Here is a 57,671-nt window from a genome sequence, read left to right on the forward strand (position 1 = left end):
GGGCGCCCGCTGGCACGCCCTGGCCAACGTCCTGGTCAGCGTGGTCGCCGGCCTGGGCGCGGCCTCGGTCGGCTACGCCGTGGCGCGGGCCGTCACCGGGTAGCGCCGCTGCGGATCGCGGGGGCGCCGCCGGGATCAGCGGGCGTGCCGCTCCGGGTGCGCACGGTTCCAGGTCCGCATCCGCTCCGGGTAGCCGGTGCGCGCCGCCTCGTAGAGCGGTACGGCGTGCCGGTGAGCGAGCTTCGCCGCGATTCGCGGGGAGCCGGTGCGGCGGCGGATCCACTCGCCGTCGTCGGCGATGGCGACCACGGTGGTGTCCGTGGCGGTCGTCTCGGGCTCCAGGTAGAACTCCACCCCCTGCCGGCTGGACACGAAGTCCGCCAGCGCGGCGAGGTCGTCCCGGTTGCCCTCTCGGTCGAGCTTCGTCGGGACCGTCGAATCGTCGGCGCGGGACCGCCGGCTGAACCAGCCCATCTCGGTTCCTCTCCCTCGGCGTTCCCCCAGTGCAGCATCCCCACCTGGCAGTTGGCTGCGAGCGCGGTGACAGGACGCTGACCGGCCCGCGCCCCGACCGGCCCGCCGCCTCGCCTAGGCTGCGCCGATGGACTGGTGGGACGCGGCCGTACGGGACAACGCGCGGTGGTGCGGCGCGGTCTGCGCGACCCACGGCCAGCCCGGTGCCACCGACGCCGACGCCTGGTCGGTGCCCCGCCGCTCCCCCGCCTTCTATCCGGACGCGGTGACGCTGCGCCGCGGGGTGGACGCCGCCGGGCTGCTCGCCCGGATCGACGACGGGCCGGGCGCCTCGGTCAAGGACAGCTACGCCGACCTCGACCTCGCCCGGTACGGCTACCGGCCGCTGTTCACCGCGGAGTGGATCCACCGTCCGCCGGCCGACCCGGGCCCGGGGCCGGGGCCGGCGCTGACTCCCGTCACGTCGGCCGACGGGCTGGCCCGGTGGGCGGCGGCGCACGGTGCCGGCCCGGTGTTCCGGCCGGCGCTGCTGGCCGACCCGCGGGTCACCGTGCTGGCCCGGTACGCCCCGGACGGGTCGGTCACCGGCGGCGCGGTGTTGACCCGGGGCGACCGGGTCACCGGGGTGTCCAACGTGTTCGGTGACGAGCGGCTGTGGCCGGCGCTCTGCCGCGCCGCCCCGCCCGGCGTCCCGCTGGTCGGCTACGAGTCCGGCGCCGACCTGGCCGCCGCGACCCGGGCCGGCTTCCGACCGACCGGGCCGCTGCGCGTCTGGCTGCGCCCCTGACCAGGCCGGCGGCCGGTCAGGAACGGGCCGGTGGGCGGGCGACCGGAACCAGGGCCAGCGCCGGCAGCAGCAGGATCGACACCACCATGAGGGCGTGCAGGATGCCGACCCGGTCGCCGAGCAACCCCAGCAGCGGCGGGCCGGCCAGGAACGAGGTGTACGCGATGGCGGCCACCACGCTGACCCGGGCCGGCGCCCGGTCCTCCTCGTCCGCGGCGGCGCTCATCCCGACCGGGAAACCGAGGGAGGCGCCGACGCCCCAGAGCGCCACCCCGACGACCGCCACCGGCCCGGAGCCGGCCAGCACGGTGAGGGTCGCCCCGGCGATGGCGAGCAGGATCGTGCCGAGCAGCACCGGCACCCGCCCCCACCGGTCCAGCGCGATGGTGCCGAGGGTGCGCCCGAGCGTCATGCCGATCACGAACACGCCGAAGACCGCCGCGCCGGCGGCCTCGCTGAACCCGTAGCCGTCGATGAACGCGACGGCCAACCAGTCGTTGGCGCTGCCCTCGGTGAACGCCATGATCAGCACCAGCGCGCCGAGCAGCAGGGTGCGCGGCTCCTTCCAGGCGGCGAGCACGCCGGCGCCGCGCCGGGCGGTGCCGCCCGCCGGGGCCGGGTCGGCCGGGAGGAACGCACGCGCCCCGGCGAGCGTGCCGACCAGCACCACGGCGGCCAGCACGGTCAGGTGCGCGGCGAGGGGCACGCCCCACCGGGCCGCGCCGGCGCCGAGCGCCGCGCCGGCCACCGAGCCGAGGCTCCACGCCGCGTGGAAGCGGGGCATCACCGTACGCCCCAACCGCCGCTCGACGACCGCGCCCTCGACGTTCATCGCCACGTCGCAGGTGCCCGAGCCGTAGCCGAGGGCGAACAGCGCCACCGCCACCCCCGGCAGCGAGCCGAGCGCCCCGGCCACCCCGATGCCGACCAGTCCCGCCGCGACCAGCAGCACCGCGCCGCGTACCGTCCGGGCGGCGCCGAGCCGCTGGGTGACCAGGCCGGCGGTGGGCAGCGCCAGCAGCGCCCCGGCCGACATGGCCAGCAGCAGCAGGCCGAGCCGGCCCGGGTTGAGCGCCAGCGCCTCGCGGACCGCGGGCACCCGGGCGAACCAGGAGGCCACCGCGAGCCCGTTGAGGGCGAAGACGACGGCGACGCCGGTGCGGGCGGCGCGGACCCGGCTCGGGCTCACCGGGCCGGCTCCGGGATCGATGACCGGCGCGTCGGTGCGGCTCACGGCTGGTCGTTCCTTCCGTCCAGGTCGGTCCGGGGGTGGACCGGGGGTTGGGAACGATCCCACACCTGAGAGCGCTACCACCTCAACCCGGGGAAACCGATTACCACGCACGTCACAGTCCAGGCATGATGCGCAAGGGGACCCGGCGGGCCCCACGGGCACGGGGAGGACCGAATGACCACACGGGCGGACCGCCCGGCGACCCTGGACGACGTCGCCCGACTGGCCGGGGTCTCCCGGTCCACCGCGTCGCGGGTGATCGCCGGCACCGGCTTCGCCTCCACCGCGGCGCGCAGCCGGGTGACCGCCGCCGCCGACCAGCTCGGATACGTGCCGGACCCGGCCGCCCGGGCCCTGGTCCGGGGCGCCGGGGTACGGCTGGCCGTGGCGGCCAGCGGCGAGAGCGCGGCCGTGCTCGACGACCCGTACGTCGAGCAGGTGGTGGCCGCCGCCGCCCGGGTGGGCGGCCCGTACGGCCTCGGGGTGTCGCTGCACTGGCTGCCGCTGGCCGGCTCGACCGAGCTGCAGCGCCTCGCCGAGGACCGGGGCGTGCGCGGGGTGGTGCTGGTGAACACCACCGAGCCGCTGCTGGCGGCCCTGCCCCGGTCGCTGCGCGGCCGGGTCGCCTCGCTCGGCGTCGGCTCGGCCGACGTGCCCTCTTTCGACGTGGACAACGGCGGCGGCGCGACCCAGGTGCTGCGCCACCTGTACGCCTCGGGCCGGCGCCGGATCGCCATGGTCGCCGGCCCCCACTGGCTGCCCTGCACGCAGCGGTCGGTGCGGGCGTACGAGCGGCTGGCCCGGGACGCCGGCCTCCCGGTGCGGCTGCTGCCCGGCGACTTCACCGCCGAGCGGGGACGGGCGGCGGCCCGCGAGGCGGTGCGCCGTTGGCCGGACACCGACGCGATCTTCGCGGTGAGCGACCCGACCGCGCTGGGCGTGCTGGCCGGGCTGCGCGGGCACGGCATCGACGTCCCCGGCGACGTGGCGGTGGCCGGCTTCGACGACATCCCGCTGGCGGCGCTGAGCGCGCCCGCGCTGACCACCGCCAGCCACCCGGTGGGCCGGATCGCCACGGCGGCGGCCACCGCCCTGGCGGAGGGGGCGCGGGCCGCCCCGATCACCACCTTCCCCTCCGTCCTCATCCCCCGCGAAAGCGCTTGAGGGTAAGGAGGGTGCCCTTGTTAACGCATTCGGTAGAGGCGGGGCCCCCTGTTAACACCCCGAGCCCGACGGGCCGCACGGGCGCCGGCCAACCGCAGGACGGCGGCACGGCGGGCAGGACGGCGGCACGGCGGGCAGGGCTGCGGCACGGCGGGCAAGGGCTGCGGCACGACGGGCAGGGCGCGGCACGGCGGCGGTTAGGTGGGAGTGAGCGGGGTAGACGGCCGCAACAGCCGCCCGAGCCGGAGGAGAGGGACGTGTCCGAGCCCGCGCCCGCGCACCGGCAGCCGGAGGAGAACCCCCGGCACGGGCGGCTGATGGCCCGGGTCGTGCCGCCGGTGGCGCCGGGCGGCACCGGCCTGCTGCCGTTGACCGGCCCGGACGGGGAGGCGCTGGGCATCGCGTACGCGCCGGCCGGGGCGTTCCGGTCGTACCGGCTGGCGCTGCTGCTGCACGGCGCGGGCGGCACCGCCGAACAGGGGCTGGACCTGCTCCGTCCGCTGGCCGACCGGCACCGGCTGCTGCTGGTCGCCCCGCAGGCCACGGCGAGCAGTTGGGACCTGATCGTGGAGGGCTTCGGTCCGGACGTACGCCGGATCGACCTGATGCTGGACGCGGCGTTCCGCGCCTGGCCGGTGGAGTGCGTGCTGGTCGGCGGCTTCTCCGACGGCGCGTCGTACGCGCTCAGCCTGGGCCTGACCAACGGTGACCTGTTCGCGGCGGTGCTGGCCTTCTCCCCCGGGTTCGCCGCGCCGATGGTCACCCACGGCCGGCCGCGGATCTTCGTCTCGCACGGCGTGCACGACCGGGTGCTGCCGGTGGACGTGTGCAGCCGCCGGCTGGTGCCCCGGCTGAACACCTTCGGATATCAGGTCGACTATCACGAGTTCGACGGCGGACACGAGGTGCCGGCGGAGATCCGGCAGCACGCGGTGGAGTGGCTGTCCAGCGTCGCCGGCCGCCGCACCAGGCTGCCCTGACCGGGCCCGGCCGGGCACCGCACCTGGCCGCCCGGACCGAGCACGGCCCGACCGGGCGGCCCGGCTGGTGGCAGGACGACACGGCTCGCAGCAGGACGGCACGGCCCGCAGCAGGACGGCACGGCTGGCAGCAGGACGGGCGCAGCGCCGAGTGCGGCAGCCGGGGGCAGCCGGGCGGCGACGGTCCGGGCGCCTCAGCGGGTGGCCAGGCCGATCGCCTCGTCGACCCGGTCCAGCACCGTCGGGTCGTCGTCGGTGGCGAGCCCGCGCAGCAGGTCGATCGCGGTGGCCCGGACCTGACCGATGATCATGGCGAGCGGCAGGGTGGGTCTCGGCAGGAAGAGCCGCCCGGCGACGCGTACGGCGGTCAGCGCGGCCTCCTCGGCGCGCGCGGCGTGCCGGTCGGCGTCGGTGTCGGCGCCGGTGAGGTCGGCGGCGAGCGCCTCGCCGCCGGCGCGGACCGCCTCGGCGAGGCCACGGACGGCGGTCGGGAGGTCGGCCGGGATCGCGGCCGGGTGGCGGGTGAGGGTGACCCCGGCCCGGGCGAGCACCCGCACATTGCGGACCACGTAGTCGATCTGCCGGATCGACGCGTCGACCGAGCGCAGCCGGCCCAGGTGCCGGCGGCGCCGCACGTTGAGCCGGACCGCCTCGCCGGCGGCGAGTACGGCGTCGCGCAGCCGCTGCACCGCCGCGTCGGCCCGCCGGGCCCGCTCCAGCGCGGCGAGGGCGGCCCGCTCGTCGTCGTGGTCCAGCGCCGCCGCGATCTCCTCCAGCAGGTCGCCGAGTTCCCGGAAGGTCTGCCGGAACTCGGCGACCAGCGGGGCGAGCGGCCGCCGGGCGTCGATGAGCTGGCTGGCCGCCAGGGCCACCGCGCCGCCGATCAGCGCGTCCACGAACCGGAACGGCACCAGCGACTCGGTCGGCGGCGAGACCACGACCAGGTAGAGCGCGGAGACGGCGGCCTGCACCACGCTGACGCTGCTGGCGCCGATCGCCACGGCCAGGGTCACGGTGAGCAGGATGACGGTGAACACGGTCCAGGTGGTGCGCGGGCCGAGGGCCTGCACCACCAGGTCGGCGACGAGCACGCCCGCCGCCACCCCGAGCACCACCTCGACGGCGCGGCGGGTGCGCTGGCCGCGGGCCTGGCCGAGCACGATCAGCGCGGCGGCGGGCGCGAAGAACGGCTGCGGGTGGCCGACCAGCCGGGTGGCCAGCATCCAGGCGATCGTCGCGGCCAGGGTGGCCTCCACGACGGGCAGCCAGCCCTGCCGCACCCGCCGCAGGCCGGTCTCCAGCCACCGCCACCGCCGCATCGCGCCTCCCGCCGGTTGATCGACTTACCCAGGGTGCTCCTCGACAGGCCCGTTGGCCAGGGCGGGTGCGGATCGGGGCCGGCCGCGCCGGGACGGCCGGGGCCGGTCTCAGGTGCCGGTGAAGGCCCGCAGTGCGGAGCGGACCCCGGCGCGCAGGTCGGCCCGGCTCTCCGGGCTGCCGGGCGGCGGGGCGCCGAGCGCGCCGGCGCCGACCAGCCGGTCGAAGAGCAGGCCGTCGACGAACGCGACGAACTGGTCGCCCTGCCGGCGCGGGTCGGGGGCGCCCGCCTGGGTGAGCAACTGCCGGGCCTGCACCCGCAGCACGGTGCCGTGCTCCAGGATGCGGCGCAGCTCCGGGCGGTGCACCGCCTCCAGCAGGCAGGCGTACCGGGCCAGGGTGCGGTCGCGTCCGGTGGTCAGCCACCGGTCCAGCAGCTCGGCGATGCCGGTGGCGAGCCGGTCGAGGTCCGCCGCGTCGAGCGGCCCGGTGGGCGGGGCGGCCGGGTCGGTGGGCAGCGCGTGGGCGGCCAGGTCGAGCCGGTCCAGCTCGACCAGGCGGCGCACCACCGCCTCGATCAACGCCTGCCGGGTCCGCAGGTAGGCCGAGGTGGTGCCGAGCGGTACGCCGGCCCGCGCGTCGACGGCCCGGTGGGTGAGGGCCCGCATCCCGCCCTCGGCGAGCAGCGCGACGGCCGCGTCGGCCAGCAACGCCACCCGGTCCGTCCGACCGCCCATGCCCGTCCCCCATCCGTCGTTCTACGGCTGTAGTATGCCGTTCTACGGATGTAGAAGGACCGGGGAGGGCACCGACATGGGTGAGGCGATCGTGGTCGGCGGCGGCATCGGCGGCCTCGCCGCGGCCGTGGCGCTGCACCGGCACGGCTGGCGGGTCACCGTCCTGGAACGCGCCGCGGTGGCCGGCGAGGTCGGGGCCGGGCTGTCGCTGATGGCCAACGGCCTGCGCGCGCTGGACGCGCTCGGCCTCGGCGCCGCCGTCCGCGCCCGCGGCCGGGCCGACACCCCCGGCGGGCTGCGGGACCGCACCGGCCGGTGGCTGTCGAGGGTGGACGGGGACCAGCTCGAACGGATGCTCGGCACCCGGGCGGTCGGCGTCCACCGCGCCGACCTGCACGCCCTGCTGCGCACCGCGCTGCCGGCGGGGGCACTGGTCACCGGCGCCCGGGTGGGGGACGTCGACCCGTCCACCGGCGAGGTGCGCCACCACCACGCGGCGGGCGTCACCACGATCCGGGGCGACCTGGTGGTCGGCGCCGACGGCCTGCGCAGCGCCGTGCGCGCCCGGCTGTGGCCGGACCTCCCACCCCCGGTGTACGCCGGCTCCACCGCCTGGCGGGCGGTGGTGACCTGGCCGGAGCCGCTGCCGACCGAGGTGACCTGGGGCCCGGGCGCCGAGTTCGGCATCGTGCCGATGGGCGACGGGCGGGTCTACTGGTACGGGGCGGTCACCGCCCCGCCCGGCGGGCAGGCCCCGGACGAGCTGGCCGAGGTGCGGCGCCGCTTCGGCTCCTGGCACGAGCCGATCCCGGCCCTGCTCGACGCCACCGCGCCGGCGGCGGTGCTCCGCCACGACCTGCACCACCTTGCCGAGCCGCTGCCGTCGTACGTGCGGGGCCGGGTGGCGCTGCTCGGCGACGCGGCGCACGCGATGACCCCGAACCTCGGGCAGGGCGCCCAGCAGGCCCTGGAGGACGCGGTGGTGCTCGGCGCGGCCTGCGCCGGCGGACCCGGCCGGCTGCCGGACGCGCTGGACAGCTACGACCGGCAGCGCCGTCCGCGCAGCCAGGAGGTGGCCCGGGCCTCGCTGCGCGCCGGCCGGTTCGGCCAGCAGCTGCGCAACCCGCTCGCGGTGGCCGCCCGCGCCATGCTGCTGCGGCTCACCCCGCCCCGCGCGGCGCTACGCGCGATGGCCCGGTACGCCGACTGGACACCCCCGGCGAGCTGACCGTCAGCGACCCGGCACACCGGCCTGGTCGCCCGGCTCGGCCGCCGTGCGCGGCACCGGCGCGGCCGGCCCGTACGCCCGCCGGCCGAGGGCGGCCAGCCGGTCCCGGGTGACGTCGGCGCAGAGCGCCCCGGCCAGACCCGAGGCGTACGCGGTGGCGGCGTCCACCCCCAGCCGGGCGGCCACCGCGTACTCCCCGGCGAGGGTGACGTCGAAGATGGCCGGATCGTCGGTGGAGATCGAACAGCGGACCCCGGCGGCGGTGAGCACGGTCAGCGGGTGCGGGCGGTCCGGCGCGGCGGCGCCGAGCCGGACGTTCGACGTCGGGGTCACGTCGAGCACGGTGCCGGCGGCGGCCAGCTCGTCGACCAGCCGTGGATCCTCGACCGCGCGGACCCCGTGCCGGATCCGGACCGCGCCCATCGCCAGCACCTCGCGCACCGCCGCCGGGCCGGCCGCCTCCCCGGCGTGCGGCACGAACGGCAGGCCGCCGTCGCGGGCGATCCGGGCCACCCCGGCGTAGGGCAGGGTGGGGAACCGCCCCTCCGCGCCGGACAGGCCGAAGCCGACCACGCCCCGGCCGGCGAACCGGGTCGCCACCCGGGCGGCCTCCTCGGCGACCTCGACGTCGTGGCCCCGGCACACCTGCGGGGTCAGCCCGATCTCGACGCCGTGCCGCTCGCGCGCCTCGGCGGCGGCGTCGCAGCAGGCCGCCAGCACGTCGGCCCAGGCCGCCGGGCCACCCAGGCGCTCCTCGGCGTCCACGATCGGCTCCAGGTAGACCGCGCCGTGCCCGGCGGCCTCCGCCGCGTACGCCAGCAGGGCCCGCCGGTACTGCTCGGGGCCGCGCAGGCACGCGGTGACCCGGTTCCAGATCTCGATGAAGCCGTACAGGTCGGTGAACGCGTATGGCGGGCCGGGGGCGGGCGGGCCGTCGCCGGTGAACTCGGCGAGCAGCGCCGGGCGCAGGGTGCCCTCCAGGTGCACGTGCAGCTCGATCTTCGGGGCGGTGCGCTGGGCCGGATGCAACATGAGTCTCCTCGGGGTGCGGCGCGGCCCGCTCAGCCTGCCAGCGACGGCCGCCGCGGCGCCTCCCCCGCCGGTGGGAACCCCGACCGTCGGCGCGACTTCCGCCCGTGCCGCGCCCGGGCGCACACTTGACGTGGAGCGACCGCCCGGAGGTGACCCGTGGTCTTCGGCATCGTCACCGCCGCCGTGCACAGCCTGCTGGGTGGCGTGCTCGGCGGCTGGCTCGGCGGCCCGGCGGGGGTCGCGGTCGGCGGGGCCGCCGGCCTGCTGCTCGGCGTCCCGTTCGGCTGGGCGGTCGCCGGTGCCCGGTCGTACCGGCCGGACGCGCGGGGCGTGGCGCTCTTCGTGGTCGACCACACCTGGAGCCTGCCCAACACGGTGCTCGGCGCCGGGTACCTCGTCGCGCACCTGGCCGTCGGGCACCGGCTGGACCGGGACGCCTGCCGGCACCGGGGGCGGGTGAACCTGGTGGAGGGCGTCTGGCCCCGGTACGCCACCACGCTCGGCACGGTCTGCGCCGGCGCGGGCCCGGGGGTGCAGCGCCACGAGGACGTGCACATCCTCCAGGCCCGGCTGCTCGGCCCGCTCTACCTGCCGCTGGTGGCGGCCAACTACGTGCTGTTCACGATCGCTCCGGTGTGGCTGCTCTACCACGACCACGCGCGGGCGCCGATCGACCGGGTCCGCCGCTATTTCGAGGTCGGCGTCTATCCGCACACCTGGCACGAGGCGATCGCGTACCGGGTGCAGGGCCGGCCGCCACGCTGACCGGGTCGGGTCAGCCGTCGCGCCGGGCGGCGACCCGGCGCCGCCACACCCGGACCGCGACGACCACGACCACCACCGCGAGCAGCGCCTCACCGCCGAGCCCGAGCCGCCGCTCCAGCACCCGGTACGACGCCCCGGCCAGGTAGCCGAGCACGCTGACCGCGACGGCCCAGAGCGCGCCGCCGGTCAGGTTGGCCAGGGTGAAGGTGCGCTGCCGGATGCCGCTCATCCCGGCCAGGCCGGGGATCAGCGCGCGCAGCGCCGCCACCCAGCGCCCCAGCACCACCGCCAGCGCGCCGCGCCGGCGGAGCAGGTCCAACGCCCGACGCAACTCCCCCGGGCCGACCAGCCGGCGCGGGATGCGGTCCAGCAGGTGCCGGCCGTACCGGCGGCCGACCAGGTAGCCGGTCTGGTCGCCGACGGCGGCTCCGGCCAGCGCCGCCCCGGCCACCGCCCACAGCGGCAGCCGGCCCTCGTGGGCCAGCACCCCGCCGACCAGGACGGCGATCTCCCCGGGCACGACCAGGCCGAGGAAGGTGGACGCCTCCAGGGCGGGCAGCGCGAAGACCAGCGCCAGGACCAGCGCCGGTGGCAGGGCGAGCAGCAGCTCCAGCAACCGGTCCATGCCGCGATTGTTCCGCGCGGGCGTCGGCCGCCGGGCGGTTGCCGCGACACCCGCCCATCCGGGGACCGCCGGGCCGTGCTCGGGGTGGAAGATCCGCTATAAGTGGTCCATGGATTTCCCCGCGTACCTCGCGACCATGCCGATGCACGCGATCACCGAGATCCACGGGGAGCCCGGGCTGCTGGAACGCTTCCGGCTGGAGGTCGAGGCGTTCGACCCCGGCGACCGGGACCGGCTCACCGAGGCGCTCGACCTCGCCGCCGAGCTGCACCGCGACGACCGGCGGGTCCGCGAGCCGTACCTGAACCACCTGCTGCGGGTGGCGATCCGGATGATGCACCACTACCAGGTGCGCGACGTCGACGTGATCGTCGCCGGGCTGCTGCACGACGCGGTGGAGGACCACCCCGCCGAGCTGGCCGACGCGGGTCCGGCCGGCGACGAGGCGCGGGGGGCGGCGCTGGCCACGCTGGCGGACCGGTTCGGCCCCCGGGTGGCCCGGCTGGTCGCCGCGGTGACCAACCCGGTGTACGACCCCGACCGGGACCGGGACACGCAGTACCGCGAGCACGTGGCGGCCAGCCTCGACGCGGAGCCCTGGGCGCGGGTCATCAAGGTCTCCGACTTCACCGACAACGGGGTCGGCGTGATCCACACCGTCGGGCCCAAGGTGGCCCGATCGGCGGCGAAGTACCGCCCGCTGGTGCCGGTCTTCCGGGAGCTGGTCGGCCGGCCGGACACCCCGCTGTCACCGGCGGTGAAGCGGCACATCTTCGCCCAGCTCGACCTGGCCGAGGAGCGGTTCGCCGCGATCCTCGACCAGCCCGGCTGACCGGCCGCGTCCGAATCACCGCGGGCCGGCCGCCTCCGCGCGGCCCGGTGGCGCCGGCTGCGTCCGGACCGGGCCGGTGGGTGGTTCCGGCCACCCACCGGCCCGGCTCTGCTAGTGGGCGAACGCCTGGAACTCGGCGATGCGCACGTTGTTGGCCTGCGGGCTGGCCGTCGCGCATTCGGTGTCGGCCCGCGGGTCGGCGTCCTGCTCACCGGCGTAGTCCGGCGCGCCGGTGCACTGGTTGGTCAGCACCTCGACCCGGAGGTGGGTGGCCTTGGTGCGCGGGATGGGGAACGACCGGATGATCAGCTCGGGCGCCCGGGGGCGCGGCGCCACCGACGGGAAGGCGTCCGGCCGGCTGGTGTACACCGGCCGGAAGTTCGCCGGGTCGGTGCAGCGGACCGCGCCCTTGGCCTCACACGCCCAGATCCGGAACTGGCGCAGCGCCGAGAACCGGCTCTGCGTGCCGGCGTCCGGATCGCCGGCGACGGGCGGGCGCAGCATCGCCGAGACCTGCACCCGGCGCACCTGCTGGACGCCGCCGGCCAGGTCGACGGTGACCTGCTTGCCGGCCACCGGGCTGCCCAGCGACGCCCAGTTGGTCGCCTCGTCGTCGTCGGTCAGCTGGGCCAGGTTGACCCCGTCGCCGGTGGCGACCGCGCCGGCCGCGGCGGAGGCGAGGTTGGGCCGCAGCCGCACCGGCAGGGCGCGTACCTGCCCGGCCCGCACGGTGACCGGGCCGATCCGGACGTGCCCGTGGCCGGGGGCCCGGACCACGAACTCGTACCGGCCGGGAACCAGGCGCACCTCATCGGTCAGCGGCGTGGCCGCGTCGGTGTCGGCCACCGGCACCGCCCGCGCCTGGTACCGGCCGACGAACAGCTGCGCGCCGGGCACGATCCCGCCGCCGTCGACCGGCAGGAAGCGCAGCGTCGCCTCCTTGGCGTACGGCGAGGTGAAGCCGGGGGTCGGGTCCGGGTCGCCGTTGCCGACGCTGGCCGCCGCCTCGCCGAGCCCGCGCTTGGCGAACGCGTTCCACAGCAGGTCCTGGTTGGCCCCGCCGAAGCGGATCCGGTCGGCGGCGAGCATCGCGTCCCGGGCGTCGACCATGCTCACCTGGCTGACCGCCATCAGCAGGAACGAGTCGAAGACCAGCTGGATCCAGCGCCGGTTGCCGGGGCAGGCGGTCACCGGGGTGGCGCCGGTGGCGCAGGACTTCTGCCGGGCCGCGGTGCCGGCGCCGTAGCGGGCCATCATCGCGGCGCGGATGTCGGTGTTGGTGGCGGTCCACACCTCACCGGAGGCGTGCACCTGGAGCCCGACGAAGTCGTAGTCGACGCTGCTGTAGTTGAGCGGGCTCTGGCTCATGTTGTAGTTGCGGATGCCGGCCACCGGGTCGCCGGTGGTGTACTCGCCGATGGTGAACCCGCGCCGCCCCGGCGGGGCGTACCCGTGTTCGTAGAGGTATTCCATGGCCAGTTGGTCCGACCAGCTCTCGCTCATCCCCTGCGGTGAGCTGACGCCCGCGTTCGGGCCGGCGATCATGCGGTTGGTGACGGCGTGGCCGTACTCGTGGGCGATCACCGACATGTCGTAGTCGCCGTCCACGCAGGGCGCGTAGAAGGAGCCGGCGATCGGCTGCCACAGGTACATGTTGGTGATCGGGGCGACCCCGTCCGGCGGGGTGATCTGGTTGGCGTTGTCCCGGGCGGCGAAGGTGGGCGGCCCGCCGCTGACCCCGCCGGCCTGGGCGTTGCCCTGCTCCGGGTCGTCGCCGGCCCCGCCGCGGCCGAAGTTGTCCTGCTGGAGGTTCCAGGTGGACTCGGTGAAGCCCAGGTGGTAGGTCCAGTCGTGCATCCGGTTGTGCATGGCGAACAGGTTCGCCCGCGCCGCGTCGATGTCGTTGGCCCGCGGCGAGGTGAAGGTGTCCGGGTGGCAGGACTCCTCGTACCACTGGTTGGTCCACGGGTAGGTGTAGTTGCGGTCCGGCCGGGGCGTCGCCGACTCGGTGCCCACGCTGTACGGGTCGTTGCTGAACCAGTTGTGCACGGCGATCGCGTTGTTGCCCCGGGTGGTGTGCGTCGACGTGCCGGTGGCCGGGTCGACGTCCCAGGCGAGCGGGGAGGCCGCCGTGCCGACCACCTCGGCGCAGCCCGCGCCGGCCTGGAAGCACCAGCGGGACCGGGTGTCGACCGTGGCGTGGTTGGTGGGCGGGGTGTTCGGGAAGGCGTCCCAGCGCGGGTTGTCGGCGTCGTGGTCGACCAGGTCCTCGCGGACCAGCACCGCGCCGTCGCGGGCGTCCACGTAGGTGGAGTAGGCGACGGGTTCGCCACCGCGCAGGTCCGCCCCGAGCACCACCTCGTAGGCGGCGCGGGCGCCCCGGTCGGCGGTGGGCACCGCGACCAGCGCGGTCCGCAGCACCGTCGCGCCGGTCAGCCCCGAGTCGGCGACGGCGCGTTCCCGGGCCTGGGCCGCGGTGAGGGTGGCCGGCGCGGGGGCCGCCGCGTCCCGGGCCAGCGAGGAGCTGACGTGCCAGACCGCCCCGGCGCGGACGCCGATGGCGACGATGCCGTCCACCGCCGCGGGCAGGTCACCGAAGCGCTGGCGCAGCACGACGGTGGCGCCCTGCCCCATCGGGGCCACGGTCAGTGTCTCCAGCGCGGTCACGCCGGCCTCGGTCAGCCCGAGCAGGTCACGGTTGGCCGCCAGGTAGGCCCGGGCGGTGGCCTCGGGCGCGGTGGGCAGCCCGGTGGCCAGCGGGGCGCCGGTGGCGGTCAGGGTGGCCGGGGTGCCGAAGTCGGTCCAGCGGACCCGGGCGCCGGCCTGGGCGGCCCGGTCGCGTTGGCGGGCGGTGGGGGCCAGCCGGCCGGTGCGGTTGTCGCGGCTGCCGGTCGCGGTCCGGTCGCCGGGCAGGTGGCCGGGGCCGGCCTCGGCCCGGGCGGGACGGTCCTCATCGGGTGGTGCTGCCTGGCCGGTGGCGCCGCCGGTCAGGACCAGCCCCGCCGCCAGCAGCAGCGCGGTGGTCCCGGCGAGCGCGCGGGTGGGTCTGCGCACGGTCTCTCCTGTCGTCGAACAGCGATGTCCGTCTCTGCCATCCGACCAGTCGATCCGGCCCGCCGGCATGGGCCGAACATCTACAAATGCCCCAGCGGAGATGAATAGCCCCGGCCGGTGCGGGACGGCACCCGGCGCGGTCCGCGCGGCGTCCCGGCGTACGGCAGAATCGGCGGGCGATGCAGCCGGCGACGATCCTGTCCGCGCTCGCCGACCTGGCCCCGGCCGGTGCCGAGCGGGTCTTCGACGTGTCCGGCCCGGGCCGTCCCCTGGTCTGGCTGCCCGCCCCGGACCGGGCGCCCCGCGACGCCCGGCTGGACCGGCTCGCCGCCCTGGACACCCTGCACCGCGACGAGCGGATCCTGCGCCGGGGGCTGGCCTTCGTGGTCGGTGGGGTGGACACCGACGCCGGGCGACGGCGGGTCCGCACGCCGCTGCTGACCCAGCCGGTGCGGCTGGAGCGGACGCTGCGCGGCTACCGGGTGGTCCCCGCCGGTGACCTGGAACTCACCGCGCTGATCGCCGACCGCGCGCTGGCCTCCCGGTTGGAGACCGCGCCGGGGCTGGCCGAGCCGGGCTGGCTGGGCGCGTCCGGCACCACGGCCTGGCTGCGGACGGCGGCGGAGGCGGCCGGGTTGGCGGTGGCCGAGGTCGCCGGGCGGGCGCCGGCCCGGATCGACGAGGGCCGGCTGGTCGGGATCACCGCCGCCGCGCTCTTCGTCAGCCGCGACGTGGTGGCCGGCGGGCTGCGCGACACCCTGCTGAGCTGGGCGGGCCGGCCGGGGCTCGCGGACACCGCGCTGGCCCGGGTGTACGCCGACGCCGCACCGGACGTGGCCGGGCCGGCCGAGGACGGCGAGGTGCTGTCGCCGCTGCCGTTGAACGCGGCCCAGCGGGACGTGGTGCGGCGGGTCCGGACCGAGCCGCTGGTGGTGGTCTCCGGACCGCCCGGCACCGGCAAGAGCCACACCCTGGTCGCCGCCGCGCTGGACGTCGTGGACCGGGGCGGCTCGGTGCTGGTGGCGACCCGTTCGGTGCACGCGGCGGACGTGCTGGGCGAGCTGCTGCGCCGGCAGCCCGGCCCGACGCCGGTGCTGTTCGGGGACGCGGAGCGGCGCGAGGCGATCGCCGGGGAGCTGGCCGGTGGCGCGCCCGCCGGGCCGGACGACGAGCGGTTGCGGGCCGACGCGGCGGCGGTGGCCGCGGCCCGGGACCGGGTGGCGGCGATCCGGGCCGGCATCGCCGCGGCGCTGGAGGATGAACGGTGCGCCGCCGAGCTGCCCACCTGGCAGCCGCTGCTGACCGCGCTCACCGCCGCCGCGCCCAGGCTGTTCGACCCGGGCGCCGACCTGCCGGCGGCCCGCGCCGCGCTGGCCGGGTCCGAGGCCGACGGGGACGGCTGGTGGCAGCGGTGGCGTCGGGGAAGGGCCCGCCGCCGGCTGGCCCGGCTGACCGGCGCCGCGGTGGACGTACCCGTGGATCGGCTGCGGTCGGCGGTGCGCGCGGCGACGGCGGTGCGGGCGGCGGCGCGGCTGGCCGCGACCGGCGGCGCCGACCTGGCCGCCGCCTGGCGGGCGCTGGTGGCGGCGGACGACGCGCTCGCCGTCGCGGTGGGCACGGCGATGCGGCACCGGGCGGCCGGCGCGCACCGGTGGGACGGCCCGGCCCGGCGCAGCGCGGCGGCGCTCGGCGCGGCGCTGCGGGCCGGGCGCAACCGGCGGCGGGAACTGCTGGCCGACCTGGACGCCCCGGGGCTGGTCCGGGCGCTGCCGCTGTGGGTCGGCACGGTCACCGATGTGGAGGATCTGCTGCCTCCGGTGCCCGGCATGTTCGATCTGGTGGTGCTGGACGAGGCGGCGCACGTCGACCAGTTGCGGGCGGCGCCGGTGCTGGCCCGGGCCCGCCGGGCGCTGGTCGCCGGCGATCCGCGCCAGCTGCGGTTCGTCTCCTTCGTCGCCGACGTGGACGTCGCGGCCACCCTGCACCGGCACGGGCTGGCCACGCTGGCCGACCGGCTCGACGTGCGCCGCTCCAGCGCGTTCGACGTGGCGGCGGGGGCGGCGCCGGTGACCTGGCTCGGTGAGCACTACCGCTCCGCGCCGCACCTGATCGAGTTCTCCGCGCGGCGGTTCTACGCCGGGCGGCTGGAGCTGGTCACCCGGCATCCGCGCAACGAGCGCGCCGACGTCATCGACGTGCTCCGGGTGGCCGGCGCGACGGTGGTCGACGGGGTGAACCGGGCCGAGGTGGACGCCGTGCTCGACCTGATCGGCAAGCTGGCCGACGACCCGCCGGGCGGGATCGCGGTCATCAGCCCGTTCCGGGGGCAGGCCGACGCGCTGGAGGCGGCGCTGCTGTCCGGCTACGACGCGGAGCAGATCGAACGGCTGGGGTTGCGCTCCGGCACCGTGCACGGCTTCCAGGGCAGCGAGGCGGAGCTGGTGATCGTCTCGCTCGGGCTGGTCGACGGCGACCCGCCGGCCCGGCACCGGTTCGTGGCCGAGCCCAACCTGTTCAACGTGCTGGTCACCCGGGCCCGCCGCCGGCTGACCGTGGTCACCTCGCTGAGCGCCGTCGAGGGCCTGGTCGGTGACTACCTCCGGTACGCCGAGCAGGGCCCGACGCCGCCGGCCACGGCGCCGGAGCCCGACGACGGCTGGGCGGGGCGGCTCGCCGCGGAGCTGCGCCGGCTGGGGCTGCCGGTGCGGGCCGGGTATCCGGTCGGGCGGTGGCGGGTGGACCTCTGCGTCGGCGACGGCGAGGCGGCCGTGGGGGTGATCTGCGCGGTGCACCCGGACGGGGTGGCCGCGCACCTGGCGCGGCAGCGGACCCTGCTGCGCGCCGGCTGGCGGCTGGCCGACGGCTTCCCCGGCCGCTGGGCCGACGATCCGGTGCGCGCGGCGTTGGAGGTGGCCTCCCGGATGGGCTGACACCCGCCCGGGTGCCCGGGGTGCTCACCGGCGGGGATGGGCCAGGAAAAAGTCCCAGCTCAGGCCGCTGGCGTCCGGGCCGGTCGGGTCGCCGTACAGGCTGCACGAGCAACCGCCGGGGTAGACGTGGCCGGCCCCGTCGATCAGGTACTTCTCGATCAGCACCGTGCCGTCGGGACCGTGGTGCACCGAGCGGGTGTAGGTGCGACCGCCGGGGACCTGTCCGCGTTCGATTCGGCTCGGGGTGGCGGTGACGTCACCGTCGTCGAGCCCGTCGTAGGCGAGGTCGTCGGTCTGCGCCCACTGCCCGACGATCCGGTCGGCGGTGGCAGGCGCGACCACCGGGTCGGCGCCGCCCTGGAAGACCAGCACCGGCACCGGGCGGGCCCGGGCGCCCATCTCCCGCCAGGCGTCCAGCCCGGCCTGGTCGGGCGAGCGGAGGCGCAGCACGTCGCACTCGTACTCGCAGCCGGCGACGGTGGCCGCGGCGGCGTACAGGTCGGGGTACGTCACGGCCATGATCACCGACATGACCCCGCCGGCCGAGACGCCGGTGACGTACGTGCGGGCCGGGTCGACGGTCCAGCGGGAGCGCACCAGCTCGGTGATGCCGGCGATGATCGACGGTTCGCCCCGGCCCCGGTGCTGGTTGCTCGACAGTGGCCAGTTCCAGCACTGGGCCGGGTTGGCGAGGGTGGACTGGTCGGGGAAGACGACCAGGAAGCCGCGCCGCTCGGCCAGCGCGCTGAACCCGGTCAGCACGTCGAAGCCGACGTCGTTCTCGGTGCACCCGTGCAGCGCCACCAGCAGTGGCATCGGGGTGCCGGGGCGGTAGCTCGAGGGCACGTAGCCGTGATAGTCGCGGATGCCGGCGAGGTTGGCGTAGCTGCCCGCGAACCAGGTGCCGGTGGCCGCCCGGGCGGGAACGGCGGGGGCGGCGAGCAGGGCGAGCAGGACGGTGAGGGCGGTGGTGACGAGCCGGCGCGGTCGGGACGGGACGCGCCGGGCGGGGACCGGATCGGGCATGGCCGTGACTCCTCTGCCGGGACGGATGGCTGCCAATCGATCGGTTGGAAAAGTGGCGGTGGTCACTATCCGCTCCGGTGGTCTACGGTGTCAACCAATCGTTCGGTTGGGGTGGAGGTGAGCGGACCGGTGACACAGCCGCCCTGGAACCCGCGCCGGCTCAGCGCGGTCGCCGCCGACCTGCCCGACGGGGTCACCCCGCCCGGCACCCGGGGCCGCATCCTGCACGCGGCGCTGCGGCTCTTCGCCGAGCGGGGCTTCTTCGGCGCCTCGATCCGCGACATCGCCCGCGAGGTCGGCATCAACTCCGCCACCCTCTACGCCCACTACCCGGGCAAGGAGGACGTCCTCGCCGAGCTGGTCCGGCTCGGGCACGAGGAGCTGCTCACCCGCCTGCGGGCGGCGTCCGAGGCCGCCGCCGACGACCCGGCGGCGCAGTTCGCCGCGCTGGTCCGCGCCCAGGTCCTGGTGCACGCCGACTACCCCCTGCTGGCGCTGGTCGCCAACCAGGAGCTGCACGCCCTCACCCCGGACCGCGCCGCGCCCGCGCTGGCGCTGCGCGAGGACGCCCGCGCGCTGCTGCTGGCCGCCCTGCGCCGCGGCGCCGCCGAGGGCGTGTTCGACGTGGCCGACCTGACCCTCGCCGGCATCGCCGTCGGCAGCCTCGGCCTGCGCGTGGCGAACTGGTTCGGCCCCGACCAGCCGTACACCCGCGACCAGGTGGCCGACGCCTTCGTCGGCTTCGCCCTGCGGCTCGTCGGCGCCCACTCCCGACACTCCCTCCCGGAAGGCTGACCGATGGAACAGGTGAAGGTGGCGGTGCCCGACGGCGCGCTGACCGCGCTCCGGTTCGGCACCGGCCCGAAGATCGCGATCGCCGCGCACGGCATCACCGCCTCCGGCATGGCGTTCCGGTCCGTCGCCCGGCACCTGCCCGACGACTGGACGCTGATCGCGCTCGACCTGCGCGGCCGGGGCGGCAGCAACGAGCTGCCCGGGCCGTACGGGATGTCCCGGCACGCCGAGGACATCTGCGCCGCCGCCGCGCAGTTCGGCCAGGGAGCGCCGGTCGCGCTGGTCGGCCAGTCCATGGGGGCGTACGCGGCCCTGCGCGCCGCCGCCCGCCGACCGGAGCTGTTCACCCGGCTGGTCCTCGTCGACGGCGGCCTGCCGCTGCCGGTGCCCGGCGACGCCGACCTGGACGCGATCCTCACCGCCACGCTCGGCCCGGCCATCGCCCGCCTCGACGAGACGTACCCGTCGGTGCAGGCGTACGTCGACTTCTTCCGGGCGCACCCGGCGCTGGCCGCCGAGTGGAACGACGACCTGACCGCGTACGTCCACTACGACGCGACCGGCCCCGAGGACGCGGTGCGGTCCCGGGTGAACGGCGCGGCGGTGCGCGAGGACGGCCGGGACCTGCTCGCCGAGGCGGCGTCGTTCGGCGACGACCTGCGGGCACTGACCGTGCCCACCGTGCTGCTGCACGCCCCGCGCGGCATGTTCGGCCAGGAGCCCGGCATGCTGCCCGCGCCGCTGGTCACGCACTGGCGGGAGCAGGCCCCGCACCTGGTCACCGAGCTGGTCGACGCCAACCACTACACGATCCTGATGACCGACGGGCCGGCCGCCGTGATCGTCCGCCACCTGACCGCCGGCTGAGGGGGCGACGATGAGCAACCTCGCGTCGATCCTGACCCGTACGGCCGACCGGCACCCGGGGCGGCCCGCGCTGCGCCTCGCCGACCGCACGGTGACCTACGCGGAGCTGGACGAGGCGTCCGCCCGGTTCGCCGGCTACCTCCGCGCGCGCGGGGTGCAGCCCGGCGACCGGGTGGCGCTGATGCTGCCGAACGTGCCGGAGTTCGCCACCGTCTACTACGGCATCCTGCGTGCCGGCGCGGTGGTGGTGCCGATGAACCCGCTGCTGCGCCCCCGGGAGGTCGACTACTACCTGGCCGACTCGGGCGCCACCGGCATCCTCGCCTGGCACACCACCGAGCAGGCCGGCGTCGACCGGTCCGACGCGGTCAGCATGGTGGTCGCCCCCGAGACGTTCACCGAGGCGCTCGCCGGGTACGCGCCGGTGACCGAGGTCGCCGAGCGGGCCGGCGCCGACACCGCCGTCATCCTCTACACCTCGGGCACCACCGGGCAGCCCAAGGGCGCCGAGCTCACCCACGACAACCTGCGGCGCAACGTCGAGGTCAGCACGGCGACCCTGCTGCGGCTGGGCCCCGACGACGTGGTCTTCGGCGCGCTGCCGCTGTTCCACTCCTTCGGCCAGACCATCGCGCTGAACTGCGCGGTGGGCGCCGGCGCCTGCCTGACCCTGCTGCCCCGCTTCGACGCCGCCCAGGCGCTGGAGATCCTGGTCCGCGACCGGGTCACCCTCTTCGCCGGCGTACCCACCATGTACGCGGCGCTGCTCGCCGCGGCCGGGACGGACGAGCCGGACCTGTCGGCGCTGCGCACCTGCGTCTCCGGCGGGGCGGCCCTCCCCGTCGAGCTGCTGCGCCTGTTCGAGGAGAAGTTCGGCTGCGTGATCCTGGAGGGCTACGGCCTGTCGGAGACCTCGCCGGTCGCCTCGTTCAACCACCCCGACCGGCCGCGCAAGCCGGGCACCATCGGCACCCCGATCGAGGGCGTCGAGATGGACGTCCGCACCGCCGACGGCACGCCCGCACCGACCGGCGAGGTCGGTGAGATCGTGATCCGTGGGCACAACGTCATGAAGGGCTACTGGCAGCGGCCGGAGGCCACCGCCGAGTCGATCGTGGACGGCTGGTTCCGCACCGGTGATCTGGGGGCGCGGGACGCCGACGGCTACTACCGGATCGTGGACCGGACGAAGGACCTGGTGATCCGGGGCGGGTTCAACGTCTACCCGCGCGAGGTGGAGGAGATCCTCTACGAGCACCCGGCGGTGGCCGAGGCGGCGGTGCTCGGCGCCCCGCACCCGACGCTGGGCGAGGAGGTCGTCGCCGTCGTCGCGCTGCGCCCCGGCGCCGCGGCCACCCCCGACGAGCTGCGCGAGCACGTCAAGGGGCAACTGGCCGCGTACAAGTACCCGCGCCAGGTGTGGATCGTGCCGGCCCTGCCCAAGGGCCCGACCGGCAAGATCCTCAAGCGCGCCATCGTGGTCCCGCCGCCGGACGCGGCCTGACCCACACCGACACCCGTCGCGGGCGGCTCCGCACCAGCCGCCCGCGACGGGGCACTCTCCCCCGGCGCCCCGGGGCGGACCCGTCTCGGCGGGCGTCGCAGGGCCGGGAACCCCGCGCCGCGCGGCGACCGGCCGGGCCGCCGGCCGGTTGCTACCGTGACCTGACCGGCCCGCACGCCGGCCGGCGATCCACCCCTCGTCGCACGACTGCCGCCCACGCCCCTCGCCGGGGTCGGACGGCACGGGAGGGGTGCCATGACCGAGGCGACCGGCCCCGAGCCGCCGGCCGACGGGCGCCCACGGCCGCCGGGCACCGACCAGCCGGCCCCGGGCACGCGGGCGGCGCTCGCCCGCAAGCTCAGCCGGCGCTGGCGGGCCACCCGGTCCCGCGTGCTCACCGCCTGGCAGGAGCTGGTCACCGACGTACCGGCCAGCCCGCCGCCGCCCCCACCGGCCCCGGTCACCACCGAGCACCGGGACGGGTCGGGGCAGATCGTGGTGCCGGCCCAGGGGTACGTCTTCCACTTCACCGTCCGCGTCACCCTCACCTGGTCGGCCCCGGACATCCGCCCCGACCTGCTCGGCTGGCACGTCCAGCAGTTCCGCGCCGAGACCATGCTGCGGCTCACCCGGCTCGCCACCCGGGAGGCCCGCAAGCTCGCCCCGCACCGGGCCGGTGACCTGGAGGTGGCGCTCCAGCGGGCGATCGGCGACCAGACCCCGTGGCGTTACCGGCGCGGCGACACCGTCATCACCTGCCGACCGGACGTCTGGGTACGGCTCGACGAGCGGGTCCGGGCGGCCCTGGAGCCGTACTGGGAACAGGTGGTCCGGCTCGACGCCCAGTACGACGTGCAGCTGCGCCGGGCCCAGCTCGCCGAACGGCTCAACCGGCGCTGGGTCGAGATCCTGGAGGAGATGGTCGACGGGCCGACCTGCGACGACGTCGACCGGGAGACGAGGGAGCACCTGCGGGACGCGGTGCGGCAGATGACCGAGGACGGGCAGGCCGCCGCGGAGTGGGGGCGGGAGCTGCTGGCGCAGCGGCAGCGGGACCGGGAGGTGTTCTGGCCGCTGTTGCAGTTCGACGGGCCGGGGTTCGGGGCGGGGCAGGCGGGGTCGAACGAGGAGACCGGTACGGCGGGCGAATCCGACGCGGAGCCCGCCGACCCCGCGGCGTGAGCCCGTCCTCGATGTGTGGTTGTGCCGGCCGGCATTGGCGCTCGCCGGTGGCGGCCGGGTCGCCCACCGGCCCGCCCACCGGGCGAACGGCCGGGTCTTTTCCCGGCACAGCCCGAGGGTGGACCTGCCATGGCAGTATCGCGACCAGCGAGACCGACAGGAGGAGCCATGCTTCGCCGCACCAGTCACGCCGCGTTGGCCGTCTGCTCCGTGGCCATCGGCTCGATCTCGGGACTGCTCGGCAACTATCTCGTCGGGGGCTTCCGCAGGTCCCTGCTCATCGGATTCATCGCCCTGGTCCTCATCTGGGCCGTCCTCGAGGGGATTCGCGCCATGACATCGCCGGGCAACAGCCGCAGGATCGCCCGAGTCAAGCAGACCCTCGGAGTGGTGACCGGCGAGGCCGTCGGCGCCGACGGCGTTCCCGCGGACACCGACCTGGCCGTCGACCAGTCAGCCGATCACCTCGGGACCGGCGGCCGGCTCATCGGTCTGCGGGTCGACGCGCAGCAGCTGGACCGGCCCGGGCAACGCGGTAGCGACAACCACCCCTCGTAGGCTCAGGCGTTGTCGTGCTCGCCGGAGCGCTGCCCCACCATGTTCACTCCGTCGGAGTGTCGAGCGAACCTGCGCAGCGCGGGAAGCAGCGCGGTCGTGGCCACCTGACTTCCCGTCACCGACGCGGCAAGTTCGTACGCCGTGGTGAAGGCCGCACCGGGCAGGTCGTTGACGGACGCCAACAGGTGAAGATTTGCCAACTGCGCCAGCCGCAGGGGCCGATGGCTCGCCGTTTCGGGGGAGAGTTCGACCGCCTTGCTGGCGGCCGACAGCGCCTGCTGGAGGTAGTCCTGCTGCGCCGGCCCACGGCGCCACTTCTCCAGTAGCCACACGGCGTGGATGTCGTGGGCCAACGCGGAATCCTGCATGTCGACTCGCCCCACGATCTCGGCTTGCACCGACAGCAGGCGGTCAAGGTCTCCTGGTTGCTCATAGTCGTTGTCGTCGTGGGACGGGCGGCCGCGCAGCCGTCCGATCAGAGCGTTGGCGAGTCCGAGGAGGCGATCGGTGCGGTTCGGATGGTCGTCGTCGGTAGCCTCGACGGCGCGCTGCCCGGCCTCCACGGCTTCGTGGATGTCGAGAGCGCTTCCGGGGCCGCCCCGATCCCATCGGGTCCTGAGGGAAAGGTTGTAGTCCGCAAGGGCGGCGGCGAGGTCTTCAACGCCCGGGCGCCCGATGATGCCTTTCCGCAACGCGATGAGCCGATCCAGATCCTCCGGCTGCTCGCCGTCCGTGTCGATCCGCTCCAGGTACAGATTCGCCAGGCCGCCCATCCGAGGCGTCAACTCGGGATGCTCCGGCGGGGTCAGACCGACGGCCTGTTCGAAGCAGGTGATCGCAGCGTCGAGGTCGGCGCCACGAGTGGCCGGGTCCCGCTGCCACCGGCGTCCCTGCCAGTACCCGTACACGGTCCAGGCCTGCGCCGGATCCGTCAGATCAGCCTGAGCGACCAGGTCCTTCTGCACCGCGAGGAGCCGATCCAGATCCTCCGGCTGCTCGCCGTCCGTGCCGATCCGCTTCACGTACAGGTTCACCAGCCGAGCCAGGTAGGGCACCAGGTCAGGGTCCTCCGGCGAAGTCAGCTCGACGACTCGCTCGCAGGCCATGATCGCAGCATCGAGATCGGCGCCACGAGTGGCCGGATCCCGCTGCCACCGGTATTCCAGCCAGAACCCGTACACGGCGAACGCCGCCGCCGGATCGTCCAGATCAGCACGGGCGATGACGTCGGCCTGGAGGGTGAGGAGCCGATCCAGATCCTCCGGCTGCTCGCTGTCGGTGCCAATCCGCTCCGCGTAGGCATGCGTCAGCCCGTCCAGGCGGGTCGTGAACCTGGGGTGCGTCGGCGGGGTCAACTCGACGGCCCGCGCACAGGCCGCGACCGCGCCGTCAAGGTCGGCGCCGTGGGTGGCCGGATCACGCCGCGCCCGGCGTCGTCGCCAGTATCCGAACACGGCATGGGACAACGCCGGATCGGCAAGGTCAGCACGCGTGAGGATCCTTTCCTGCACCGCGATCAGCCGATCCAGGTCCTCCGGCTGCTCGCCGTCCGTGCCGATCCGGTCAGCGTATGCGGTGACGAGTATCGACATCCGCTCGGTCAGGTAGAAGTCATCCGGGCTGGAAAGGTCAATAGCCTGCTGATAGGCGTCGATGGCCCGGTCGAGCAGATCGGCGGATCGGCTCACCCGCCACCGCTTCCGCAGCTCCAGGCCCAGGTCGAACAGGCCGGTCACCGCCTTGGCCTCCGGTCGCCAGCCCTCCAGTACGAGCCGCCAGATGGCACGGATCTCGTCTGCCACCGTCGACTCGTACGACGGGTGGATCCGCTCCAGCAACTCCAAGGCGGCTTGTTCATCGCGCCGGCTGGCCAGGCCCTCGAACTCGTCCAACTGCCGGTCGGTCATCGTGCTCGCCAGCCGCTTACCGACGCGGAGCTGAAGCTCCCGGTCGATTCGGGCCGACAGGCCGGTGAGCGGCACCGACCCGGCGATCCCCACCTCGGCCGGGCTCAGGTGGCTGAGCCGCTCGACGTAGCTGAGCCAGTGCCGGAACATGTGGGACCTGTCGCCGGGCCTGGCCGTGTCGAGCAACTCGACGTCCGCCGCGATCCGCAGACATCGTTGCAGGCTTGTCGACTGCCGCACCGTGCCGAGGTCCAACTCGGCGGCGGCGAGGGCGTGGGGCATCACGTAGATCGCCGCGTAGTTCCCGGCCCGGGTCCAACCGTCGCGGCCGAGCTCCAGCGCCAGGTCGGCGAGCAGGTCATGGGCGTCCCGCAGATGTGCCAGCTCATAGCCGCCGTCAGCGATCCAACGCCCGAAGTCGCCGTGCCAGAACTGGAATGCCCCGTGTGGTCCCCGAGCGATGAGCGCCTGGAGGTCACCGAGCAGCCGTGCCAGCCCGGCTCCGTTGGTCCGCAGGGCCGCCGCCGCGACGTCTTTCGGCAGGGTGGTGCCGACGTCCTGCGCCGCAGCGATGAGCGCGATGAGGCTCACCGCGTCCGGCCACCGGTCACCCAGGCGGCCACGGGCCCGTTCCAGTGCCTCGCGATAGACCTCGGCGAGGGACCGCGGTGCGGTGAGGGTCAGCGGGGACCGCTTCCCGTTGGCGAAGTCGTCCCTGATCGCCAGCCCCACATAGAAGGCCCACACCCACACGCCGGCCGCACTCTTCGCGATCTGTCCGGCCAGCCGCTCCCGCTCCTCCTCCGGCAGGTCGGCCAGCAGGACAGCGCAGTATCGGCCCAGGTCATCCTCGTCGGACTCGTCCGGCTGGGCGAGATCAACGACGACGGGTGGGCGAAGCGGCGTCACATCGATCGGCACCTCGGGTTGGCTGGCCAGGACGAGGCGTAGTCGACCGATCCCCCGGTCGCCGTGCGGCGCACGGCTGACGGCGTCGGCGAGTCGCGACACGACCGCGAGGAAGTCGAGGGCCTGCTCACGAAACGCCTCGTCAAGTCCGTCCACCACCAGCACCAGGGGTGGCCCGGAGGGGAGGGCGGCGAGCTGTGGCAGCACGCTCTCGCGGAAGTCTCCCACCGGATCCTGATTGAGCAGGTACGCGGTGATGAGCTGACCGACTGCCTGGGCCCCCGGCGCCATCGAACCCACGTCCTGGTGAATCAGCGTCGACGGCGTCACGATGGTCGGCGCCGGACTGGCGACCAGTCCGAGCAGTTCGGCCTTGAGGGCACTCCAGGACAGCTCAGCGCTGCGGTTACCGCGGAGGTCCCGCAGGATCGACCCACCGAGTTGCGGACCGCTCTCGTCACTGTCCCCGAGCCGGAGGCACAGGTGATGGAGGAACCGGCTCTTGCCGGTGCCCGGGCCACCGGAGATCACCAGAACGCGCTTGTCCCCGTCCTGACCCGACAGCCACCCTTCGATCCGCTGTTGCAGCCACGGACGTGAACTGAAGAACGTCGGGTCGGTCAAGGCGCTGGTCATAGGCCAACGGCCCGCTGTGGCAGCCACTCCATCAAGGACATTGTCGGAGCGTAACGACGAGGTTGCCGGCAGCACCATCCTACGATGGACGATCTGGGTGAGCGCGTTCGGTCACGCAGCGCCTCTCATCGGTGCTGGTGGACGAACGGCCCGTTCCGGCGCGGTCGACCTACGCACAGGCCGACCGCCCGGAAGCCGGGTCAGCGACCGGCGGAGAGGGTCTTGCAGTCCGTCTCGTCGGGCAGCAGCGGCCGGAGCGTGACCGTCCAGCGCTTCCCGCCGGAGGTCCACGGGGTTGCCGTGTTGGCCTTGGCGGCGGCGTCGATCACCTGCCGCACGGCCGGACCGGTGACCGTCACGCAGCCCAGTTCGAGGCCGTCACCGAGGCTGGCGCCGGGCAGCGCGGGGCCGGGCCAGGGCACCTCGACCTGGTGCTGATTCTCCTCGGTGGCGACCCACGGCTCGGCGACGGCCGCGACGACGGCCGGCTGGTACGGCTGCGTCGTGGCGCCCGTCGGGTTGATCAGGCGGTCGGCGAAGGCGCGCAGCTTGTCGCGGGCGGCCCGCTGCTCGGCGGTGAGGCCGGCCTCAGGGCCGGTCGCCTCGTGGAGGGCGTAGACCGTCAACTCCTCGGTGCCGACCGGGCCGCGAACGGTGAACCGGGTGGTGGCCACGTCGGTGATCGGCGGGGTACCCAGATCGGCGGTGCCACCCACCCCGGCGGCGCGGGCCTGCTCGACCAGCTTGGTCACCTCGCCGGCGCTGAGCTTTCCGACCTGGATGTTGGGCAGGGCCGGGCCGGGATAGATCGCGGGGACCGGCCCCTGGCTGACCACCCGACCGTCCCCGTAGACGCTGACCCCGGGAAGTCGAGTGGCCACCACGGCGGGCGGCACGAATCCACCGGTGTAGTCGATCCGGATCACCGGCACGTCGGCGGGGTAGGAGGATTCGCCGGCGCCGTCCGCGGTGCCGGGTCCGACCTGCTGGGCGCAGGCAGCGGTGAGCAGGAGCAGCGGAACGAGGGCCGCCCACCTGCCTCGAATGTTGGTCATGCCACTTCGACGCAGCAAAGAACCAAACGGCTCCCCACGCCCCCCACCCGCCCGCCCCGCCCTGCCCCGCCTTGCGGATCGGTGATCGTTGGCAGCTGAGCTGTGTTGGCCTCGGCGTGTCGAGCTGCTCAGGGCTCAACGATCAAGGCAACCGGGGTGCCCGGCGGGTGGCGAGGATGGCGAGGGTTTCGCGGCGTACGTCGGCGGTCTCGTGGACCAGGCGACGGTGGGCGAAGCGGACGACCAGGATGCCGAGGGCGGCCAGTTGGGCGTCCCGGCGCAGGTCGATCTCCCGTTGGCGGGCATCGCCGTGGGTGGTGGCGCCATCGAGTTCGATGTTGACGCGTTCCGCTTCGGCGTACAGGTCGAGATAGACGGTGCGGGAGCCGAGCCGAATGGGAACCTGTCGGAGGAACACCGGCATGCCGGGACCGGCGAAGACCCGCTCGTGCCCCCAGATCTCCAACGGGCTGCGGCAGCCTTTGGCGAGTCTCCCGAGCAACACCCGCAACGCCGCCCGGTCGGCAAGCTTCGGTGCGCTGCCAAGGGCCGCCGCCAGCCGCTGCGGCGTGGTCAGCCGGGCGTTGAACGCCCCGATGACCGGCGCCCGCCGCTCTCCGGGCGGCAGGAGCGGCCAGGAGTCGACCAGGGTCGGTTCGACGCGGGTGACCGCCACGGATTGCCGGACCATCACGTGCGGCGGACCGATCGTGAAGCCCCAGCGCCGGTGCACGGCCACGCCCGGCCGGCTGCGGAGGCTGACCTCGGGCGGCACGCTCAGGTGCAGCAGCTCGCCGGCCACCGGCCGGCGCAGTCCCCACACGGCGAGGGCGGTGAGATGGCTGAGCGCGCCACGACCGCCGGCCCAAGAGAGGAGCGCCCGGCGGCCCAGCTCGTTGTCGAGCCGCCTGATGGCTGGCGCGTCGACCGGCGAGCGGTCCGTCAGCAGTTGCGCCCCCACGTACACCTCGGGCAGCACCCGCACCAGCTCACCGGTGCGGACCGCATGCTCCACGGTCCACTCCGGCACGACCTGGACAGCAGCCGCCCGAGTCACCAGGCCGCCGCCCCGCACCACCAGCTCCGTCAACACGGGATTCACCCCGCCGACGGTGTCGGCCCGCCACCGCGTCGGCAACCACTGCCGCCTGGCCTGTGGACAGCCACCCCACCTGTGCGCAACCCACGCCACCCAGTCGCGACGTGCTATGGAACGCCTATTGATGGCCGCTCAGCAGTAGGTCTGCGGGCGCGTCGTACCGCCTCGCTGCCAACGATCAAGCAGCCACCGCCAGCGCCGTGTCGGACAGGGGCTCGAGGTGCTCGATCAGTCAGTCGAGCCCACTCGACACGAATTGGCCGAGCGGGCCGGTGGCGGCCCACTCACGCCAGGACGTCCGACTCCGCCCGTCGCGGGGACGGCACGCGTGGACGTGGACCGTTCCGATCCACCAACCGGAAGCCGAGGTGCTGGGCCAGCGGCGCCCAGCGCGATGAACCCACCAACTGCTCGACACTGTTGGACTTCTGGCCGTTGGCCAACCGGTTGATGAGCACCGTGTCGAAGGCCGACGACTCCACCCAGTCGATGGTCTTGGTGAAGCCGCAGACCAGTGACGCGCCGGTCCGCTCGGCGATGTCGGTGAGGGCGGCGTCCGGGAGCCGCAGGATCGAACCGCAGTCGAAGTAGAGCTTCCTGCCCTCGCAGCGGCCCCGCAGCCAGCTCACCAGCTCGGTCAGCTCCACCTCGTTCCGGTTGGACAGGTGCAGCCGACCGGGCGAACCGTCCACCGCGAAGATGCCCACGTCGTATGCGGTGTACTTCCGGGACAGCCACTGGTCAAGGTAGTAGCGCAGCTCGCCGGGGGTCGCCACGTCGCGGTGGATGAAGCGGATCTGGCCCAGCCGCTCCAGCAGCTCCAGCGTCGGCAGCACTGAGCCGCGCTCCTTCAGGTCGTCATGCCACTGGCCCTCCAGGCAGAAGACCCTGCCGGGCTTGTCCACGTCGTACCTCCTCGGCCGCCCCCGTCACGATACCGAAAGGCATCGATGGCAAATGACCTGGCGACTCTCGGATAAGGCCGGCATCGGGCCCCACCACCATCCACCCATTGGTATCCGGGCAGTGCCCGGCCCGAATCGGCACGGACAGCCCGGCCGCGCTCGCGGCGGGCCTGTCCCTGATCCGACCCGAGCCGAGCCGTACCCGATCTTCAGTCGGTGGGCATCGGAGCCGGTTGGGCGCTGGCCATCCGAGTCGGATCCCAGTACGAGTCGTCCGGAACGGGCAGCTCGGTGCTTGTCGTGCCCGCGTCGGCGCCGCTGCTCGCCGGGGCCGGCGACTGCTCCTCCGGCCCGGCGCCGAGGGTGGTCACCACCCCGACCGCGACGGCCACCACGATGACCGCGACGGCCACACCCGCCGCCGCAACCCAGCGCGCCTTCATGTCTCGCCCCTCTCCGTCGACACGCTCCCGCCTGCTCAACTGTTCCCCGGCAGGGCGTGACGATCTGCTGGTTGGACGTGCGCCACCCCCGACCGGATCCACCGGATCGCGGTCGGGGGCGGCGTTCACCCGGTCGGGTGACTCAGGTGCGATTCGCCACCGAGTTGAAGACGTCCATCACGGCGGTGTCGAAGTACGAACTCTTGTTGACCCCGCCGCTGCCCAACGTACTCATGATTCCGTTGACGTAGCCCAGGGAGCCGTTGTAGAGCCGTAGCCAGACCGAGCCGCTGGAGCCGCCGGTGAAGCCGCAGTTGAGGGCAATCTTGTTCTCCTGGAACGGCCAGATCCCCGGCCGGTAGGTGGTGCCCTGGCAGTACTGCTGCCACCCGCCGTCGTACGGCGGCGCCGCCGGGTAGGCCAGAATGGTGACCGCCTGCTCATAGCTGTAATTCACCGAAAGGCCATTTCCGCCGACCACGTCCACCGGCCGCTGACCCGAGCCGTTCGGCCACATGGTGATGTAGGCGACGTCCCGGTCAAGGTTGCTGTCGTTGATCCAGGCATTGAACGTTGTCAGATACTTTGCCGACCACCGGCCGTACGGTTCGGCACCGTAGTTGTAGTAGGGGATGAAAATCCAGTTCTGCATCCACTGGCCGCCCCTGCCGCCATGCACACAGTGCCCGGCGCTCATCACGAGCAACTTGGAACCGCTGTTCACCGTGCCCGCCGAGCAGACGTAGTTCTTGCCGTCCGCCGGATTGTAGAAAAACACCTTGCCGACCGAGGTGGAGGCGTTGACCAGGGTGGAGATCGGGCCGGCGGCCCGGCCCTTCGGGCCGGCCGTCGCCTTGGGCGCGGCGGGCGGCACGGACCGGGCCGCACCGGTAGGCCGCAGACCCGCGCCGGAGGTCGCGCCGGCCTTCTCCACCAGCACGTCCGCCGACCTGGCGGTACGCAGTCGCTCCGGCGTCCAGTAGCTGCTGGCCTGGTCGGCGACCCGCAGTCCGCTCGGCGCCGCGGCAGACGTGCTCGCGGCCACCGTGCTGACCGAGACGTCCTTGGCGGTCGCGGCCGGGGCCGCCTGGGCGGGGGCGGCGCCCGACAGGGCCAGCGCCGTTACGAGTCCGACAGACGTGGCGACCATGGCCACACGTCGGAATTCCGGAAGATGCATTCCACTCCTCCCACAGATGGCATCGGCACCCTTCTAAGTGCCGGACACAGCATGACCGCTGTCGTGACGGAGCGGAACCATCCGAGTGCGTCCGGTAGCTGTCGCTGTTTTTGTCATCGGCATGACTCAATGCGGCTCGTCACGATGCAACGTTTCTTCGGTGACGCAGATGCGACCATTGGCGGCGTACTCGCGCAAAAACCAGATCTACAAGGCGTTCCGGGCGGCCGGACGCATGACGCGGGCCGTGGCGCCGCTGGCCCATCCCGCCGCGCGATGCCGGCGGGGCGTCGGTGCTGCCGGCGGGGCGTCGGCGATGCTGTGGGCGTGGAGTACGTGTCCCGAGTGCCGCGACCGCCGCTGGACGAGCTGATCGACGACCTTTACTACCTGGAGGGAACGTCCCCGTACGCCCGGCTGACGCTGCCGCCGATGCCGGCGGCGTTGCTCATCGTCAACCTCGGACCGCCGTTTCGCATCCGCGCCGGCACCGACATCGAGCCGGCCGAGTACGCCGACGGCTGCGTGGTCACCATGCCGACCCGCGCGCTGGAGTTCGGCTACCCACCCCGCACCCGGTCCGTCGGCGTGCACGTCAAGCCGTGGGGGCTGGCGCCGTTCCTGCCGATGCCCGCGGCCGAGCTGTGTGACCGGCCGGTGACGGTGGAGCAGGTGTGGGGCCGGCCTGCCGCCGCTGAGCTGCGCGACCGGCTGGCCACGGCGGACGGACCGCACGAGATGCTGACGCTGCTCGAGGAGGAGCTGATGCGACGGCTGTGCGAGACCGCCGGCCTGGGACTCGTCCGCCACACGAGCGGCGTCCTCGCGGCGACCAGCGGGGCGGTGGCGATCGGCGACCTGAGGGTGGCAGCCGGTGTCAGCAGCACTCATCTCGCGCAGCGGTTCAGGGAACTCATCGGCGTCACGCCGAAGCGGCTGGCCCGCACCTACCGCTTCGCCGCCACCGTGTTCGCGATCAACCCCGCCGAACCGATCGACTGGGGCGACCTCGCCGGCCGCGCGGGCTACTTCGACCAGGCCCACTTCGGCCACGAGTTCCGGGCCTTCACCGGGCTCACGCCGACCCGGTACGTCGAGATCCGGCGGCAGTTCCTGCGCGAGCATCCCGGCCACGTGCTGGACGGCTGGCCGCTGCCGGCCGATTGATTTCGTACAAGAACGACAGCTCACGACGCGCCAGTATGGGGGCATCCGGAAAGCAGAGGAGAGCTCCGTGGGCAAGGTGGTCATGTACGGCTCGGTGTCGGTGGACGGCTTCGTCGCGGACGAGAATGACCAGCCCGGGCCGCTGTTCGACTGGTTGACCGGTGGTGACGTGCCGTTGGACTCCAGCGGCGTGGTGAAGGTGTCGCAGACGTCCTACGACTACACCCGGCCGTACTGGGACCAGATCGGGGCGACGATCGTCGGCCGCCACGTGTTCGACATGACCGACGGCTGGGACGGGAAGCCGCCGGGCGGGGTCGACCACGTGGTCGTCGTGACGCACCGGCCGCAGCCCGCGGGCTGGGCCCCCGAGGCGCCGTTCCACTTCGTCGACGGCGTCGAGGCGGCGGTGGCCAAGGCGCAGCAGCTTGCGGGTGACCGCATCGTCGAGGTCGCCGCCGGCGACGTCGGTGGCCAGGTGCTCGCCGCGGGCCTGGTCGACGAGGTGCGGATGGACGTCGTACCCGTCGTGTTCGGGTCCGGCAAGCGTTACTTCGGGTCGGTGCACGCGCAGCACCTGTTGGCGGATCCGGACGTGGTGATTCAGGGCAGCCGGGTGCTCCACCTGCGCTACCGGGTGCGCCGTTGACCGATGGAGTCCACTGCCCACACGACAGCCAGCCCTAGTCGGACCCCTCGTATTGATGCGGGTATCTATCTTCGGGGGATGACGCGGCTCGCGATTCCCCCGACGATAGCCCGCACCAGTGACGAGATCGGCTTCGGCGCGGTCGAAAAGATCTATCGGCCCTACGTGCTGCGTCACGCCGTGGCGGCGGCCGGCGTCCTCTGCATCGCGGGCCTGGCGGCCTTGGCGGCGTTGTCCGCCACCCGCTACGTGTGGATCATCTGGCTGGTCTTCGCCGTCCTGCTGCTCGGCGTGTTCTGGGGGATCGGCGACGCCTGGCGGTTCTCCCGGCGCCGCTACTACCTGTGCGAGGGCGGGCTGCTCGTGGCGGCGGACGTTACCCGCTTGACCCGCACGATCGCCTGGGACCAGGTCGCGGAGCTGTGGCGCTACCAGACCCGGGTCTACAGCGAGCACGGGCCGCAGTCGTTCCACCGCTGCCGGATGCGACTCGTCGACGGCACCCGAGTCAACCTCGAAAAGCCGCCGCTCGCGGGCGGCGATCAGCTGAGCCAGACGATCGAGGAACGGGTGACGGCCGTCATGCTGCCCGCCGCTCTCGCCGTGCTGGAGGCCGGCGAGCGCCTGCCGTTCGGGCCGCTCGTCGCGACGCCGGCCGGGCTCACCACCGGCCAGGGCGTGCTCGCCTGGGCCGACCTCCACACCGCCAGGGTGAACCGGCTCCGGATCCGGCTCGCGCCCACCGGGCCGGGGCCGTCCATCTCCGTGCGGGTGCGCACGGTTCCCAACGCCCTGGTGCTCATCGGGCTGGTCCACCGGCTGGCGCCGCACGCCACCATCCACTTCGACCGTTCGGTCTGATTCACCCGTCCTAAGGCCTGCCCTGAAGGGCGGCGGTCACCGCCTTCGCGTCGAACGCGGCCGGGTCGAAGGCGGCCCGGTCGGCCAGGTCCAGCCAGTCGAGGCGCTCCCGGTGCTCCGGGTGGGTCGGGTCGCCGAGGATCTCCACCAGTTCGGCGTACCCCCACACGCCGCCGCAGTCCTCCGGTGGCCCGGCCCGCCGCCCGCCGACGCAGCGCGGGTACGCCACCGACGCCGACCGGTCCAGGACCTTCTCCACCAGGACGTCGTGCTCCCAGCCGTCGCCGAAGTCGTAGGTGTACCGCAGCTTGTCCCCGGCGGCGGGCGCGACCTGTTCCAGGGCGACCCGTGACCCGGCGCGGTGGCCGAGTTCCGGGTCGGCGCGGCGGCTGAAGGCGCCGTGCGGGGTCTCGAAGGCGTGCAGGTGGCTGTCGGTCCAGCCGAAGGCGACCTGGATGAGGTCGTGCAGTCGGGTGAGGCTGACGTCGGCGGGCACCTCGAGCCGCCGCCAGATCGGCGGGCGGGCGCCCCGCAGGCTCACCTTGAGCTGATAGATCGGCGCGGGGCCGTCGGACCTCTTCCGCTTCGGCGGCAGCTCGGCGGCCCGGCGCGGGGCCGGTACGGCCCGTCCGCTCGGGGTCGTCGCCAGCAGGTCGAGCAGGCCGAAGACCCGGGCGGCGTCCGACTCGTCGTGCTTGTAGTTGCGCCGACCGCGCCGGGTGGCCGGCAGCGCCCGCAGCCAACTGCGCAGGAGCAGGGCCAGTGCGGCATAGCCGGGGCCTTCCTCCTCGAGGAGTTCGTCCAGCGGCTCGCCGTCGCGGTCGTGGTCGGCGCGGGCGTCCAGCGCGTCCTCCACGGCACGACGGAAGTCCGCCGGCGGCATCGGCTCCGGCACGACGTCGGCGCCCTCGGCGCGCAGGTCCGCCAGCAGGGTTGCCCGGGCCCGGGCCCAGCCGTCCGGGTTGGCCAGGACGATGTCGTGGGCGGCCCCGCACTCGGCGTCCTCGAGCGGGACGAAGATCGCGTGCGGCCGGCCCGCCCGCTCGAACCGGGCCATCAGCACGATCGCCGCTCCGTCCTCGGCGTGGACGAAACGGTGGCACTCCTGCGCGTCGATCGGCACGTCCAGTTCGGCGAGCCAGGGCGGCGCGTCGACACCGGCGTCGGCCAGCCGGCGGGCCGCTGTCGCGGCGGTCCGGCCCGTCTCGCCGCCGGCCACCGCGGCGATCCCCGACAGCATGGCCCGCGCCGCCGGGGTGGCCTGCGACTCGAAGTTCGGCACGAACTGCTCCCGCAGCGCGACGTCGGCCTCCGGGCCCATGGCGGACACGACCGCCAGCAGCATCGCGGCGGTGATCTCCACCTCGACCGGGTCCTGCACGGCGTCGACGTCGATCGCCTCCGGCAGCAGGTCACCCACCTCACCCGATGCGGGCAGGGGGTCGACGCAGAAGGGGCAGTCGCACTCCTGGGGCTCGCCGACCACGACGAGCGGCGCGCCACCGCGGCCCGATCGCTTCCTGCCGTTGCGTCGCCGGTTCCGGCTCACTGGGCTCATGCCGAGCCAGTGTGCCCAACGCTCCGCCGGCTCGGGCTGCGGCACGCCGGCTGTCCTCGGCCTGGTGTCCACCTCCCCCGCCCGGCGACAGGCGTCGCGCGCGACGAAGACGCCCCGACACACGGCACCGGCGAAGGAGGTCGTCACCCCGGCGCGTCCACCCCGCCCGCCGCGATCCGCTCCAGCGCCGCCGGCGTGCCCAGCTCACCCCGCGGGTCCGGATGCGCCTGATAGAAACCCAGCGCGTGGTAGACGGTCACCGCGTCGGTGGCCAGCCAGAAGGCCGGACCGCCCGAACGGCAGCAGCCGCGACTCGAAGGTGCCGAAGCGGCCGGTGTGGCGCCGCATCCGGGTGTCGTCGGACAGGTTCGCCGAGCGGGCGGGCCACCCGACGAGGAATACCCCGATCGAGTGGCCCGCCCTGCCGCGCGCCGCGCTCAGGTGAGCTGTCGGACCAGTTCCGGCAGCTCGGGCAGCGCCTGTCGGACGGCCGCCGCGAGGGCGTCGACCTGGCTCGTCATCGCCTCCGGCCCGGATTCCCGGGTGACCCGTCGCAACCGGGCGGCGAGTTCCGCCCCGTCCGAACGGCGCTCGACCGCCTGGACGAGATGCCACCGGACCTTACGGCCCGTCCCGTCGACGTAGTACCCGCCGGGTCGGGCGCCGTCGGCCGGCGTACCGACCAGGGCGAAGGCGGCGGCCTCGACCCAGTCCAACTCGACTTCCACGAAGACGTCCGGCAGGAGGTAGGCCAGCACGGTGCGGTCGCCGTCGCTCTCCCGGGTGCGGCCGGCACCGGATTGCTCCACGAGGAAGCCGAACTCCGTCTCGGCGTGCCGCTCGATCCTGTCCCGCTGGGTGGTGTCAGAAATCAAAGCCCGGAACACCTCCATCCAACTTCCCGAACCGCTCGAAGACCTTGCTGTAGTTGGCGTAACCCGAGGTGACCCGCCGCTCCATGTTGTAGAACGGGCTGGCCGCGCGACCCGCCGCGCGACGGGCGAAGTCCGGACCGATGTCGATGATCTCACGACCGGACCGCATCGCATCCTTGATCATTCTCTCGTTGCGGCGCATCCCGAGCGCGAAGTCGAACGGGTCGTTCTTCCACGGCCGGTACGCGTGCCCGCCCACCTGCTTGGCGTACTCCTTCACTCGGGTCATGTTCTCGCCGATGATGAGCGGCGCCTTTCCGCCGCCCGCGCCGGCCGCCTTGAGCCCCTTGGCACCGCCGGCTGCGCCGGCCAGCTTCAACCCCTTGGCGCCCCGGCCACCGGGTACGAAGGCCGCGGCCGCCCACGCGCAGTTGCCCGCGCCGCCCTCGGTGCCGCACTTGTATACCTCGGTGGCGCCGACGATCGGCTCGGCCTTCTCCTCGAACTTGGTCCAGCCCTGGTAGACGTCGTACAGGGCCCAGTCGGGGTTGTTGACCGTCTGGTTGTCGACGTCGTCCAGCTTGCGTTTGATCTCCTTGCCCCGGTCACCGAGCCAGCTGAGCGCCTTGTCCTTCAGCGACGGTTCGGCTTCCGGCTTGGGCGGGCTGGCGGTCACCGCCCCGCCGCCACCGCCGTCGGCGGTGACCATGTGCCCGTCGGACTCGACGTAGCTGATCGGGTTGCCGCCGGCCAGGGCGTACCGGTTCTGGGTCAGCGGGTCGAGGCCGAGCCCCAGGTCACCCAGCGCGCTGGCGAAGGCGTCCTGTTGGAGGAACCGGCCGGTGTCCGGGCCGAACCGGCGGGCGCCCATGTCGTACTGCGGTTGGGCGGTCGCCGAGGCGGCGCTGCCGGAGTCCGCCCGCCGGCCCGAGTAGCGCATCGGGTTCAGCGGCGCCTGGGCGTCGGTGTCCCCCGCGGTGAGCGACTCCTTGTCGGTGGACGGGGAGTCGGTGCCGCCGTAGGCGCTGTAGCCGTACGACGCCTTGACGTTGCCGGCGTCGTCGAGGAGCTGGGAGACGGAACCGTGGACGTCGGTGCCGTAGCTGTACGTGTCCTGCGCGCCGGTGGCATTGGTCTTGTCGACCATGCCCAGCCGGTGGCCGTACGCGTCGTAGCTGTAGGACTTGGTCTTCGGGTTGTCGCCGCCGGACTGCTTCTCCTCGGTGACCTGGCTGCTGAGCCCCTGGTAGGTGAAGGTGGTGGTGCGGTCCTTGCCGGTGCCGACGTGGTCCTCGGTCTCGGCGGTGGTCCGGTCCAGCGCGTCGTAGACGTACGTGGTCAGGTCGGTGCGGGTGCCCCCGCTGTACTGCTGGATCGTGGTGATCCGGTTCAGGTAGTCGGGCGTGTAGTCGGCGATGACGTTTGCCGACGGCGTGTCGGTGCTGTTGTTGCAGTCGGCCTGGCTGCCCGCCGCGAGGGTGACGCAGTCCTGGGTGCCGTACGGGTCGTACCAGTACTTGGCGGTCACCCCGCCGACCGTCACGTCGGTGAGCTGGTTGCCGGTGTAGCGCTGGGTGGTGGTCTGGCCGTCCTTGACCTGGGTGGTCACGTTCCCGGCGCGCACGGTGGTGTCACCGATCAGCTTGCCGGGCTCGTCGAGGGTGTAGTCGTTGCTCTTGCCCGCGCGCAGCTGCTCGCGCAGCACCCGGTCCCGGGCGTCGTAGGTGTAGGCGGCGTCGCAGGGGGTGGCCGACAGGCAGCTGGTGGCGGTGCTGCCGGTGCCCCGCTTGAGCACGTAGCGGTCGGTGGTGCGGTTGCCGTTGACGTAGACGCCGTTGCCGTCGAGGTAGCTCACGTCGTGCGACTCGGTGACCGTGCCGGCGCCGTTCTTGGTCACCAGTTGCCGAAGTTTGCCGTTGTCGAAGTGGGTCCAGGTGGTGGTCTGCTTCCTGGTCCAGGTGGCGGGGTCGGCGGTGCAGGACGATCCGGCCCGGTAGGTGTCGCGCTGCTTCTCCTCGCCGGTGCCCCAGAAGGTGGTCACCACCCGCTGGTCGTCCTTGCAGGCCGAGTCGGTGCCCAGGTCCAGGTGCTCGGTCAGCCAGTCCGCCGCGTCGTAGCTGAGCTGGTAGCGGCGGGGCGCCCTGGTCTCCGTCCCGGCGTCGTTCTCCTCGCCGTTCTCCCGGCGCAGCGTGGTGTTGCCGTTGCCGTCGTAGGCGTACTCGGTGAACTTCCAGACGCTGTCGCCCTCCTTGCGGTGGCTGGTCCGGGCGATCTCGTCGAAGCCGTTGAAGGTGGACCGGGTCTCGATCGCGCGTTCGTTCCTGTCGGCGACGCCGCCGACGTCCTTGGACCAGATCAGGTTGTTGTCGGCGTCGTAGCGGTAGGTGGCCGGCTGGCCGTTCTGGTCGCTGCGCGACTTGACCAGCCCGTCCGGGTGGAACTCCCAGGTCATCCGGCGGCCGGTGTCCAGGGTGCCGGGGCTGGCCTTCAGCTCGGGCGTCCGCTGGCTCTGCTGCCCCTTCGCGGTGTAGTCGAAGTGCGTGCGAGGGTTGGCCGGGTCGTCCGAGGTGCGGATCCACCCCGGGTCGAAGTACTCCATCACCGTCTTGGCGGTCGTCGCGACCTGCGTCGCGTCCGACTGGGTGACCGGCAGGCTGGTCCAGGCGAGGTTGCCGTTGCGGTCGTACGCCCGGTGGGCGTACTGCCGTTCGGTGCCGTCCCGGGAGTCGTACGGCAGGGTGGTGCGGACCAGTCGGTTCGCCGCGTCGTAGGTGTTGACCGTGACGTACTGGGTCCACGGGCCGGTGGCGCCGCCGGTGTCGGCGCCGCGGGGCGAGATGACGCGGGACTGGTTGCCGTTGCGGTCGTACTCGATCCGGGTGGTGACGACCCGGCTGCCGTCGAAGCGTTCCCGCTGGACGATCGGCTGGTCCCGCTGGTCGTACTCGGTCTCGCTGCGCCGGATCCGGCCGGTGGTGATGTCCGCCTCGACCGATCGCACGTTGCCGTTGTCGTCGTAGCCGGTCCGCTGTTCGTGGCCCAGCTCGTCGCGTTCCGCCACCCGCTGGTGCGCGGCGTCGTAGTCGTACTCGGTGGTGTAGGTGGCGTTCGCCGGCCCGTCGCCCGGGCAGGTGATCGTCGCCGACCCGGCCCGGGGCGAGGTGACCGACCGCAGGTCGCCGGCGATGTCGTAGCACATCTGGGTGACCCGGGACTCGCTCGTGGAGGCGCCGTACTCGACCTGCCTGACCACCCGGTCGAGCGGGTCGTAGCCGTACACCGTGGCGAAGTCGTCGACGGTGCCGCTGCTCTGCACCCCGCGCGGCTTGGTGACCTTGGCGGTCCGGCCGGCGGCGTCGTACTCGATCCTGGTGCGTTCGCCGGCCGGGTCGGCGCTGGTGTCCGGGCCGGTGACCAGGGTGGCCCGGTCCATCGCGTCGAAGGTGGTGGTGGTGATCGTGCCGGTGCCCGGGTCACCCGCGGCGGTGCCGTAGTGCGGCGCGATCTCCCGGGTCACGTTGTCGTTGGGGTCGAAGGTCGCGCCGGACCAGAGCAGGGTGCCCCGGTCGGTGGCGGTGGATTTCGGCGCGCTCTGCCGGCCGAGCCGGCCGAACGAGTCGTAGTCGAACCAGCTGCGGTAGGCCCGCACGTCGGTGCCGGAGTCACCGGCGTGGTTGGGGTCCTGGAGCCACTGCACCTGCCCGTCGAGGTCGTACCCGATGGTGGTGGTGTTGCCGAGCGGGTCGCGCACCTGGGTCGGCTGCCCCGACGGGTGGTACGACGGGTAGGTGGTGGGCGGGTTGCCGTTGGCGTCGCGCACCGCGGACAGGGTGCCCGGGTTGGCCGAGCCGGCCAGGTGGTAGTCGTAGTCGGTGACCGCGCCGGTCGGATCGGTGACCCGGTCCACGTTGCCGGCCGCGTCGTAGCTGAAGGTGGTCCGGTAGTCGGTGTCGTCCGCGGTGGTCGCCACGCCCTTGGGGGTGGTGACGCTGGCCAGCAGGCTGAGGTGTTTGTCGGTGTCGGCGGCGTCCACCGCCTGGTCGAGGTAGGCGAGCACGGTCTTCTTGCCCAGCTGGTCGGTCCGGCTGGTCGGGTAGCCGTTGGCGTTGTACGTGTAGCTGGTGAACCTGCCGGTGGGCTCGGTGACCTGGCTGACCTTGTAGTCGGTCGACCACTGGACCGCGGTGGCCTGGTTCGTCGGGTCCACGATCCGGGTGACCTTGCCGGTGGTGTCGTAGGTGTACCGGGTGACCCGGTTCAGCGGGGCGGTGACGGTGGTGATCCGGTTGGTCAGGTCGTAGGCGTACGAGGTGCTCTGGCCGTCCCGGTCGGTGCGCGACTTGAGCTTCCACCGCAGTTGGGCGCCGTCGCTGGCCTGGTAGTAGGCGAACGTGGTCTCCGCGCCGCGCGGGTCGCGCACGCTGTAGAGGCGGGTGGACTGGTTGGGTGTCTTCGGCTCGGGGTCGACCCGTTGGGCGCGGTCGGGGATGGCCGGCCCGGCCCCGTTGCTGGTGGTGTAGGTGAAGACGAGCGAGCGGTCGGCGAGGAAGCTGCCGTCGGCGTTGCTGCCGCCACGCTGGGTCAGTCGCAGCAGGTTGCCGTCGTCGTAGTAGTCGAAGTCGAGCTTGCTGCCGGAGTGGTCGGTGACGGTCCGGATGTTGCCGCGGACGTGCGCCCGCTTGGCCTCGTCCTTCGACCAGTAGTCGATGACGAACGACCGGCCGCCCGGGTCGGTGACCTTGGTGATGCGTTTCTTCGGCCCGCCCGGGTCCTCGCCGGGTGGGGTGTCCTCCAGGCTGTAGGTGATCCGGTTGCCGTTGCGGTCCTCCACGCTGGTGGGGAAGCCGTCACCGTCGAAGTAGTAGGTGACCTTGTCCGGCCGGGTGAACGCCCAGACCCGGTTCGGGTCGCCGGTGAGGCTGCGCAGGTGGAGGTTGACCCCGGGCGGCTCCTGCCAGCGGGTCACCCCGTCGGCGCCGAGCACCCCGTCGAAGTGGTGGGTGGTGCCGTCGCCGTCGGTGAACTCCACCCACCTGTTGGCGCGCCCGGAGATCTCGTCGGCCTTGTTCGGGTGGATGTCGATGGGCTCACCGAGCCGGGTCAGGCCCGAGAGGGAAAGGGAGAAGTTGTTTCCCGCCGGGCCGCGGGAGTGGTCCTCGAGCGAGTTGTAGGTCAGGTCCGCCATGGTGGACAGGCCCCGGCCGGGTGAGAAGAACGGCGTCCAGCGGGCGAGCAGGTTGCCGTTGGCGAGGTTCACCAGTTCCGAGGCGCCCGCGCCCAGCGAGTCGCCGTCGTACTGGTAGTAGCGCTCCAGGCCGAGCTTCGTGGCCAGTGCCTTGGCGACGATGACCGGGTTGTCCAGCGGCGGGTTGCCCCTGGCGGAGAACCAGGTGGCGCTGGCCGGGTCGTAGACGTCGATGCGCAGTCGGTAGGTGCCCTGCTGCACGCCCGGCGGCAGGGCCGGCGGGTGGATGGTGAGGGGGAACGCCCGGGTGGCGTTGGCGGCGAAGGTGGCCGGGAAGGTGGTGGCCGACTTCCCCTCGAACAGGATGGCGCCGTTGGGCGCGTACCACCGGTACCAGACCTGGGCGGTGCTGTTGGTCCAGGTGGCGCCGCTGGTGTTGGTGACGTTGACGGTCGGGCAGTAGGCGTTGGCCGGGCAACTGGGCGGCGGGGTGCCGCCGTCGTCGCGGGGCGCGCCGGACAGTGCGCGGTTGAGGCTTCCCCCGCTGGTGCCGTCGGGGTTGGTGGTGCCGGCGTACGGGTCCTGGACGGGCACGCCGGAGGCGACGTTCTCGGTCATCGCCGTCGGGGTGACGTCGTCGGTGGGGTCGGTGGGCGAGTTCAGGCTGAAACCGGCCTTCATGGTGGTGGCGCCGGTGTTGGTGACGGTGACCGTGGCGGCGGGGGTGACGGTGACCAGGCCGGAGGTGTCGGTGACCGACGCGGTGACCTGGTGGGAGCCGTTGAATGTCGGCGCCAGGGGGTCGAGGGTGTTCCAGGTGATCGCGTACGGCGCGGTGGTGTCGGGCGCGCCGACCCGCACCCCGTCGACCAGGAACGCCACGCTGACCACGCCCCGGTCGTCGGTGGCGGTGGCGGACAGGGTGACCGCCGAGCCGCCGACCGAGGCGCCGTTGGCCGGTGCGGTCAGCGCGCCGGTGGGGGGTGCGGAGTTGTCGACGGTGACGGTCACCGGCGCGGAGGTGGTGACGTTGCCCGCGTCGTCGGTGGCCCGCGCGGTCACCGACCGGGCGCCGTTGGCCACCGCGCCGGAGTTCCAGTCGAGTTGGAACGGCGCGGCCGTCGCGGTACCGACCGCGGCGCCGTCGACCAGGAACTCGACAGTGGTCACCTTGCCGTCGTCGCTGGCGGCGGCGGCCAGCCGGACCGCGGAGCCACGCACCGTGGCGGCGGGTCCCGGCGCGGCCACCGACACGGTCGGCCCGTTCGCGGTGCTGCCGTCGCGGTAGGAGACGGTCAGTTTCGGTCGCAGGCTGGCCGAGCCGGCGTAGTCGTCACCGGCGTAGCCGACCTTGCCGTTGACCTCCTCGTTCGGCGTCTTGAACAGCACTCCGTTGTTGGGCGCGGTGCCCCGGACCCAGTCCTGCACCAGGCCGGTGACCGCGAAGGTGTCGAAGACGCCCTCGACGGTGGCGGGCACGGCGACGCCGGCCGTCACGGCCGGGTCGAAGTCACCGCCGGGGGACGTCCAGTTCTGGCCGGCCTCGGTGCCGTCCCAGCTGGCGCCGTCACCGGTGCACGCCCCGGCGCCGGAGCCCTCCTTCCACGGGCGGCTGGCCCGGTGCGCCTCGACGGTGGTCGCCGACATCGAGCCGTAGAGCCGCCACATCGACAGGGTGGCGCTGCTGATGGTGGCGTCCGGCGGGATGTCCCGCAGGTCGAACCGGACCGCGCCGCGCCAGGTCGGGTAGGTCAGGAACTTGGTGTTCGGCACGCCGCCGACCCAGACCGTCGGGTCGGCGCCGTAGTTGGCGCAGCCCCGGCCGGGCGAACCGTCGTCGCGGGTGCTGGTGTAGAGCGTCGTGGCGGCGCCGTCCGCCGGGCCGGGTTGCAGGACCTTGGACGACAGGCCCACCGCCGGGAGGGTCACCGTCCGGCCGGCGGACACCCCGCCGCTCGACAGATCCTTGATCTTGTAGGTGAAGGTGGCGCCCGCCGCCGCGGTGGTGTCGCGGTAGCTGGTCTGCGCCGGGTCCTTGACGGTGGCCACCAGGGTGGTCGGCGACGGGGTGAAGCCGGCGGTGGTGCCGCGGTGCACCTCGTAGCCCGCGGTGGACGGGGTGTCGGCCGGTGTCCAGGTCAGCTCCGCGCCGTTGGCGTGCAGCGTGGTGGGGGTCCGCAGCGCGGGGGCGGCGAGGTTGTAGGTGACGTCCAGCTTCGGCTGGGCCGTGAGGTTGGAGCTGCGGCGGCTCGGCGGCGTGGGTCCGTTGCTGTTCGGCGTCTCGGTGCGCCGCTTGACCAGCAGGCCGTAGTTGGGTTGGGTGCCGCCGACCCAGCCGGCCACCGCGCCGGTGACCGACCAGGACATCCAGCCGGCCGGGGCACCGGCGGCCAGGGTGTACGACCCGAGCGCGGTCGCGTCGTAGGTGAGGCTGGTCGCCGGCGTGGTGATGGTCCACGGGGAGGTGATCCGGTGGGCGTCCATCAGGTGTGACACGCCGCCGCAGCCGGAGAGGAGGCAGGACCCGTCGAAGTAGAGCCCCAGCTTCGCGTCGGTGACCTGGGCGCCGGCCGGGACCGCGTCCAGGTCGAACTGGACCGCGCCGCGGTAGGTGTTGGTGTCGGTGCCGATGTAGAGCTTGCCGTGGGTCCACGGTGCGGTGCTCGTGCCGGCGAGGAAGGTCGCGTCCTCGACCGCCGGCTGGACGGTGAGCGTGGGGTCCAGGTGCACGGGGAACTGCCGGCCGGGCGCGCGCAGCCAGGCGGCGTCGAGGCTGAGCGTCAACGCCAGCCCGGCGCCGTCCTGGGCGACGGCCAGCTTCGGCTTGGCCGCCCTGGTCGCGTCGGCGCCCCGGGACTCCAGCACGGTGGGTGCGTCGAGCACCACCGGCGGGCTGCTCAGGCCGGCCCCCTCGACCAGCCACGAGCCGTCCGGCCGCCGGTGCGCGGAGATGGGCGCGCCGTCGTCCGCCGGCGTCAGCCGGAACCGGTAGCTGGTGGCCGAGTCGGGGCCGGCCAGGTCGATGGTCTCCTTGACGCCGGTCGGTCCGACCTCGTACCGCAGGTCCGCGCCCGGCCAGGCCCGCCGGTAGGTGATCTGCGACCCGGCCCGCTCGGCGGGTCGGGTGGCGGTGCCCTCCGCCCGCATCCGCAGCCGGCGGTCACCGACCCGGAACTCCACCAGGTCACCGCCGGCGGTCCCGGCGAACCGCGCCTCGTAGGCGTTCGCGCCGCTGCGCCAGGCGAAACCGTCCTCGTCGACGGGATGCAACGTCGGGTCGATCCGGCGCATGGTGCCGTCGGACGCCCGGTAGTTGACCGGGGTGGAGTACACGGCGGTGCGGTAGGAGCCGTCGGCGTTGCGCCGGGTGATGGACGTGACGGTGTTGCGCTCGGGCAGCTCCCCCACCGTCGGCGCCGGGACGGCCGGGCGCTGGGCGACCGGAGCGGTGCGCAGGCGGTGGTAGAGGTTCCCGACCAGCACCATCGAGGCCAGCACGGTGAGCGCGACGACGACGGTCAGGACGGTCGAGGCCCGGGACCGGGCCGGACGCGCGTCGCGGGGGGTGCGCGTGCGGCGGTGGCCGGGTAGACGAGCGGCCGACGCCCGCAGGCGCCGGCCGAGATGGACGAGGTGTCGACGACAGGACATGCCGAACCGCGGATCTGACATCCGGGACTCCCAGCTGTGGGGTGGGCAGGGCATGAGCGACCACGACACAACTGGGACGGTGACCGGCCGGCCCGGTCACCGTGCGGAGTTCCCCCGTGCGGTGGCGGAACGTCCCAGGCAGGCGACGATCCACATCGGAGTCTTGGAGATTGCCTGAGAGCCGGTCAACGGTTGCCGCACCACATGCAAGTTCCGGTAAAGGTCATCCAATCGGCTCATTTACATACGTCGAGAGGTCGGCCGAGTCGCGCCGAACCGGCGACGCGGATCAGCCGATGGGCGGATCCGGGTGATCGGATCCGGACATGCGCCCGTCCGGCAGGGGCAGCTCCCCGGCGTACCGGTCGACCACCGCCCAGACCCGCCCGTCACCCCAGTAGCCGGAGTGCCGGCCCAGCACCGGCGGGTCCTGGCCGTAGACGTACCAGCAGGTCGGCGGGTCGGTCAGCGCCTCGTCCACGCCGGCGGAATCAGCGAGGACCGGCCCGCCGATGTAGTCGGTCGGGTACCAGAAGTTGCGCCACCGCCAGGTCCGCGGCCGGTCCGCGCCCAGCGCGTCCGGCCCGAAGTAGGCGGGGAACGCCCAGCCGTACAGCTTGGTCACCGGGCTGCCGAAGGTGACCAGCGCGACCCGGTCGGTCGGCCGGCCGTCGCGGTGCGGGCGGCCCGACTCCTGCAGCAGCGCGGCCACCGCCAGCACGCTGCCCTGGCTGTGCGCGACGACCACCGCGCCGCCGCCGTGGTCGTGCAGCCGCCACAGCCGGCGCTGCACGTCGGGCACGGCCCGCTCGGCGTACGACGGCGGGGCCAGCGGGTGGTAGGCGCGCGGCCAGAAGGTGGCCACGTCCCAGAGCACGCCGAGGTGGCGGCGGCTGGCCAGGCCGCGCCAGCCCTGCCGCATGAGCAGCAGCACGGCCAGCGGCGCGGCGGCGGCCAGCCAGGTGGAGACGGTCAGCGCCCAGCGCGGCGCCCACGGCAGCTGGTGCCGGGCCCAGACGGTCACCAGCACGTACCCGGCGACCAGCAGCGCGGTCGCGGCCATCAGGGTCAGCGGCAGGTCCGCGTCGTGCGGCAGCGCGGCCAGCCGGCGGGCCCGGGCGATCCGCGCGGTCCAGCCGCCGCGCAGCGACCGGGGCGGCGACGCGTCCGGGTCCAGCGCGCTGGCGTCCCACGGCCCGGCCGGCCCCGCCGCCGGCGGCCCGGTGGCGTACCCGTCGTGCACGGCCCGCCGCCGCGCGGGCGTCCCGGCCAGCGCCAGGGTGACCGCCTCGACCAGCGCGAAGCCCAGCAGGATCGCGAACGGCAGCAGGGTCAGGTAGGGGGTGAGCGCGTAGACGATGCCGTAGACGAAGAGCCGGTCCCCGCCGCCCGCGCCGACGCCCGGGTTGGGCACCCGGCCGAGCAGGTCGGCCACCCGGATCATCGTGCCGATGCCGACCGCGTTGAGGATGACCGTGGCCAGGATGGTCACCACGAACGGGCCGGCGATCCGGAACCGGCCGCGGCGGTGCCCGTTCACCGCGAACGACAGCAGCACCGACAGGGTGGCCGCGAGGCAGCACCCGTAGGCCCAGTTGATCCCGCCGCGCATGCCGGGCAGCGGACCGGCCGCAGTCGGCGCGTACGCCGGTTGGGTCAGCGCCAGGACCACCGCGCCGGCCACCGCGAGGGCACCGAGCGCGACCACCGCGTGGGCGGCCGGCGCGGGCACCCGGGACCGGGTGGCCAGGACCACGGCGGCCGAGGCGGCCAGCGCCGCGACGACGGTCACCGCCGTGGCCAGGCCGGGCCGGGTCGCCCCCGGCAGCGACCGTACGGTGTGCCCGGTGAGCCAGCCGACGAAGGCCAGCCCGGTGCCCAGGTGCACCGACGCCAGGGCGGCGACGCCGCGGCCACCGTTCCAGAAGTCCGGGTCGGCCAGCCCGGCACCGGGGCGGGCCGGCGTGACGTCGCACGGCGGCCGGCCGGTGCGGCCGACCTGCGGCGGTGGGACCTGCTCGTAGCGGGCCAGCGAGCGCCCGCTGAGCACCTTCAGCCCGAGCGCCACCAGCAGCGGCAGCGCCGCGCCGACCAGCACCCGCCGGGCCGGGTGTTCGGCGAACACCGGGGCGCCCAGCCAGCGCAGCCACCAGCGGTCCCGACAGTCGGGCCGGCCGCCGCACTGGTAGGCGAGCACGTCCATCGAGGTCATCGCGACCAGCAGCAGCAGGTTGACGGTGAGCCCGAGCGCCGCCCACCGCACCACAGCCCGGTGCACCAGGAACCGCCACGGCCGCCGCCAGGCCGCCGGCATGCACATCCAGCCGGCCACGTTGACCAGCGCGAACGGCAGCAGCAGCAACCACAGAACCCGGCTCGCGCTGCGCGAGGTCAGCCCACCCCAGGAGTACGCCTCGACGTGCCGGCCGCGGGTGTCGGCGGTGCGGTAGAAGCCGGCCACCCGGTCCCCGGAGACGAGTTGCGGCGCGTCGTCGGCGAGCAGGCTCTCCGGGGTGGTGCCACCGACGCCGTGCAGCCGCAGCTCGGTCACCCCGGCCAGCGGGGCGGGCGGCGGCACCAGTCCGGGCGGCCGGGGCACCGGGCGCGCGTCGTTTCTCTGCAGTGGCATGTCGACCTCACCCACCACTACGCTGCGTGAACCGCGACGCTACTCCCCGGCACCGCCGACGACCAGCGGCTTTGGGGCATTTTGGCGGTAGGCGTGCATCCCGCCCTGGTGGCAGATTGTTCATCATCCCTTCCCTGCGGGGTGTGCACGGGACACCACGCAGGGCCATCGGCCGCCTACGATGCCGCCATGTTCTCCTCGACGACCCCTCCCGCCGACGGGTGGCGCCCTCCGCGGCGGCCGGAGTGCTCCTGCCCGGAACACGTGGACGACCTGACCGACCTGCTGCTGCCGGTGGACCGGTCGGGCGCGCCGCCGGTGCGGCTCACCGACCTGATCGACGGGCGGGAGGTGGGGGTGCAGCCGGCCGCGCCCGCCGACCGCTGGCTGGAGTCGTACGACGAGTCCGACGCGGGACCGGACCGGCTCGGCCCGTTCCACTGGGGGCTGTGGCTCGGCGACGAGGCCCGCGGCTGCTATTCCGACGAGGCGCCCTGGTCGCTGGACCAGGCGCTGCTGGAGCGGCCCGGCGTCGAGCACGTCGAGTGGATGGAGCGGGAGGAGTTCCTGGTCGGCGCGCCGACGATGTGCGCCGACGGGGTGCTGGCGGCGGCGGCCCGCGCGCTGGCCGACCCCCGGGTCCGCCAGTCGCCGGGCTGAGCCGCGCCGACCCCGACCGCCGGCCCCGCCGGCGGTGCCGGCACCGCTGGTCGCGCCGGCGCCGCTGGTCGTGCCGTCGGCCGGGTCACCCGGCCAGGGCGGCGTAGCGGCCGGCGCGGGCGATCAGCGTCTCGTGACTGCCGGCCTCGACGATCCGCCCGTGGTCGAGCACCGCGATCTGGTCGGCGTACCGGACGGTGGAGAGCCGGTGCGCGATGGTGATGGTGGTGCGTCCGTCGGCGAGGGCGTCGAAGGCCCGCTGGACGGCCCGTTCGGTCTCGGTGTCCAGCGCGCTGGTGGCCTCGTCGAGGATCAGCACCCGCGGGTTGCGCAGCAGCGTCCGGGCGATGGCGAGGCGTTGCTGCTCGCCGCCGGAGAACCGGTGCCCGCGCGAGCCGACCAGGGTGTCGTAGCCGTCCGGCAGCCCGGCGATCAGGTCGTGGATCTGGGCGGCCCGGGCGGCCTCGACGATCTCGGCGTCGGTGCGTCGGGCTTGGCGTAGCGCAGGTTCTCCCGCACGGTGGCGTGCAGCAGGTAGCTCTCCTGGCTGACCACGCCGATCACCGCGGCCAGGTCGGCCAGCCGCAGGTCGCGCAGGTCGATGCCGTCGACGGTGATCCGGCCGGCGGTCGGGTCGTACAGCCGGGTGAGCAGGGCGGCGAGGGTGCTCTTGCCCGAGCCGGTCTCGCCGACCAGGGCGAGGCTGCTGCCGGCCGGCACGTCGAGGCTGACTCCGGCGACGGCGGCGGTGTCGCTGCCCGGATAGCTGAAGGTTACGTCCTCCACGCGGACGTGCCCGGGCAGGGCCCGCGGTTCGACGGTCACCGGGTGCGCCGGGTCGTCGACCTCCACCGGCAGGTCGAGGTATTCGAAGACCCGGGCGAAGAGCGCCAGCGAGGCGGTCACCGAGACGCCGACGTTGAGCAGGCCGGTCAGCGGCCGGAACAGGGTGCCCTGCAGGGTGGTGAAGGCGACCAGGGTGCCGATGCTCAGCGTGCCGGCGGCGCCGGGCAGGCCGGCGCTGAGATAGATCACCGCCGGGATGGTGGCGAAGACGATGCTCATCGAGGCCATCCGCCAGCGGCCGGCCAGTTCGGAGCGCAGTTCCAGGTCGACCAGGCGGCCCGACGAGGCGGTGAACCGGTCGATCAGCGCGGGGCCGGTGCCCAGGGTCCGGCTGAGCCGGATCCCGCTGACCGACAGGCCCTCCTCCACGGTGACGTTGAGGTCGGCGAGTTCGCGCTGGCGCTGCGCGGTGATCGTCCGGCGCAGCCGGGCGACCCGGCGGGTCAACCAGATCGCCGGGGGCAGGACGACGAGGGAGACCAGGGAGAGCCGCCAGGACAGCGCGGCCATCGCCACCGCGGTGGCGATCACCGTGGTCAGGTTGGACGCGATGGCGGTGGCGGTGGAGGTGACCACCGACTGCATCCCGCCGATGTCGTTGGTGATCCGGGACTGCACCTCGCCGGTGCGGGTGCGGGTGAAGAACGCGACGGACTGGCGTTGCAGGTGGACGAAGACGTCGGTGCGCAGCCGGTGCATGACCTCCTGGCCGACCCGGGTGGAGATCCAGGTCTGCGCGACGCCCAGGGCGGCGGTGACGGCGGCGACCGCGATCATGCCGGCGACCAGCTGGACCAGCAGGGTCAGGTCGCGCTCGGGCAACGCCCGGTCGATGACGGCGCGCAGCAGGAACGGCGCGGCCAGGGCGGTCACCGAGGAGGCCACGATGATCGCGGTGACGGCGGCGAGCCGGCCGCGGTGGTCGGTGAAGAGCCGCGCCACGCGGCGCAGCGAGACGTCGCGGGCCTGGGCCTGCTCGGCGGCGGTGACGGTGGTCGCGCCGCCGCCCCGGCGGCCCGTCGAGGGGTACGGAGAGTGGGGTTCCAAGGACTGCCTCTTCCTGTCGAGTGATAATGAGGTTACCTCATCATGAGGTAGCAACATGAAGAGCTGGTACGGTATTCCCGTGACCGCAGCGCCGCCGCCCGACGAGCCGGAACCCCTGGCCGAGCTCTTCTGGGAGGTCGCCCGTGGGCTGCGGCAGCGCTCCCGGGAAGCGCTCGAGCCGTGGCAGATCACCCCCGCTCAGGGCCGGGCGTTGCAGGTGCTGCTGCGGCACGGGGCCATCCGGCTGGGCGGGCTCGCCGAGCACCTGCGCATCGCCCCGCGCTCCGCCACCGAGGTGGTCGACCAACTGGCGCAGCGCGGGCTGGTCGAGCGCCGGCCGGACCCGCAGGACCGGCGCGCCACCCTGGTCGCCCCGACCGCCGAGGGCACCCGGATGGGCGCGGCGGTGCGCGCCGCCCGCACCGCCGCGGCGCAGCGCCTCTTCGGCGAGCTCAGCGCCGCCGACCGCGCCGATCTGGCCCGCGTCCTGCGCACCCTCGCCAGCGACCCACGCGAGGCCGCCGGGCCGGCGAGCGGCGACCCACCCCGCTGAGCATCCGCACCGCCAGCCGGCGAGCGGCGCGAGCGCCGGCCCGGTCGGCGGGCACCCCGCGAAGGCACCACGGACAACCGGCGGACGGGCCCGGCCGTGGTCAGCCGGCCGCCGGCGCGGGGGCCGGCACGGTCAGCACCTGGCCGGTCCGCGGGCCGCCGGCCAGGGTCTGCGGGCCCCACTCCATCGTGACCAGGTGCAGGGTGCGGCCGTCGGCGCCGCCGAGCGCGCAGGCGAAGCAGCCCCGGTCGAGGGCGATCCGGTCCAGGATCGCGCCGCCCTCGGCGACCCGCACCGCACACCGGTTCGGCACGTCGCCGTACCAGACCGCGCCGTCCGCGTCGAGGCAGATGCCGTCGGGGGCCGACTCGGGCACGGCGGCCCACACCCGCCGGCCGCCGAGCGAGCCGTCGGCGGCGACGTCGTAGGCGGTGAGGCGGGCGGCGTACGACTCGGCGATGATCAGGGTGCGCCCGTCCGGGGTGAGTGCCATGCCGTTCGGGAACGCCAGGTCCGCGGCGACGAGGCGGGCCGCGCCGTCCGGCGTGACCAGGGCGATGGCGCCGGGGGCGTACTCGCCGCCGGGAAAGTCGAAGCCGATGGTGTTGACGTATGCGTTGCCCCGGCCGTCGGTCACCACCTCGTTCCAGGGATGCGCGACCAGGGATCGCAGGTCGGCGTGGTCGACCAGGCTGCCGTCCGGCTCCCGGCGCAGCAGCCGGCCCGCGCCGCCGGCGACGACCAGCAGCCGCCCGTCCGGCAGCCAGTCGAGGCAGATCGGCAGCCCGTCGACCCGGACCACCACGGTCGCCCGGCCCTCGACGTCGACCGTGAGCACCTCCCCCGCGCCCCAGTCGGCGACCCACAGTCGCCCGTCGTGCCAGCGGGGCGACTCCCCGAAGGCCAACCCGTCCAGCAGGACGCGTGGTGCGCTCATCGTCGGCTCCTCGTCAGGTCACGGGTCCGCCGCAGGTGATCCCGTTCGGCGGCGTTGTCGGTGCGCTCGATCGCCGCGTCGTACGCCGCGACCGCCTCGGCCCGGCGGTCGAGGCGGCGCAGCAGGTCCGCGCGGACCGCGTGGAACACGTGGTAGCCGGCGAGGTCGAGCGCGTCGACCAGGGCGAGCGCCGCGGCCGGGCCGGCCACCTCGGCGAGCGCCACCGCCCGGTTCAGCGCGACGACCGGGCCGGGGCGCAGCGCCAGCAGGTGGTCGTAGAGGGCGAGGATCTGCCGCCAGTCGGTGCCCGCGGCGTCCGGGGCGTCGCTGTGCACGGCGTTGATCGCGGCCTGGAGCTGGTACGGCCCGGGCCGGCCCCGCCGCAGGCAGCGGCGCACCAGCTCCTGACCCTCGCGGATCAGCGCCCGGTCCCAGCGGTCGCGGTCCTGCTCGGCCAGCGGGACCAGCGACCCGTCGGGGCCGGTGCGGGCCGGCCGCCGCGACTCGGTGAGCAGCATCAGGGCCAGCAGCCCGAGCGCCTCCGGCTCGTCGGGCATCAGCTCGACGAGCAGCCGGCCCAGCCGGATCGCCTCGGCGCACAGCTCGGCGCGGGCCAGCCGGTCACCGGCGGTGGCGGTGTGCCCCTCGGTGAAGATCAGGTAGATGACGGCCAGCACGGCGTCGAGCCGGTCGGGCAGGTCCGCGTCCCGGGGCACCCGGTACGGGATGCCGGCGTCGCGGATCTTCGCCTTGGCCCGGACCAGCCGCTGGGCCATGGTCGGCTCGGCGACCAGGAAGGCGTGCGCGATCTCGGCGGTGCCCAGCCCGCCGAGCAGGCGCAGGGTCAGCGCGACCCGGGCGGCGGGGTGCAGCGCCGGGTGGCAGCAGGTGAAGATCAGGCGGAGCCGGTCGTCGGCCACCGGCCCCTCCTCGGTGGTCTCGTCGGGCGCCCGCAGCAAGGCCGCCTCCCGGTGCCGGGCCGGCCGGGACGCCTCCCGGCGCAGCCGGTCCACGGCCCGGTTGCGGGCGGTGGTGATGATCCAACCGGCGGGGCTGGGCGGCACCCCGGTGCTCGGCCAGCGGTCCACCGCCGTGGCGAACGCCTCCTGGACGGCCTCCTCGGCGAGGTCGAGATCGCCGAGGAGGCGGACCAGGACGGCGACCGCCCGCGCGTACTCGGCGCGGAACACCCGCTCCACGGCGTCGCCGTCGGTCATGACGCCGGTCAGGCCCCGTCCGCGAACGGGCGGACCTCGATCGGCAGGGTGGTGGCCAGGGCGTACCGGCGGCCCCACTCCAGCGCGGCGTCGAGGTCCGGGGCGGTGATGATGGTGAACCCGCCCAGGTACTCCTTGCCCTCGACGTACGGGCCGTCGGTGACCAGCACCTCGTCGCCCTTCGGGCGCAGCACCGTCGCGGTGTCCGGCGCGTGCAGCCCGTTGCCGAAGACCCAGCTGCCGGCGGCGCGCAGCTCGGCCCGGATGGTCTCCAGCTCGCGCATCACCCCGGCCAGGAACTCCTGGTCCGGCAGCGGTGCGCCGGTTGGCTGGTAGATGCTGATCAGGTACTGCCGCACGGTGTCCTCCTCGGGGTCGGCCGGCCCGGTGCCAGCTTCACCCTTCACACGAACGGCGGCACTCCAGATCGACACGACCCGCCGAGGAAAATTCCGACCGCGCCGCCCGGGTGCGCCCACCGGTCATACCGATCCGGCATCCGGGTATCCGCGGCGGGTGGCGGGCAGCGGGCACGTGTTCGTGGTCGGCGCCGGGTTCTCCGGACTCGCCGCCGCGCTGGCGCTGGACCGGGCCGGCGTCCGGGTGCGGGTGCTGGAGGCCCGGGACCGGGTCGGCGGCCGGACGCTGACCCGGTGGCTGACCGACGGCACGCAGCTCGACCTGGGCGCGCAGTGGATCGGCCCGACCCAGGACCGGATGTACGCGCTGGCCGCCGCGCACGGCGTCGGCACCTTCCCGTCGGCCGCGTACGGGACGCCGCTGGTGCTGCGCGACGGTGGGCGCCGGCACGGGCCGCCGCCGGGGACCGACGCGCTCCTCGCCGCCCTGGACGCGCTCGCCGGCCGGCTGGACCCGGCCGCGCCCTGGCGGGCCGCCGATGCGCCGGAGTGGGACCGGGCGACCCTGACCGGCTGGCTGGCGGGTACGGCGCGGCGGCCGGAGACCGCCCGGTACGCGGGCCGGCTGCTCGCCGGTGGGCTGCTGGCCGCGGCCCCGGACGAGATCTCGGTGTTGCAGCTGCTCTTCTACCTGGCCAGCGGCGGCGGCACCGGGTCGCTGCTGGGGATGGCCGGCGGGGCGCAGCAGGACCGGCTGGTCGGTGGGCCGGCGGAGCTGGCCGGGCGGCTGGCCGCGGCGCTGCCGGCCGGGTCGGTGGTGTGCGGGGCCCCGGTACGCGCGATCGCGCAGGACCGGTCCGGGGTGGAGGTGCGCACCGAGCGGGACCGGTTCACCGGGGACGCGGTGGTGGTGGCGCTGCCACCGGCGCTGGCCGGCCGGCTTTGGTACGAACCGGCCCTGCCGGCGCTGCGCGACGGGTTGACCCAGCGGATGCCGATGGGCTCGGCGGTCAAGGTGCACGCGGTCTATCCCGAACCGTTCTGGCGTGCCGACGGTCTCTCCGGGGTCGCCACCACGGTCGACGGCCCGGTGACCGAGACGGTGGACAACGGCACGCCCGACTCGACGCGCGGCGTGCTGACCGCGTTCTGCTACGGCGACGAGGCGCGGGAGCTGCGCCGGATGTCCCCCGCCGCGCGGCGGGCGGCGCTGCTGGACGCGCTCGCCGCCGGGTTCGGCCGGTCGGCGCGGCACCCCGACGACCTGATCGAGTACGACTGGTCGGCCGACCCGTACACCCGGGGTTGTTTCTGCGGCGCGCCGACGCCCGGCGCGTGGACCCGGTACGGGCCGCAGCTGCGCCGCCCGGTGGGGCGGATCCACTGGGCGGGCACCGAGACGGCCACCCGGTGGGCCGGCTACCTGGAGGGCGCGGTGCTGGCCGGTGAGCGGGCGGCGGCGGAACTGACCGCCCTCTTGTAGACGATCTTCAATATGTGTCCTAATACTGGCAGTTCTTTTCGCCTCCGCCGCCACCCCCGCGGCCCCCCTGGGAGGAATGATGAACCGCACCCTGCGCACGGCCCTGCGGGCCACCGCCGCCACCCTGCTCACCCTGGTCACCACGGTCGCCGTCGGTGCCATGGCCGGCACGCCGGCCAGCGCCGCCCCGGCCGGCCTGCCCGGCATGGACGTCTCCAGCTGGCAGGGCAACGTCAACTGGTCGGCCGCCTGGAACAACGGCGCCCGGTTCGCCTACGTGAAGGCCACCGAGGGCACCAGCTACACCAACCCCTACTTCGCCCAGCAGTACAACGGCTCCTACAACGTCGGCATGATCCGCGGCGCGTACCACTTCGCGCTGCCGAACAACTCCAGCGGCGCGACCCAGGCCAACTACTTCGTCGACCACGGCGGCGGCTGGTCCAAGGACGGCAGGACGCTGCCCGGCGCCCTCGACATCGAGTACAACCCCTACGGCGCCACCTGCTACGGGCTGAGCCAGGCCTCGATGCGCAGCTGGATCGCCTCGTTCGTCAACCAGTACTACGCCCGCACCGGCCGCTGGGCAACCATCTACACCACCACCGACTGGTGGACCACCTGCACCGGCAACACCTCGCAGTTCGCCTCGAACAACCCGCTGTGGATCGCCCGCTACTCCTCCAGCGTGGGCACGCTGCCGGCGGGCTGGGGCACGTACTCCTTCTGGCAGTGGGCCTCGTCGGGCACCTTCCCGGGCGACCAGAACGTGTGGAACGGCACCCTGGACCGGCTCCGGGTGCTGGCCTGCAACGGGCCCTGCTGACCGCGACCGGCGGCGGGCCGCCCGGCCCGCCGCCGGCATCCCGCCCCGGAAGGAGATCCCGATGCCCGCTCCCCTGTCCCGGCGGTCCGTGCTGCGCGGCGCGGTGCTGCTCGGCGCCGCCGCCGGCGGCACCGCCCTCACCCAGCTCGGCGACGACCACGGCGCGCGGGCCCTGGCCGGCGCGGTCGACCAGCCGGTGATCGCCAACTGCGCGACCTGGGGCGCCCGGCCACCGTCCTCGACGATAAGCGTGGTGCCGAACCGGCCCAACAAGATCATCGTGCATCACACCGCGTTCCCGAACACCACCGACTACAGCCTGGCCCAGGCCTACCGGAACTCCCGCGACATCCAGGACCTGCACATGGACGCCAACGGCTGGGGCGACTCCGGGCAGCACTTCACCAACAGCCGCGGCGGATACCTGACCGAGGGCCGGCACGGCAGCCTGTACGCGCTGCTGCACGGGCAGACCATGGTCCAGGGCGCGCACTGCGTCGGGCAGAACAGCCAGGCCATCGGGATCGAGAACGACGGCATCTACCTCGACGTGCAGCCCCCGGCGGCGCTCTGGAACAGCCTGGTGACGTTCTGCGCGTTCACCTGCCAGCAGTACGCCATCGCGCCGAGCGAGATCTACGGCCACAAGGATTTCAACTCCACCCAGTGTCCCGGTCTGCTGCACGCCCGGCTGCCCGAACTGCGTACCGCCGTCGCCGCCCGCCTCGGCGCCTGACCGCACCGCCGCGCGCCGTGCGCCGCGCGCCGTGCGCCGTGCGCCGTGCGCCGTGCGCCGTGCGCCGTGCGCCGTGCGCCGTGCGCCGTGCGCCGTGCGCCGTGCGCCGTGCGCCGCAAGATCGTGCTGCAACCTGGTGGTAGTGGCCTCATCCTGCCTGCGAGACCACTACCACCAGGATCGAGCGCGATCATCCGCACCAAGGGCCGGGCAGAGGATGGCGGACGGATGGGCGAAAACGGCCCGCCGCCAGATCCGGGTGGGCGAGCCTGGGTGCGTGGCGGACAGGCAGGCAGCGGACGGCGAGGCGAGCAACTCGGCGCGCGTCGGCGCGAGCACCTCCGCGGACGGAAAGACGGACACCTCCCCGCACAGCGGGACGGGTGGTCCGGCGGGCGGCGGGGTTGATCCCCGCGTACCGCTGGAGCGGCTCTTCCGCGACCTCGACGCCGGGCCGGACGGGCTCAGCGCGGCGGAGGCCGGCCGCCGGCTGGCCTCCTACGGCCGCAACGAGTTGCGCCGGCAGCGCCGCCGCGGCTGGTGGCGGGAGCTGGGCCGGCAGCTGATCCACCCGCTGGCGCTGCTGCTCTGGGTGGCCGCCGTGCTGGCCTGGGTGGCCGGCACCCCGGCGCTCGCGCTGGCGATCCTGGTGGTGATCGCGCTGAACGCGCTCTTCGCCTCGGTCCAGGAGCGCCAGGCCGAACGGGCGGTCGAGGCGCTGACCCGTTACCTGCCGCAGCGCGCCCGGGTCCGCCGGGACGGTCGCTGGCAGGAGGTGCCGGCCGCGGACCTGGTCCCCGGGGACGTCCTCGCGGTCGACGAGGGTGACCGGATCTCCGCCGACGCCCGGCTGATCGAGGGGTCGGTCGAGGTCGACCTGTCCGCGCTGACCGGCGAGTCCCAGCCGGTCTACCGGGACGCCGACGCGCCGGCCACGGCCGGCGGGCCCACCGAGGCGGCCAACCTCGTCTTCAGCGGCACCAACTGCCTGGGTGGCGGGGCCCGGGCGTTGGTGCACGCCACCGGGATGCGGACCGAGCTGGGCCGCATCGCCGCGCTGAGCCAGCGGGTGGGCCGGGAGGAGAGCCCGCTGGAGAAGCAGGTACGCCGGGTGGCCTGGCTGATCGCGGCGGTGGCCGTCGGCGCCGGCCTGGTGTTCTTCCCGATCGGGGTGTTCGCCGCCGGGATGCCGATCTCCGACGCCTTC

At 74.2% G+C, this 57,671-nt stretch carries 43 protein-coding genes and 1 pseudogene (2 of these 44 running past the window's edge); 22 read left to right on the forward strand and 22 right to left on the reverse strand.

Features of this window, described 5'->3' with window-relative positions; genetic code table 11:
- Positions 1–103, forward strand: the 3' portion of a protein-coding gene (gene crcB, locus K7640_RS00645) for a fluoride efflux transporter CrcB (protein WP_222952665.1). The gene continues 260 nt to the left of window position 1, outside the view; the window shows 103 of its 363 coding nt (coding positions 261–363); its start codon lies off the left edge, out of view; its stop codon occupies positions 101–103.
- 32 nt (positions 104–135) lie between these two features.
- Here the strand turns inward: crcB and K7640_RS00650 are convergent, their stop codons facing one another.
- Entirely contained in the window at positions 136–474 is a 339-nt protein-coding gene (locus tag K7640_RS00650) for a hypothetical protein (protein WP_222952666.1), read from the reverse strand.
- Between the two features lie 127 nt (positions 475–601).
- On the opposite strand from K7640_RS00650, the gene K7640_RS00655 reads away from it, so the two are divergent.
- A complete protein-coding gene (locus tag K7640_RS00655; RefSeq protein ID WP_222952667.1) occupies positions 602–1,261 on the forward strand; it encodes a hypothetical protein in 660 nt (219 codons plus the stop codon).
- Positions 1,262–1,277: 16 nt separating this feature from the next.
- Here K7640_RS00655 and K7640_RS00660 read toward each other — a convergent pair whose 3' ends face one another.
- Positions 1,278–2,495, reverse strand: a complete 1,218-nt coding sequence (locus K7640_RS00660) for an MFS transporter (protein ID WP_374198041.1) — start codon at positions 2,493–2,495, stop codon at positions 1,278–1,280.
- 174 nt (positions 2,496–2,669) lie between these two features.
- Between K7640_RS00660 and K7640_RS00665 the strand changes: the two genes are divergently transcribed.
- Together K7640_RS00665 and K7640_RS00670 are read left to right on the forward strand one after the other, a co-directional pair.
- On the forward strand, positions 2,670–3,659 hold the full coding sequence (locus K7640_RS00665; RefSeq protein ID WP_222952668.1) for a LacI family DNA-binding transcriptional regulator: 990 nt from the start codon (positions 2,670–2,672) through the stop codon (positions 3,657–3,659).
- Positions 3,660–3,916: 257 nt separating this feature from the next.
- On the forward strand, positions 3,917–4,639 hold the full coding sequence (locus K7640_RS00670; RefSeq protein ID WP_308042377.1) for a phospholipase: 723 nt from the start codon (positions 3,917–3,919) through the stop codon (positions 4,637–4,639).
- Between the two features lie 194 nt (positions 4,640–4,833).
- Here K7640_RS00670 and K7640_RS00675 read toward each other — a convergent pair whose 3' ends face one another.
- A complete protein-coding gene (locus tag K7640_RS00675; protein ID WP_222952669.1) occupies positions 4,834–5,958 on the reverse strand; it encodes an aromatic acid exporter family protein in 1,125 nt (374 codons plus the stop codon).
- A gap of 108 nt (positions 5,959–6,066) precedes the next feature.
- Positions 6,067–6,693: a TetR/AcrR family transcriptional regulator gene (locus tag K7640_RS00680; protein WP_222952670.1), complete on the reverse strand. Its 627-nt coding sequence runs from the start codon at positions 6,691–6,693 to the stop codon at positions 6,067–6,069.
- A 76-nt stretch (positions 6,694–6,769) separates the two neighbouring features.
- Here K7640_RS00680 and K7640_RS00685 point away from each other — a divergent pair, with 76 nt between their 5' ends.
- Entirely contained in the window at positions 6,770–7,921 is a 1,152-nt protein-coding gene (locus K7640_RS00685) for an FAD-dependent monooxygenase (RefSeq protein WP_222952671.1), read from the forward strand.
- 3 nt (positions 7,922–7,924) lie between these two features.
- Here K7640_RS00685 and K7640_RS00690 read toward each other — a convergent pair whose 3' ends face one another.
- Positions 7,925–8,953, reverse strand: coding sequence for an adenosine deaminase family protein (locus K7640_RS00690; RefSeq protein WP_222952672.1), 1,029 nt, complete (start codon positions 8,951–8,953; stop codon positions 7,925–7,927).
- 156 nt (positions 8,954–9,109) lie between these two features.
- On the opposite strand from K7640_RS00690, the gene K7640_RS00695 reads away from it, so the two are divergent.
- Positions 9,110–9,718 carry a glycine zipper family protein gene (locus K7640_RS00695; RefSeq protein ID WP_222952673.1) on the forward strand — a complete coding sequence of 203 codons (609 nt, stop codon included), beginning with the start codon at positions 9,110–9,112 and terminating at the stop codon, positions 9,716–9,718.
- Between the two features lie 10 nt (positions 9,719–9,728).
- Here K7640_RS00695 and K7640_RS00700 read toward each other — a convergent pair whose 3' ends face one another.
- A complete protein-coding gene (locus K7640_RS00700) occupies positions 9,729–10,343 on the reverse strand; it encodes a DedA family protein (protein WP_222952674.1) in 615 nt (204 codons plus the stop codon).
- A gap of 109 nt (positions 10,344–10,452) precedes the next feature.
- Here K7640_RS00700 and K7640_RS00705 point away from each other — a divergent pair, with 109 nt between their 5' ends.
- Positions 10,453–11,175, forward strand: coding sequence for an HD domain-containing protein (locus tag K7640_RS00705; RefSeq protein ID WP_222952675.1), 723 nt, complete (start codon positions 10,453–10,455; stop codon positions 11,173–11,175).
- A gap of 111 nt (positions 11,176–11,286) precedes the next feature.
- Here K7640_RS00705 and K7640_RS00710 read toward each other — a convergent pair whose 3' ends face one another.
- Positions 11,287–14,229, reverse strand: a complete 2,943-nt coding sequence (locus tag K7640_RS00710; RefSeq protein ID WP_222952676.1) for a M36 family metallopeptidase — start codon at positions 14,227–14,229, stop codon at positions 11,287–11,289.
- Between the two features lie 179 nt (positions 14,230–14,408).
- On the opposite strand from K7640_RS00710, the gene K7640_RS00715 reads away from it, so the two are divergent.
- Positions 14,409–17,159, forward strand: a complete 2,751-nt coding sequence (locus K7640_RS00715; RefSeq protein WP_222952677.1) for an AAA domain-containing protein — start codon at positions 14,409–14,411, stop codon at positions 17,157–17,159.
- A gap of 24 nt (positions 17,160–17,183) precedes the next feature.
- Here K7640_RS00715 and K7640_RS00720 read toward each other — a convergent pair whose 3' ends face one another.
- On the reverse strand, positions 17,184–18,185 hold the full coding sequence (locus K7640_RS00720; RefSeq protein ID WP_222952678.1) for a PHB depolymerase family esterase: 1,002 nt from the start codon (positions 18,183–18,185) through the stop codon (positions 17,184–17,186).
- A gap of 129 nt (positions 18,186–18,314) precedes the next feature.
- Between K7640_RS00720 and K7640_RS00725 the strand changes: the two genes are divergently transcribed.
- The 5 genes from K7640_RS00725 to K7640_RS00745 all read left to right on the forward strand — a co-directional run bounded on the left by K7640_RS00725 (position 18,315) and on the right by K7640_RS00745 (position 23,091).
- Positions 18,315–18,980 (forward strand): TetR/AcrR family transcriptional regulator, encoded by a 666-nt coding sequence (locus K7640_RS00725; RefSeq protein ID WP_222952679.1) that lies wholly within the window; start codon positions 18,315–18,317, stop codon positions 18,978–18,980.
- A 3-nt stretch (positions 18,981–18,983) separates the two neighbouring features.
- On the forward strand, positions 18,984–19,847 hold the full coding sequence (locus K7640_RS00730; protein ID WP_222952680.1) for an alpha/beta fold hydrolase: 864 nt from the start codon (positions 18,984–18,986) through the stop codon (positions 19,845–19,847).
- Positions 19,848–19,857: 10 nt separating this feature from the next.
- The gene (locus tag K7640_RS00735; protein WP_222952681.1) at positions 19,858–21,351 is read left to right on the forward strand and encodes a long-chain fatty acid--CoA ligase; all 1,494 of its coding nucleotides are present in this window, start codon (positions 19,858–19,860) and stop codon (positions 21,349–21,351) included.
- Between the two features lie 255 nt (positions 21,352–21,606).
- The gene (locus K7640_RS00740; RefSeq protein WP_222952682.1) at positions 21,607–22,533 is read left to right on the forward strand and encodes a hypothetical protein; all 927 of its coding nucleotides are present in this window, start codon (positions 21,607–21,609) and stop codon (positions 22,531–22,533) included.
- Positions 22,534–22,701: 168 nt separating this feature from the next.
- The gene (locus tag K7640_RS00745; RefSeq protein WP_222952683.1) at positions 22,702–23,091 is read left to right on the forward strand and encodes a hypothetical protein; all 390 of its coding nucleotides are present in this window, start codon (positions 22,702–22,704) and stop codon (positions 23,089–23,091) included.
- Positions 23,092–23,093: 2 nt separating this feature from the next.
- Here K7640_RS00745 and K7640_RS00750 read toward each other — a convergent pair whose 3' ends face one another.
- From K7640_RS00750 to K7640_RS00775, 6 genes are all read right to left on the reverse strand, one after another.
- The gene (locus tag K7640_RS00750) at positions 23,094–26,531 is read right to left on the reverse strand and encodes a DUF5663 domain-containing protein (protein WP_222952684.1); all 3,438 of its coding nucleotides are present in this window, start codon (positions 26,529–26,531) and stop codon (positions 23,094–23,096) included.
- Positions 26,532–26,743: 212 nt separating this feature from the next.
- Positions 26,744–27,598, reverse strand: coding sequence for a hypothetical protein (locus K7640_RS00755; RefSeq protein ID WP_222952685.1), 855 nt, complete (start codon positions 27,596–27,598; stop codon positions 26,744–26,746).
- A gap of 142 nt (positions 27,599–27,740) precedes the next feature.
- Positions 27,741–28,700, reverse strand: a complete 960-nt coding sequence (locus tag K7640_RS00760; RefSeq protein ID WP_222952686.1) for a DUF559 domain-containing protein — start codon at positions 28,698–28,700, stop codon at positions 27,741–27,743.
- 281 nt (positions 28,701–28,981) lie between these two features.
- Entirely contained in the window at positions 28,982–29,602 is a 621-nt protein-coding gene (locus tag K7640_RS00765) for a DUF6642 family protein (RefSeq protein WP_222952687.1), read from the reverse strand.
- Between the two features lie 209 nt (positions 29,603–29,811).
- Complete coding sequence (locus K7640_RS00770; RefSeq protein WP_222952688.1) at positions 29,812–30,045, reverse strand: hypothetical protein; 234 nt, start codon at positions 30,043–30,045, stop codon at positions 29,812–29,814.
- Between the two features lie 142 nt (positions 30,046–30,187).
- Positions 30,188–31,195: a serine protease gene (locus K7640_RS00775; RefSeq protein WP_222952689.1), complete on the reverse strand. Its 1,008-nt coding sequence runs from the start codon at positions 31,193–31,195 to the stop codon at positions 30,188–30,190.
- Positions 31,196–31,552: 357 nt separating this feature from the next.
- On the opposite strand from K7640_RS00775, the gene K7640_RS00780 reads away from it, so the two are divergent.
- The 3 genes from K7640_RS00780 (at position 31,553) to K7640_RS00790 (ending at position 33,902) form a co-directional block, all read left to right on the forward strand.
- A complete protein-coding gene (locus K7640_RS00780) occupies positions 31,553–32,392 on the forward strand; it encodes a helix-turn-helix domain-containing protein (protein ID WP_308042381.1) in 840 nt (279 codons plus the stop codon).
- Between the two features lie 67 nt (positions 32,393–32,459).
- Positions 32,460–33,041, forward strand: a complete 582-nt coding sequence (locus K7640_RS00785) for a dihydrofolate reductase family protein (protein WP_222952691.1) — start codon at positions 32,460–32,462, stop codon at positions 33,039–33,041.
- Positions 33,042–33,119: 78 nt separating this feature from the next.
- A complete protein-coding gene (locus K7640_RS00790; RefSeq protein ID WP_222952692.1) occupies positions 33,120–33,902 on the forward strand; it encodes a DUF6585 family protein in 783 nt (260 codons plus the stop codon).
- Positions 33,903–33,912: 10 nt separating this feature from the next.
- On the opposite strand, the gene K7640_RS29850 is transcribed toward K7640_RS00790, so the two are convergent.
- The 4 genes from K7640_RS29850 to K7640_RS00810 all read right to left on the reverse strand — a co-directional run bounded on the left by K7640_RS29850 (position 33,913) and on the right by K7640_RS00810 (position 47,800).
- Positions 33,913–35,460, reverse strand: a complete 1,548-nt coding sequence (locus tag K7640_RS29850; RefSeq protein WP_255607722.1) for a plasmid pRiA4b ORF-3 family protein — start codon at positions 35,458–35,460, stop codon at positions 33,913–33,915.
- A 437-nt stretch (positions 35,461–35,897) separates the two neighbouring features.
- The gene (locus K7640_RS00800; RefSeq protein ID WP_222952693.1) at positions 35,898–36,335 is read right to left on the reverse strand and encodes a hypothetical protein; all 438 of its coding nucleotides are present in this window, start codon (positions 36,333–36,335) and stop codon (positions 35,898–35,900) included.
- The gene (locus tag K7640_RS00805) at positions 36,325–45,192 is read right to left on the reverse strand and encodes a DNRLRE domain-containing protein (protein WP_222952694.1); all 8,868 of its coding nucleotides are present in this window, start codon (positions 45,190–45,192) and stop codon (positions 36,325–36,327) included. Before K7640_RS00805 ends, K7640_RS00800 begins: the two co-directional genes overlap by 11 nt.
- 268 nt (positions 45,193–45,460) lie before the next feature.
- Positions 45,461–47,800, reverse strand: coding sequence for a hypothetical protein (locus K7640_RS00810; RefSeq protein ID WP_222952695.1), 2,340 nt, complete (start codon positions 47,798–47,800; stop codon positions 45,461–45,463).
- 189 nt (positions 47,801–47,989) lie between these two features.
- Here K7640_RS00810 and K7640_RS00815 point away from each other — a divergent pair, with 189 nt between their 5' ends.
- On the forward strand, positions 47,990–48,460 hold the full coding sequence (locus tag K7640_RS00815; protein WP_222952696.1) for a hypothetical protein: 471 nt from the start codon (positions 47,990–47,992) through the stop codon (positions 48,458–48,460).
- A gap of 85 nt (positions 48,461–48,545) precedes the next feature.
- On the opposite strand, the pseudogene K7640_RS00820 reads toward K7640_RS00815, so the two are convergent.
- Positions 48,546–50,257 (reverse strand): annotated as a pseudogene (locus K7640_RS00820) (ABC transporter ATP-binding protein).
- 151 nt (positions 50,258–50,408) lie between these two features.
- Between K7640_RS00820 and K7640_RS00825 the strand changes: the two are divergent.
- Positions 50,409–50,906 (forward strand): MarR family winged helix-turn-helix transcriptional regulator, encoded by a 498-nt coding sequence (locus K7640_RS00825; RefSeq protein WP_222952697.1) that lies wholly within the window; start codon positions 50,409–50,411, stop codon positions 50,904–50,906.
- Positions 50,907–51,006: 100 nt separating this feature from the next.
- On the opposite strand, the gene K7640_RS00830 is transcribed toward K7640_RS00825, so the two are convergent.
- From K7640_RS00830 to K7640_RS00840, 3 genes are read right to left on the reverse strand one after another with little or no spacing between them, the layout of a single operon-like run.
- A complete protein-coding gene (locus K7640_RS00830; RefSeq protein WP_222952698.1) occupies positions 51,007–51,843 on the reverse strand; it encodes an SMP-30/gluconolactonase/LRE family protein in 837 nt (278 codons plus the stop codon).
- Positions 51,840–53,060, reverse strand: coding sequence for an RNA polymerase sigma factor (locus K7640_RS00835; protein WP_222952699.1), 1,221 nt, complete (start codon positions 53,058–53,060; stop codon positions 51,840–51,842). The genes K7640_RS00830 and K7640_RS00835 overlap by 4 nt, the downstream gene beginning before the upstream one ends.
- An 8-nt stretch (positions 53,061–53,068) precedes the next feature.
- Entirely contained in the window at positions 53,069–53,419 is a 351-nt protein-coding gene (locus tag K7640_RS00840) for a YciI family protein (protein WP_222952700.1), read from the reverse strand.
- Between the two features lie 157 nt (positions 53,420–53,576).
- Here K7640_RS00840 and K7640_RS00845 point away from each other — a divergent pair, with 157 nt between their 5' ends.
- From K7640_RS00845 to K7640_RS00860, 4 genes are all read left to right on the forward strand, one after another.
- Positions 53,577–54,902, forward strand: a complete 1,326-nt coding sequence (locus K7640_RS00845; protein ID WP_308042383.1) for an FAD-dependent oxidoreductase — start codon at positions 53,577–53,579, stop codon at positions 54,900–54,902.
- A gap of 79 nt (positions 54,903–54,981) precedes the next feature.
- Positions 54,982–55,728, forward strand: coding sequence for a lysozyme (locus tag K7640_RS00850; protein ID WP_222952702.1), 747 nt, complete (start codon positions 54,982–54,984; stop codon positions 55,726–55,728).
- A 61-nt stretch (positions 55,729–55,789) separates the two neighbouring features.
- Complete coding sequence (locus K7640_RS00855) at positions 55,790–56,464, forward strand: peptidoglycan recognition family protein (RefSeq protein ID WP_222952703.1); 675 nt, start codon at positions 55,790–55,792, stop codon at positions 56,462–56,464.
- Between the two features lie 277 nt (positions 56,465–56,741).
- Positions 56,742–57,671, forward strand: the start of a protein-coding gene (locus K7640_RS00860; protein ID WP_308042384.1) for a cation-transporting P-type ATPase. Its footprint extends 1,845 nt past the window's final position; 930 of the gene's 2,775 nt are visible here — the first part of the coding sequence; the start codon lies at positions 56,742–56,744; its stop codon lies off the right edge, out of view.

Origin of the sequence: Micromonospora sp. PLK6-60 (genome assembly GCF_019890675.1) — a bacterium.
In the GTDB taxonomy this organism is placed as follows: domain Bacteria; phylum Actinomycetota; class Actinomycetes; order Mycobacteriales; family Micromonosporaceae; genus Micromonospora.

Bases quoted from the DNA above. Each gene is read 5' to 3' on its own strand.
- K7640_RS00650 (WP_222952666.1), bottom strand. From the start codon at position 474: ATGGGCTGGTTCAGCCGGCGGTCCCGCGCCGACGATTCGACGGTCCCG.
- K7640_RS00835 (WP_222952699.1), bottom strand. From the start codon at position 53,060: ATGACCGACGGCGACGCCGTGGAGCGGGTGTTCCGCGCCGAGTACGCG.
- K7640_RS00755 (WP_222952685.1), bottom strand. From the start codon at position 27,598: ATGACCAACATTCGAGGCAGGTGGGCGGCCCTCGTTCCGCTGCTCCTG.
- K7640_RS00770 (WP_222952688.1), bottom strand. From the start codon at position 30,045: ATGAAGGCGCGCTGGGTTGCGGCGGCGGGTGTGGCCGTCGCGGTCATC.
- K7640_RS00810 (WP_222952695.1), bottom strand. From the start codon at position 47,800: ATGCCACTGCAGAGAAACGACGCGCGCCCGGTGCCCCGGCCGCCCGGA.
- K7640_RS00740 (WP_222952682.1), top strand. From the start codon at position 21,607: ATGACCGAGGCGACCGGCCCCGAGCCGCCGGCCGACGGGCGCCCACGG.
- K7640_RS00700 (WP_222952674.1), bottom strand. From the start codon at position 10,343: ATGGACCGGTTGCTGGAGCTGCTGCTCGCCCTGCCACCGGCGCTGGTC.
- K7640_RS00815 (WP_222952696.1), top strand. From the start codon at position 47,990: ATGTTCTCCTCGACGACCCCTCCCGCCGACGGGTGGCGCCCTCCGCGG.
- K7640_RS00775 (WP_222952689.1), bottom strand. From the start codon at position 31,195: ATGGTCGCCACGTCTGTCGGACTCGTAACGGCGCTGGCCCTGTCGGGC.
- K7640_RS00680 (WP_222952670.1), bottom strand. From the start codon at position 6,693: ATGGGCGGTCGGACGGACCGGGTGGCGTTGCTGGCCGACGCGGCCGTC.
- K7640_RS00715 (WP_222952677.1), top strand. From the start codon at position 14,409: ATGCAGCCGGCGACGATCCTGTCCGCGCTCGCCGACCTGGCCCCGGCC.
- K7640_RS00655 (WP_222952667.1), top strand. From the start codon at position 602: ATGGACTGGTGGGACGCGGCCGTACGGGACAACGCGCGGTGGTGCGGC.
- K7640_RS00850 (WP_222952702.1), top strand. From the start codon at position 54,982: ATGAACCGCACCCTGCGCACGGCCCTGCGGGCCACCGCCGCCACCCTG.
- K7640_RS00855 (WP_222952703.1), top strand. From the start codon at position 55,790: ATGCCCGCTCCCCTGTCCCGGCGGTCCGTGCTGCGCGGCGCGGTGCTG.
- K7640_RS29850 (WP_255607722.1), bottom strand. From the start codon at position 35,460: ATGAGCCCAGTGAGCCGGAACCGGCGACGCAACGGCAGGAAGCGATCG.
- K7640_RS00720 (WP_222952678.1), bottom strand. From the start codon at position 18,185: ATGCCCGATCCGGTCCCCGCCCGGCGCGTCCCGTCCCGACCGCGCCGG.
- K7640_RS00745 (WP_222952683.1), top strand. From the start codon at position 22,702: ATGCTTCGCCGCACCAGTCACGCCGCGTTGGCCGTCTGCTCCGTGGCC.
- K7640_RS00665 (WP_222952668.1), top strand. From the start codon at position 2,670: ATGACCACACGGGCGGACCGCCCGGCGACCCTGGACGACGTCGCCCGA.
- K7640_RS00825 (WP_222952697.1), top strand. From the start codon at position 50,409: ATGAAGAGCTGGTACGGTATTCCCGTGACCGCAGCGCCGCCGCCCGAC.
- K7640_RS00675 (WP_222952669.1), bottom strand. From the start codon at position 5,958: ATGCGGCGGTGGCGGTGGCTGGAGACCGGCCTGCGGCGGGTGCGGCAG.
- K7640_RS00705 (WP_222952675.1), top strand. From the start codon at position 10,453: ATGGATTTCCCCGCGTACCTCGCGACCATGCCGATGCACGCGATCACC.
- K7640_RS00805 (WP_222952694.1), bottom strand. From the start codon at position 45,192: ATGTCAGATCCGCGGTTCGGCATGTCCTGTCGTCGACACCTCGTCCAT.
- K7640_RS00735 (WP_222952681.1), top strand. From the start codon at position 19,858: ATGAGCAACCTCGCGTCGATCCTGACCCGTACGGCCGACCGGCACCCG.
- K7640_RS00690 (WP_222952672.1), bottom strand. From the start codon at position 8,953: ATGTTGCATCCGGCCCAGCGCACCGCCCCGAAGATCGAGCTGCACGTG.
- K7640_RS00830 (WP_222952698.1), bottom strand. From the start codon at position 51,843: ATGAGCGCACCACGCGTCCTGCTGGACGGGTTGGCCTTCGGGGAGTCG.
- K7640_RS00730 (WP_222952680.1), top strand. From the start codon at position 18,984: ATGGAACAGGTGAAGGTGGCGGTGCCCGACGGCGCGCTGACCGCGCTC.
- K7640_RS00685 (WP_222952671.1), top strand. From the start codon at position 6,770: ATGGGTGAGGCGATCGTGGTCGGCGGCGGCATCGGCGGCCTCGCCGCG.
- K7640_RS00790 (WP_222952692.1), top strand. From the start codon at position 33,120: ATGACGCGGCTCGCGATTCCCCCGACGATAGCCCGCACCAGTGACGAG.